Source organism: Rhodopseudomonas parapalustris, from assembly GCF_053772255.1.
This window is the reverse complement of sequence record NZ_JAMKBZ010000029.1, coordinates 1-54,882: the sequence shown is the minus strand read 5'-3', so window position 1 is coordinate 54,882 and position 54,882 is coordinate 1. Positions and strand designations below refer to the sequence as shown.

The following is a 54,882-nucleotide window of genomic DNA, read 5'->3' as shown; positions in this document are numbered from 1 at the left end:
GCTGCGACGTCGGCCTGCTGCTGCGCGATGCGGCCGTGACGGCGCGAGACGTGCGAGCGACGGTGATGGTGCGCGTGACGCGATGCGGCATGATGCGCGTGGTTGGATGCATGAGCGTGGTGACGGTGCAAGGGCTTCGCCGATGCGGGTGCAGCGATCGCCACGAACGCCGAGACACCCAGCACGGCAGTGACGACACGGAACAAGCCGAACGCAGTGAACAATACCATACAGACTTTTTCTCCCGAACTCCCAGAACACGCCGACCCGCCCCACGGGTCGACATCGGGGTCGACGCGTTAATCGACCGGGGATGGCGAGAGCATGGCCCTGAGACAGCGAGAGTCGGATTTGAGTGGAATTTTCGAGGAAATTCCGTGATACGCGCCATTTCTGCACGTATCGCGTGCGACGCACCCGCCGCCGCACGCGTTAACTAATCGTTAGTATCTGCTACGGGGCGACGTAATCGGCCGGTTCGACGGGCGATTTTTTCTGTGCGCGGCTGAGCAGGAAAACGCCCTGCTCGCCGAACATGTTCCAGAACCACCACGGCGCGTTCAGCCGCAGCGGCCGACCGTAGCGATCGAGCGCCACCGCGCGCTCCATCTTCACCCCGATCTCGCCGCACAGCCCGACGAAATCCTTGATGGTGCAGAAGTGAATGTTCGGCGTGTCGTACCAGGTCGCCGGCAAATTGTCGGTACGCGGCATCTGACCGTGGATCAGCAATTGCAGCCGCATGTTGATGTAGCCGAAATTCGGAAACGACACGATCGCGCGCCGCCCGATCCGCAGCAGATTCTCCAGCACCTCTTTCGGCTGCCGCGTCGCCTGCAGCGTCTGCGACAGGATCACGTAGTCGAACGCATCGTCGACGTAGTGATCGAGGTCGGTGTCGGCATCGCCCTGCACCACCGCGAGCCCGCGCGCGACGCAGCGGTTGACGCCCTCGCGCGACAGCTCGATACCGCGGCAATCGACGCCGCGGGATTCGAGGAGCTGCATCAGGTCGCCTTCGCCGCAGCCGACGTCGAGCACCTTCGTGCCCGACTCGACCATGTCGGCGACCAAGAGATGATCGGCGCGATGCACGCGCAATTGCGGCCGCGCGTGCGCTTCCAGCGGCAAGCTTTCCTGCACCGACATGATCAGCGCTCCGCCTTGCCGATGCCGTGCGCCGCACCGGCCGACTGCAGGAAGGCGCGCGCGATATCGATGAACTCCGGCTCGTCGAGCAGGAACGCGTCGTGGCCCTTGTCGGTCACGATCTCGGCGAACGAGACCCGCGCGCCGCCGGCGTTGAGCGCATGCACGATGGCGCGCGACTCCGAGGTCGGAAACAGCCAGTCGGAGGTGAACGACACCACGCAGAACCTTGTCTGCGTCCCGCGAAACGCCGCCGCCAGCACGCCGTCGTGGTCGGCGGCGATGTCGAAGTAATCCATCGCGCGGGTCAGATACAGATAGGAATTCGCGTCGAACCGCTCGACGAAGGACGAGCCCTGATAGCGCAGGTAGCTCTCGACCTGGAAGTCGGCGTCGAACGAAAACGTCGGTAGTTCGCGGTCCTGCATCTTGCGACCGAACTTCCGATGCAGCGCGGCATCCGACAGGTAAGTGATGTGTGCAGCCATCCGCGCCACCGCGAGGCCGCGATGCGGGAAGCAGCCGTGCTCGAAGTAACGGCCGTGCTGCCAGTCCGGGTCGGCCATCACCGCCTGGCGGCCGAGCTCGTGGAAGGCGATGTTCTGCGCCGAATGCCGGGTCGCGCAGGCGATTGCCAACGCCGAGAACACCCGTTCGGGGAATGCGACCGACCATTGCAACACCTGCATGCCGCCCATCGAGCCGCCGACGACGCAGAACAGTTTGTCGATGCCGAGCCGGTCGATCAGCATCGCCTGGGCGCGGACCATGTCGGGAATGGTGATGACCGGAAAATCGAGTCCCCAGGCCTTACCGGTGGCGGGGTTGATGGAGGCGGGGCCGGTGGAGCCCATGCAGCCGCCGATCACGTTCGAGCAGATCACGAAATAGCGGTCGGTATCGATCGGCTTGCCGGGGCCGACCAGGGTCAGCCAGCCGCCGGGCTTGCCGGTGATCGGATGCGCATTGGCGATGTGCTGGTCCATGGTCAGGGCGTGGCAGACCAGGATGGCATTGCTCTTGTCGGCGTTCAGCGTTCCGTAGGTCTGGTAGGCGATCTGGAACGGGCTCAGCTCGATGCCGCAATCCAGCGGCAGCGGCTGATCGGCCCCGAACTGCGCGACCAGCGAATGCGGGTGATCGACCTCCTGGGTCCTCTCGCCGGCGGCTATTTTCTGCCCCTTTACCGAATGGATATTCATCATACGCCTGCCAACGGCCTCGACATCCCGGGATGCCCCGGTTCGACCTCAGATAAGAACGGCAGGGCGAATAAAAAACCCGGCCTGAACATTGGTTCGGCCGGGATCGGAACTATCCCCGGCCTGTTTAGCGAGTTGTTTAACGTGGCTGCAAGCCGGCCGGCTCAAATGACCACGGGATCGCGGAGACGATAGTCTTAAAGGCGGCCGGACGTCAATATGGGGGGCATTGCGCCGTGCACGGAGTACCTCTCCCGCCTGCGGGAGAGGTCGGATCGCGCAGCGATCCGGGTGAGGGCACTCCGCTCCGCGAGTCGCGGGCTCATTGCCTGGGATGCCCTCACCCCAGCCCTCTCCCGCAAGCGGGAGAGGGGGCGCGTTGCGGATTACGGCAACGCCTCGGCCAACAAGGGCAAATTCCTTTGCCTTCAATCGTCTGGTTTCCTAAGCAGAAGGTCGCATCGCGTATCGCCTGAAGGTTCTGAAGCAATGACCAAGCCGCCCTCGCCGCCGTCGCTCACCGAGCTGCGCCAGGAGATCGACAGCATCGACGAGCAGGTGCACCAACTGTTGATGCAGCGCGGCGACATCATCGACCGGCTGATCGCGGTGAAGCAGACCCAGGAGGTCGGCTCGGCGTTCCGCCCGGCGCGCGAGGCCGACATGATGCGGCGTCTGGTGCAGCGTCATCACGGCATTCTGCCGCTCGACACCGTCGAGAGCATCTGGCGGGTCATCATCGCGACTTTTACCTATGTGCAGGCGCCATTCTCTGTGCACGCCGACCAGTCGCTCGGCGAGTCGGCGATGCGGGATTCCGCCCGCTTCCATTTCGGCTTCACGGTCCCCTACGTGGCGCACTTCTCCGCCTCCGCGGCGGTCGATGCCGTGGCGAAATCCAAGGGCGATCTGGCGCTGGTGTCGGCGACCTCCGGCAACACTCCGTGGTGGCTGGCGCTGGAGGCCGACGGCGCGCCCAAGATCATCGCCCGGCTGCCGTTCATCGAACGGGCCGACCACCCGGCGGCGCTGCCGGTGTTCGTGGTGTCCCGGGTCGCCGACAGCGCCATGGTCACCGAGGTCGAGACCTGGAGCATCCGGGTGTCGGGCTGGAGCGCCGATACCGCCCGGGCGCTGTCGCCGCTGGCCGACGTCGTGGCGGTGCCGGATACCGCTTTTGACGGCGCAGCGCTGCTGGTGTCGATCCCGGCGCCCGGCGGCCTCGATCAGATCAAGGCTGCCCTGATCGCAGCGGGGGCCTCCCTCCGTTCGTCGGCCCTCGTCGGCAGCCACGCAAGGCGCTATACGGTGCCCCCGAGCGGCAAGTCCGCGTAATTACCGGACCTCAGCCGCCCGACGATTTTTCCGGAGTTGACGATGTCACGTCCCGTGCCGAATCCCGGCATCCTCGATATTGCGCCCTACACCCCTGGCAAGAGCCCGGTGGCCGAGCCCGGCCGCAAGGTGTTCAAGCTCTCGGCCAACGAAACCCCGTTCGGCCCGTCGCCGCACGCGATCGCGGCCTATAAGAGCGCGGCGGATCATCTCGAGGACTATCCGGAAGGCACCTCGCGGGTGCTGCGCGAGGCGATCGGCAAGGCCTACGGCCTCGATCCCGCCCGCATCATCTGCGGCGCCGGCTCGGACGAGATCCTCAACCTGCTGGCGCACACTTATCTGGCGCCCGGCGACGAGGCGATCTCAAGCCAGCACGGCTTCCTGGTGTACCCGATCGCCACGCTGGCGAACGGCGCCAAGAACGTGGTGGCGCCCGAGAAGAATCTGACCACCGACGTCGACGCCATGCTGGCGGCGGTGACGCCGAACACCAAGCTGGTGTGGCTCGCCAACCCGAACAACCCGACCGGGACCTACATCCCGTTCGACGAGGTGAAGCGCCTCCGTGCGGGTCTGCCCAGCCATGTCGTGCTGGTGCTCGACGCCGCCTATGCCGACTACGTGATAAAGAACGACTACGAACTCGGCATCGAGCTGGTGTCGACCACCGAGAACACCGTGCTGACCCACACCTTCTCCAAGGTGCATGGCCTCGCCGCGCTGCGGATCGGCTGGATGTTCGGCCCGGCCAACATCGTCGATGCGGTCAACCGCATCCGCGGGCCGTTCAACGTCTCGGTGCCGGCACAGCTCGCCGCGGTCGCGGCGATCCAGGACACCGGCCACGTCGAGCGCTCGCGCGCGCACACCGACAAGTGGCGCAACCAGCTTGCCGAAGAGCTGCCCAAGCTCGGGCTGACGGTGACGCCGAGCGTGTGCAACTTCGTGCTGATCCACTTCCCGACCACCAAGGGCAAGACCGCGGCGGACGCCGACGCGTTCCTGACCCAGCGCGGTCTGGTGCTGCGTGCGCTGAACAATTACGGCCTGCCGCATGCGCTGCGCATGACCATCGGCACCGACGAAGCCAACGCGCTGGTGCTCGAGAACTTGCGCGAGTTCATGGGTCAGCCATGAACTCTGCGCCGATGTTTCGCAAAGTCGCACTGATCGGCTTCGGCTTGATCGGCGGTTCGATCGCGCGCGGTGCGAAGTCGCTCGGCCTTGCCGGCGAGATCGTCACCACCGCGCGGTCGGCAGAGACCCGGGCACGGGTGCGCGAACTCGGCATCGTCGACCGCGTGGTCGAGAGCAACGCCGAAGCCGCCGACGGTGCCGATCTCGTCATTCTGTGCATCCCGGTCGGCGCCTGCGGCGATGTTGCCAAGGAGATCGCGCCGCATCTGAAGCACGGCGCGATCGTCTCCGACGTCGGCTCGGTCAAGGCCGCGGTGGTGAAGGCGATGGCACCGTTCCTGCCGGAGGACGTTCACTTCGTGCCGGCGCATCCGGTCGCCGGCACCGAGAATTCGGGGCCGGATTCCGGCTTCGCCGAGCTGTTCATCAATCGCTGGTGCATTCTCACGCCGCCCGAGGGCACCAACGCCGAGGCGACCGAAAAGCTCGCCGCGTTCTGGCGCGCGCTCGGTGCCAATGTCGAGATCATGACGCCCGAGCACCACGATCTGGTGCTCGCGGTGACCAGCCATCTGCCGCATCTGATCGCCTATACGATCGTGTCGACGGCCGAAGAACTCGAAGGCGTGACGCAGTCGGAAGTGCTGAAGTTCTCGGCCGGCGGTTTTCGCGATTTCACCCGCATCGCCGCGTCCGACCCGACGATGTGGCGCGACGTGTTCCTGACCAACAAGGACGCGGTGCTGGAAATGCTCGGCGAATTCCAGGAAGATCTGTCGAAGCTGACCCGCGCCATCCGCCGCGGCGACGGCGACGCGCTGTTCGATCACTTCACCCGCACCCGCGCCATCCGCCGCGGTATCGTCCAGATCGGCCAGGACGAAGCGGCACCAGACTTCGGGCGTCGGCACAAGCAGCTCGGCAAGGCGGCGGAGTAAGCGGGCAACCTTCCCGCCGCTCTCACCCCGCCTAACTCACGTCGTCCCTCGACCCTCTCACGTTGCCCCCCGCCCAGGCGGGGGACCCAGTATTTGCAGAGAGTTGGTAGCGGGCGCACGGCGGATCAACCAGCGCTCTGGAAATACTGGGTCGCCCGGAAGCCGGGCGATGACGGTGGAGAGTGGAGCGCGCGCTCTGCGCCGTATCGTCTCTCTGTTCAAACATCAGACAGCCGCACCCTGACGTTCTCGCGGCGCCGGAGGACAGGACGACACGGATTACAGTCTTTATAAGGCGTCTTTGCACGCCTTCGGGTCGTCGCCGAGCTTGACCCGGCGACCCATCGCTCTGACGATGGCGACGATTGGACACAACGAACAAATTGCCCCGTCGCCCAGCCTTTAAAGCCTCGCGCCAAATGACTTGAAAATCCACTTTTTGTATCTACAATAATTAGCATACGAGACTACCATGAGGATCACGTTCGATCCTGCCAAACGCCAAGCGACGCTGCAGGAACGTCAGCTCGACTTTATCGATGCCGCGGAGGTTTTCGCCGGGAAATGAATCTACATCCCGGACAACCGGCGCAACTACGGGGAGGAGCGGATCATCACAATCGGAAAACTGCTTGGCCGGATGGTGATCGTGGTGTGGACACCCCGCGGTGAAGCGCGGCATGTGATCTCGATGAGGAAAGCCAATGACAGGGAAAAAGCGCGCTTTGAGCAGCGACTTGAAGAAGGTTGATGCCCACATCATAACGCCGGAGGAGTACGACGAGATTCCGGAGCTGACGGACGAAGACTTCGCCCGCGGCGATCTCTATCACGGCGACAAACTGATCAGCCGCGGCCGGCCTAAATCCGACGACCCCAAGCAACTGGTTTCGCTGCGCCTCGACGCGGAGGTGCTGCGCTGGTTCAAGTCGACCGGTCCCGGCTATCAAGCCCGCATGGGCGAGGTGCTGAAGTCGCACATGAGTCGAAAGAAGGCCGCAGGCAAGAAAGCGTAGCGTGGGTTGAGCGCAGCGAAACCCACAGACGAAGTACGATGGGTTTCGCCTTCGGCTCAACCCCATCCTACGGCCGCCACCTCACAACCACTTCTTCCACTTGAAGAACATGTACGGCAGCACCGCGGCCAGCAGCATCATGCCGAGCGCCATGGTGTAGCCGTGCGCCCATTCCAGCTCGGGCATGAATTTGAAGTTCATGCCGTACACCGAGGCGATCAGGGTCGGCGGCATCAGCACCACCGCCATCACCGAGAACAGCTTTATGATGTTGTTCTGCTCGAGATTGACGACGCCGAGCATGGCGTCGAGCGTGAAGGTGATCTTGCTCGACAGATAGCTGGCATGGTCGGTCAGCGACAGCACGTCGCGCTGCATGGTCTTGAGCTGGGTGCGCAGGTCTTTCGGCAACTTGATGCCCTCGCCTTCGACCGACAGGAACGCCACCACCCGGCCGATCGAGACCAGGCTCTCGCGCACCTTGGACACCAGGTCGCCCTTGCGGCCGATCGCGATCAGGATGTCGGAATAGCGCTTCGGCTGGCCGGTGCGCGCCGCGCCCTCGGGCTCGAAGATCTCACGGCTGACCTCGTCGACGTCGGCGCCGGCGCGCTCCAGAATGTCGGCGCAGCGGTCGATCACCGCGTCGAGCAGCTCGAACAGCACGCTCTCGCCGCTGGTTCCGGAGCCCGGCGTCCGGGCCAGCCGGCTCTCCACCACCGCGAACGGCCGCGGCTCGTCGTAGCGCACCGTCACCAGCCGCCGGCCGGCCAGAATGAAGGTCACCGGCGACAGTCGCGGCGAGGAGGTGTCGGCGCCGCACATCAAGCTGGCGGTCATGTAGCGGGCGCCGTTGGCGATATACAGCCGGCTGGAGATCTCGATCTCCTGCATGTCTTCCCGGGTCGGCACCTCGATCCGTGCCAACCGCTCCACCGCTTTATCCTCGTCGGCCGTCGGCCGGTCGAGATCGACCCACACCGTCTCCTCGGGCAGCGCATCCAGATCCTCCGCGGTGGCGCGCTTCAGGATGGCTTCGGCGGGGGCGAAGAAAGCAAGCATGGCGACTCCAGGCTGGAAGACGTTCGAAGCGGAAGGGTGAGCGGGCGCCGGTCTGGCAGCGCCGGCATGGCTGAATGCGGCGAGGGTACTTACGTATTTTGTGGCCATGGCGTGGCAGCGCCATGACAATGTGCTGCAAGGCGCCACAACTGTTGGCCGAAAATTAGTCGGCGGCCAGATGCGATGCGGCAGAAATGCAACAACACCGGCATCTCGTTACGAACCACTCGCCGTAATGCTGGCAAACCAGGCCATTTGCGAGATACTAACAGGCAGAATCGTGGAGTTTTACGATGCCTCCCGGCGCTCGGTTGTGCGCCAGATCGTGATTGGAATTCAGAATGGCGTTGAACGGAACCAAGCTGGGACTGCTGGCCCTCGCCGGCCTGCTGCTGTCGGGTTGCATGCAGACCACCTACCAAGCCGCCCCGGAAGCCAACCTCAAACCCAACGACAAGGCCCAACTCGCCAAGGCGCGCTACGCCAAGGTGTCGGTGCCGGAGCCGTTCCGCCGCGCGATCGTGGATTATCATCGCAAGGAAGCTCCCGGTACCATCGTGGTCGATTCGGACAACCACTTTCTGTATTACGTGCTCGATAACGGCAAGGCGATCCGCTACGGCGTGACCGTGGGCGAAGAAGCGCTGGCGTTCTCCGGCATCGCGCGCGTCGGCAACATGGCCGAATGGCCGAAATGGACCCCGACCGCCGACATTCACAAGCGGATCGAAGGCCTGCCGTCCTCGGTGCCCGGCGGCATCGACAACCCGCTCGGCGCCCGCGCACTTTATCTGTACCAGGGCAATCGCGACACCCTGTTCCGGATTCACGGCACCAACCAGCCGGAATATATCGGCGCCTCGATCTCCTCGGGCTGCATCCGCATGACCAACGAGGACGTCATCGACCTGTACAGCAAGGTCAAGATGGGGACCATCGTGGTGGTGCTCGACCGCAAGCAGGGCGACTCCCCGGTCAACTCGCGGATGGCGCTCCAGGGCGGCAGCGGCACGGCGATGCAGTAAAGCGCTCCGCGCGCATTACCGATAGAGCTTTCAAAAGCGCCGGTCCGCCGGCGCTTTTTTTGTTTGTGCGGAGATCTGGTGCTGGCGCCTGTGCCGGTCTGCGCGTTGATCCACTGCCGAGCTCGGCAGCGCATCAGGCACTGAGAGCTCCCTTGCCCCGCTCTTCGCGGGGAGAGGGTTGGGGTGAGGGGCGATGTGAGCACTTAAGTCTCGGCGTTGCGGAAACGCCCCCTCACCCGACCGGCTTCGCTTCGCTCACCGGTCGACCTCTCCCCGCGCGCGGGGAGAGGTCAGCCTCGCCGCGGGGTGAGGTCAGGCCGGCGGTCGTGTCAGCGCCGGCTTGCCGCGGACCGAGGGCTTTGGCGCTGGCGCCGTTCGGGGGGCGAGATCGATCGGTTTGTTGGCGGCCGGCTTAGATGCCGCTTTGGACCTGACGCGTTTGGCCGGCTTCGGCGGCGGAGGCGGTGCAGGCTCCGCCTGCTCGCGTTCGGCCGCGTCGGCCGGCGCCGGCTCGGCGGCTTCCTGCGGGGGCGGCGCCGCCTGCTGCGGCGCACGCTCATCGTCGGCCGCGACCTCGCGCGGCGGCGCCTCGGCCGGGCGAGGCAACGGCATCGCCGGGGCGATTTCCGGCAGCCCCTCGTACAGCGCCCATTGGCACATCCGGTAGCCGCCGCGCCGCTCGGCGAGATCGAGGTGAATGTGATCCTCGTGATAGCCGTCCGAGCCGGGCCCGAGCACAGTCGTAAAGCGCGCGCACACCGACTGCATCACGGTCTCGCGCGCCTGCCGCGGCGCCTCGCGGTCGGTCAGCGAGATCATCCGGCCGTCCGCCAGCTTGATGCCGCGAACGTCGAGCGCGTTGGCGCGGCCGTGCTCGGACAGCTTGGCGCCGCGCACCCGGTTGCGGCCACGACATTCATACGCATCGAAATTGTCGAGGGCGGCGGCCCGGCTGCCGAGCGAGGTTGCTAGCGGCGCGATGTCGGCCCGCACCCAATCGGCCAGCGCGCGTGCCATGCCGCAGCGCACCGTCGCGGCCGGCGACACCGCAACGCGCCCGCCGTCCGGCAGCACCACCGCTTCGAGCCGCACCAGATCGGTGCCACCGCAGCCGCCGGGCCCGGTGATATCCGGAATGCTCGGCGCAATCGCGATCTGCTCGGTCAGCGCCAGCCGGCACGCCGACGGCGGCTTGGCGGCCGGGGCCGCGTCGGCCTTGGCGCCGGGCGCCGTGCCAGGTTCTGCTGCTTCCGCCGGCGCGGCCTCGGTCTCGCCGGGCTCGGCGCCGGCCACATTCGCCTGCGGTGCCGCGGCCGGGCGCGGCTTCGGCAACGGAACATGCTCGCTTGCGCTCACGGCCGACACACCGCCCACAACCAGCGCGATCATCACTCCCCAGAAAGGCGCTTTGCCGCGGAGCGTCTGAAGACAAGACCGTTTTCCGCCAAGCGGGTAGGCGCTAAAGTCGGAACCAATCCCAAGGGGATAATGATCAGGAGGAAATCTCGAATGCTTGGACTGATGCAAGACTGGCCTTTGCTGTGTCATCGGATCATCGAGCACGCAGCTCGGATCCACGGCAACCAGGAGGTGGTCACCCGGTCGGTCGAGGGGCCGATCATCCGCACCACCTATGCGCAGATCCATCAACGGGCGCTGAAAGTGAGCCAGATGTTGGATCGCACCGGCATCAAGCTCGGCGACCGCGTCGCGACGATCGCCTGGAACACCGCCCGGCACCTCGAGTGCTGGTACGGCATTATGGGAATCGGCGCGATTTGCCATACGGTCAATCCGCGGCTTTTTCCGGACCAGATCGCCTGGATCGTCAATCACGCCCAGGACCGGGTGATGATCACCGATCTCACCTTCGTGCCGATCCTGGAGAAGATCGCCGACCAGATCCCGAGCGTGGAGCGGTTCGTGGTGCTCACCGACAAGGAGCACATGCCGCAGACCACGCTGAAGAACGCGGTCGCCTATGAGGAGTGGCTGAAGGAAGCCGACGGCGATTTCGAGTGGGGCACCTTCGACGAGAACACCGCGGCGGCAATGTGCTACACCTCGGGCACCACCGGCGATCCGAAGGGCGTGTTGTATTCGCACCGCTCCAACGTGCTGCACGCGCTGATGGCCAACAACCCGGACGCGCTCGGCACCCGCGCCGCCGACACCATGCTCCCCGTGGTGCCGCTGTTCCACGCCAATAGCTGGGGCATCGCGTTCTCGGCGCCGTCGATGGGCACCAAGCTGGTGATGCCGGGCGCCAAGCTCGACGGCGCCTCGGTGTACGAACTGCTGTCGACCGAGAAGGTGACGCACACCGCCGGTGTCCCCACGGTGTGGCTGATGCTGCTGCAATACATGCAGAAGGAAAAGCTGACGCTGCCGCATCTGAAGATGGTGGTGTGCGGCGGCTCGGCGATGCCGCGCTCGATGATCAAGGCGTTCGTCGATATGGGCGCCGAGGCGCGCCACGCCTGGGGCATGACCGAGATGAGCCCGCTCGGCACGCTCGCCACGCTGAAGCCGCCGTTCGATCAGACCACCGGCGACGCCCGGCTCGACGTGCTGGCGACGCAAGGCTATCCGCCGTTCGGCGTGCAGATGAAGATCACCGACGACGCCGGCAAGGACGTCGCCTGGGACGGCAAGACCTTCGGCCGGCTGAAAGTGTCGGGCCCGGCGATCGCCAAGAAGTACTACCGCGTCGACACCGAGATCCTCGACGATGTCGGCTTCTTCGACACCGGCGACGTCGCCACCATCGACCAGGACGGCTACATGCGGATCACCGACCGCTCCAAGGACGTGATCAAGTCCGGCGGCGAGTGGATCTCCTCGATCGACCTGGAGAATCTGGCGGTCGGCCATCCCAAGGTGGCGGAGGCCGCCGTGATCGGCGTGTATCACCCGAAATGGGACGAGCGGCCGCTCTTGATCTGCCAGCTCAAGCCGGATGTCACCTGCACCCGGGAAGAGATCCTGGAATACATGGACGGCAAGATCGCCAAATGGTGGATGCCCGACGACATCGTGTTCGTCGAAGCGATCCCGCACACGGCGACCGGCAAGATCCTGAAGACGGCGCTGCGCGATCAGTTCAAGACCTACACGCTGCCGGGCGCGGCAGCGTAACGGTTATCAGCGCGCAACGCCGGCTCACTGCCCGCGACGCCCTCACCCCAGCCCTCTCCCGCAAGCGGGAGAGGGAGCGCTCTGCGGCTGGGGCTGAGGCCTCGACCTGCATCAAACGTGCAGCTCAGTTGTTGTTCGAAACCTCTCGCCGAGCACGACGTAACCTCTCCCGCTTGCGGGAGAGGTCGGATCGCGGAGCGAGCCGGGTGAGGGCTTCGGCGCTTCAGCATAACGCGGACTCACTGCCCGCGTCGCCCTCACCCCAGCCCTCTCCCGCACGCGGGAGAGGGGGCGCGCTGTGCTTGGGGCTACGCTGTGCTTCGCCTTGAAGAACTAACTAACTCTGATCAGCCCAACACCGGCAGCGTCCGTACCTCGTAGCCGCTGCTGATGCTGCGGCCCTTGACCGGGTCGCTGAGTTCGTAGTCGAAGCGCGTCGCCGGGCGGATGCCGCCTTTGGCGGCGAAAGTGCCGCCGAACATCGCGGCGCCCTCGGGCAGGCCGGCAGCGCCGAATTCGCGTTCGATCAGCTCGGCCGGCGGCAGCATGCCGGACAGCGTGCCTTCCTGATACAGCACGCGCTCGCCGCCGATGGTCGCGAAGGAGCGCAGTACGAGCTGGTCCCAATGCGCGGCGACATCGTCCACGGCCCACAGATCGGGCGCGACCGGCTTGTCGCACATCTGCTTGGACACGGTGATGTTGTAGGTCTCGACCTTGCGGTCGGTATGGTCCGAGCCGACGCCGACATAGAGCTTGCCGCCGGACTTGATCAGCACGAATTCGACCTCGCCGCTGGAGTTCTCGTCCGAGACTTCGATCGCGGTCCGCGTCGTCAGCCGGCTGGCGGCGACGCGGTAGTAGATCGGCGTCGAGGCCGGAGGCGCAATGCCCAGCTCTTCGAGTTCCTTGATGTGCTTGTCGCGCGCCACCGGATCACGGCCGGTCCAGCCGGCGATGATCAGATCGCCGATCTGGACCAATCGCGGGACCTTGCGGCCCTGTTCGTGGACGAGGAATTCGATGGGGGCGGCATACATGACTGGTCTCGCGAGATTGGCGGCTGAACGAGCATCGTGCGGGGACGGCGTCGCCTCCCGGCACGATGCGGATGAGTGAACTACTGGCCCTTGCGGGTGTCGAGCAGATGCCAGCTCTGGTCACCTGCTTCGATGACGTAGATCGGCTTGATGGCGTCGCGATCTTCCGCGAACGAGATTTCACCTTCAAGCGCGGCGAAGCCCTTCAACTTGGCCAGATCGTCCCGGATCGCGGTGCGCTCGGCCGCGACCTTGCCGGCATCGCCGGTGGTCTTGGCGGTCTTCATCGCTTCGGCCAGCAGATAGACGATATCGTAGGCCGACGCATCCTGCTGGTTCGGCTCCAGCCGGGTCATGCCCGCTTCTTTGGCCCGCGTCGCGAACTCCTTGGCGAATGCCTTGGTGCGGTCGTTGAGCTCGGCGAAGAACGTCGTGCCGATCGTCATCGAATTGCCGGCGCCCGCCATCCGGCGCGGAAGATCGGGATCGGCCACCGTGGTGCCGCCGACCAGCCGCGCGCTGACGCCCTGGCGTTTCAATTCCTTGGCGAGGTTGATGGCAGCTTCCGGCGGCGCGCCGAGGCCGATCACGTCCGGCTTCATTTGGGCGAGCTGCGAGACCTGCGGCGACAGATCGAAGGCGTTGTACTGGAAGTCGACCGCGCCCTTGTCGGCGATATCGAACTTCTTGAACAGCGCCGGCAGCACCTTGGTGCCGACCGCCTTGGACACGGTGTCGTCGGTCGCGAATGCGGTGGCGCCGGTCGCCATCGGCAGCTTCTTGTCGCGCAGCGTCGCCAGCACTTCGGAGATCACAGTGCCTTCGTCGCGGGTGTTGCGGAAGCCGTAGGTGAAACCCTTGGTCAGGCCGGGCGCGGATGACGACATCGACATCTGCACGATGCCGAGACGTTCGCCGGCCGGAAATGCGACGCGCACTTCGCCGGAGGAGAACGGGCCGATCACCGCCAGCGCCTTGTTGTCCTCGGCGAACTGCCGCACCGCGAGCGCGGCCTGCTTGGGATCGCCGCCGGTGTCGAACTTGACCAGCTTGATCTTGTTGCCGCCGATGCCGCCCTTGGCGTTGATCTCGTCGACCGCCATGTCGACCGCGACCTCGTTGGTGTTGGCGAGGCTGACATAGGGGCCGGTCTTGGCCATCGAGAATCCGAGCACGAGGTCGGCCGCCTGCGCGCCTCCCGCGAACCCGCCGATCAGTCCGAGCGCGACACCCGCCGCCACCATATTCGCCTTCATCAGCCTGTTCCTCTTCTCTTCATTGAGACCCCACCCGCATCGGCTGCGGCTCGCCGGACGACTCGGCGCTGCCGCCGAGATAGGCTTCGAGCAGCCGATGATCGTTGCGCAGCGCGTCGCAGGGACCGGCCACCGCGACTTTGCCGAGTTCGAGCACGGTGGCGCTGTGCGCGACCGACAGCGCCTTGCCGGTGTTCTGCTCGACCAGCACGATCGTCAGCCCGCTGCGGTTCATCTCCTGGATCAGATCGAACACCTTGGAGACGAACAGCGGCGACAGGCCGAGCGACGGCTCGTCCAGCATCAGCACCTGCGGCCGCGCCACCATCGCCCGGCCGATCGCCACCATCTGCTGCTCGCCGCCGGACAGCGTGGCCGCCGCGGTGTGACGGCGCTCGCCGAGATTGGGGAAGCGCTCGTAGATCGCGGCGATCTCGCTGCGCACCGCCTGGCGGTCGCGGCGCAGATGCGCGCCGAGCAACAGGTTCTCTTCGACCGTCAGCGACACCAGAACCTGCCGCCCTTCCGGGACGAGGACCAGCCCCTGCGCCAGCCGGGTATGCGGCCGGGCGCGCGACAGATCGGCATCGCGAAACTGGATGCGGCCCCGCATTGCAGGCACGGCGCCCATGATGCCGAGCAGCAGCGTAGTCTTGCCGGCGCCGTTGGCGCCGAGCACGGTGACGATCTCGCCTTCCTCGACGCTGAGCGAGACGCCATCGAGCGCGGTGACGCCGCCATAGGCGACGGTGAGATCGGAGACGGAGAGGATCGCGCTCATGCGGCCTGCTCCGCGCCGAGATAGGCGGTGCGGACCACCGCGTCGTGCTGCACCACCGACAGCGGCCCCTCGGCGATCTTGCTGCCGAAATTGAGCACCACAACGTGGTCGCAGATCTTGTCGACGAAGTGCATGTCGTGCTCGACGATCAGCAGCGTGATGCCGCGCGCCTTCAGCGCTTCGAGATGCGCGGTGAGCGCCTGGGTTTCGACCGGGTTGAGGCCCGCCGCCGGCTCGTCGAGCATCAGCAGCGAAGCGCCTGCGAGCGTGGCACGGACGAGATCGATCCGCTTGCGGATGCCGTAAGGCAGCTCGCTGACCGTTGCGTCGGCGTAACCGCCGAGGCCCATCTCGTCGAGCGCGGCGACCACTTCGCGCCGCCAGCGGTGGTTCGGGATCAGCCGGAACGGCGTCAGCAGGTTGAGAAGGCCCGAGGCGCGGACATGCTGGCCGACCAGCAGGTTCTCCCACACGGTGAGATGCTGCATCAGCCGCACGTTCTGGAAGCTGCGGGCGATGCCGAGCCCGATCCGGCGGCGCGACGCCATGTTGGTGATGTCGCGCCCGTCGAACGACACAGTGCCGTCGTCGGGGCGAAACACGCCGCTCACCATGTTGAACGCGGTGGTCTTGCCAGCGCCGTTCGGGCCGATCAGACCGACGGTCTGGCCGCGCGCCACCGAGAAGCTGAGGTCGCGGATGACGCGCAGGCCACCGAACGATTTCGAGACATTGTCGAGCGCGAGCAACGGAGCCTTGGCACTCATGGCTGAGCCCCCGGTGCGGCAGGCTTGCGCCCGAACAGGCGGCCGATGCCGCGCAGCGCCGTCGATGTCACCAGCCCCTGCGGACGCACTGCCATAAATGCGACGATCAGCGCGGCGAAAATCACGTAGCGCCAGGCCTCGCCGGCCCGCAGCAGCTCCGGCACCAGGCTGAAGAACAGCGCGCCGACCAGCGGGCCCCACACCGTCTGGGTGCCGCCGAGCAGTACGTACAGCACCGTGTAGATGCTGAGCTGGACGCTGAAGTGCTGCGCCTCGATGAAGCTGAAATGATGCGCGTACAGCCCGCCGCCGATGCCGGCGATCGCCGCGCCGAGCGTGAACGCCGCGACCTGCAGACCCCAGACCTTGAGGCCGAGCAGATCGGCGACCAGCCGGTCGTTCTTGATCGCGGTGAGATACAGCGTGAAGCGGGTCTGCGACAGGCCGACCACGAACAGCACGACCGCCGCCGTGACCGAGAACACGGCGACCGGCGACGCGTAGGTCGCGACCGGATAGCCGGCGGCGGCGCCGACCACTTCGAGATTGAGGAACACCGCCGAGATCACCTGGCCGAGCGCGAAGGTGGCGAGCGCCAGATAGATGCCGTGGGTGCGCAGGATCGGCACCGCGACCAGCAGCGCCAGCGCGCCGGCCGTGAGCCCGCCGCTCGGGATCGCCGCGATCAGCGACCAGCCCATTTCGTTGGTCAGATACGCCGCCGTGTAGGCGCCGATCGCCATGAAGCCGGCGATGCCGAGATTGAGCTGTCCGGCGACCAGCGGCAGATACACCGCATAGGCCGCCATGATGTTGAAGCACAGGATGATCAGGACGCCGGTCTGATAGCCGCTCATCACAGCTTCTCCCGGATCGCCGGCTTGCCGAACAGTCCGTGCGGCCGCAGGATCAAGAGCAGCAGCAGCGAGCCGTAGACCGCGATGTTGACGGTGTCGGCGCCGAACGCCCAGATCGAGCCGACCTCGATCAGGCCGATGATCAAGCCGCCGATCACCGCGCCCCAGACGCTGCCCATGCCGCCGATGATCATCGCGGCGACGCCCTTGAAGCCGACGCCCTCGCCCATGAACGGCGACACCTGCAGATAGCTGAGCGCGAACATCACGCCGCCGAGCGCGGTGAACAGCGCGGTCAGCACGAAGATCTTCGGCACCAGGCGGCCGACGTCGACCCCGAGCAGCACCGCAGTCGAGCGGCTCTCGGCGATCGCCCGAATCTGGCGGCCGAGATTGGTGTGGCCGAGCACGAACGACAGCCCGACCACCAGCGCGAAGGTCAGCACCAGGCTGATGGCCTGCGCGGCACCGATCACCAAGCCACCGATGCGGAAGTTGAAATCGCCGAGCAGCGACGGAAATGTCTGCTGATCGGAGCCGACGCCGACCAGCACCAGATTCTCCAGCAGCACCAGAAATCCAAGCGACGACACCAGCGGCACTTCCGGATCGGCGCCGCGGGTGCGCCGATAGGACAATTGCTCGACCGCGAGCGACACCAGAGCCGCGGCGGCGAGCGCAACGCCGATCGCGGCTGCCCAATGCCAACCCTGGGTCAGCAACACCCAACTCACCATGCCGCCGATCATGAAGAGGCCGGGGATGGAGAAGTTGAGGAAGTTGAGGATGCCGATCGCGAGCGTGAAGGACACCCCCACCAGCACGTAGATCGAGCCAAGCATCACGCCGTTGATCAACTGCTGCGCGATCATGCCCGACCTCCGCACGCCGGAGCGAGCCGGGCCGCGGCGGCCCGAACGCTGCGGCGATGGCCGCCCAAAGTGCTGATGGTGACGTCCTTCATCGCGCGCCTTACACCGGGTCGAAGTAGTGCAGTTCGAACAGCACGCAGCCGGTCTCGGACTTGAACGGACCGTGGAACGCGCCCGGCGGACGGCAGGCATAGGTGAACGGCTTGAAGCTCTCGCCGCCATTGCCGTCCTCGTCGTTGCCGACGGTCAGGTCGCCGGAGACCAGGAACACTTCTTCCCAGTACTCGTGCACGAACGGCTTGGTGGTGAACTCGCCCGGTTCGAACCGCAGCAGGCGGCTGCGCGAGCCGCGGCGGTTTTCTTCGTCGAGTCCGCCGGACAGGATCTTCTGCTGAATGCCCTTGGGATAGCCGGCCGGCACCTCCCAGCCCGTGCTCATATCGACGGCACGGAATTCGTCGTGGATCTTGTTGACAGCCATCATGCGCTCCTGATCAGGCGGCTTGCGAGGTTTTCAGTTCGTCGGCGAGCTCGTAGCTGGACAGCATCTGGCTGACGAGGCCGCCGGCGCTGTCCCAGTCGTAGGTGCGGAACGAATGGTTCTTGGTGACGAAGGTCGCGCCGGCGTAGAACATCTCGTATTGCTGATGACGCGAGGCGAACTCCGAACCGACCGCGTCCCAGGCCAGCTTGTAGAACTTGACCTTGTCGAGCGCGCCCGCCGCCGGCGACTGCTGGGTCTTCTCGACGAGTGCCGCAATCTCCGGATTGGCGAGATCCCGGACCGAGGACGGCAACATGATCATGCCGCCGCCGGCGAGTTCGCGCAGCGTGTTGAGGACCTTGGCGTAGAGCTGCTGGGTGAGCGTCTGCGCCGCGTACAGCGTGTGGCGGTCCGGCACGTAGTAGCGGCCGTATTTGGTGCCCTTGATTTCCATCGCGGCGACAAAGGCATCGACCATGCCGCCTTCGGCGGCGAGCTGACCGAGAGTTTCGCGAACCTGCGGGAAGCCGAGTACGCCGTTGGTTTCGGCGATCCGCCGCGCCATGCCGATCAGGAAGCGCAGCTTCACCGAGAGGCGAACCATCGCCTGATAGTTCTGATAGACGTGCGCCGGCGTCGCATGGAACTGCTTCTGGCACATCTCCAGGTTCTTGTAGACGAAGATTCGGTCCCACGGCACCTTGACGTCGTCGAAGTACAGCACCGCGTCGTTCTCGTCGAACCGGCTCGACAGCGGATTGTCGAACACCGAGGGCGACGACTCCTCGTAGGACTTGCGCGACAGGATCGACAGCCCCTTGGCGTTCATCGGGATCGCGAACGACAGCGCATAGGGTTCGTCGCCCGGCTGCAGCGGCTGGATGCAGGTGACGAACACTTCGTCCGCCATGATGCCGCCGGTCGCCAGCATCTTGGCGCCGCGCACGGTGATGCCTTCGGCGTCCTGATCGACCACGCCGGTGGTGAGGAACGCATCCTTCTGCTGGGCGGCGCTCTTGGAGCGGTCGGCCTGCGGATTGATGATGACGTAGGTCAGATACAGATCGTTGTCGCGCGCATAGGCGTAGTAGTCGGACAGCGCCTTGGCGCGATCCTTGTCGTAGGCCTCGAATTGATCGAGCCCCATATACATGCCGGCGATGCAGGAGGCGACGTGATCGGGCGCGCGGCCGAGGAAGCCGGCGTGCAGCCCACCCCACGCTTCGAGCGCGGTGCGGCGCTGGCGCAGCTCGTCGAAACTCTCGGGCAATTGCCAGATCCGGTTGGCGCGAGCGCCGCTCGGGGTCACGAAGGTCATCAGCTCGCGATTGGCCTCGTCGGCGGCGAAATCGAACAGCTTGCCGACCGAATGGATGGCACGGCGAAACGCCGGGTGCCGGGTGGTGTCGTCGACCCGGCGACCGTCGATGAAAACGGCGCGCCCGTCGCGAAGGCCGGCGATATGTTGTTGTCCTGTCTTCATCGTCACTCGCTTCCCTATGCTGACGCCCGCGCCGGTCAGTAGTGGATCGGCAGCGGCCACATCGGCTCGCTGCCCTCCTGCCGGCTCAGGCTCTGATACTTGCCGCGGAAGAACACCAACGGCTCCTCGTCGTCGCGCGCACTGAAACGCACCACCCGGCCGACGAAGATGACGTGGTCACCACCGTCGTACTGGGCGTAAGGCGCGCACTCGAAATGCGCGATCGCGCCCGCCAGCAGCGGCGCCTCGGCGTGGCCGACCGAATGCGCGACGTTGCTCCATTTGTCCGTGGACGCCTTGGCGAACTGGTTCGACAGCGCTTCCTGGCCGCGGCTCAGAATGTTGACGGCGTAGCCCTCGGCGGCCTGCATCGCCGGCAGACTGAGCGCGCGGCGATCGACGCTGAACAACACCAACGGCGGGTCGAGCGAGACCGAATTGAACGAACTCATCGTCATCCCGATCGGCACGCCAGCCTCGCCACGCGCCGTGATCACGGCAACGCCGGTCGCGAATTGCGATAACGCCGATCGAAACTGCCGCACGTCCTGAATCATCAACCGCCAACTCGTCGTCGCTCCAAGTAGCTTTGATCCAAAGCTATTCTAAAAAGCTAGTCAAGCGCGAATGCGATGCAGTTGCTGATAAATGATGCGGCACTGCGGCATGAATTTGGGCACAATGTCGCAGCCGGCGGCCCCGACAGGCCGCCACAACTCGGCTCAACGATGTGACGAAAGACGATCCGAGGTCAGCGTCGACGCGAGGTTTTCCGCGCGATCTCGGATGCGGCCGGCGCCGACGGCGCGGTGAGGAAATTCATCAGCGCGACCGCTTTGTCGCCGCACGCGACCAGCCGCGCCATCATCGATGCGAGCTGGCGAAACTCCGACGCGCTGAGGCAATCGAACAGCGCGTCGTTGACCGGCGCCTGAATTTCGACGAGCTGCTCGAGCAATTTGCGCGCCTTCGGCGTCACGGTGAGCAGCACGCGGCGGCGGTCTTCCTGGTTGGCGCGCTTGTGGATCAGTCCGGCCTTCACCAGCTTCGACACTTCGATGGTGACGAAGGCGCCCGACAGATGCAGATGCTCGGCAACGCGGCTGACGCCGACGCCCTCCTCGCCCTGCAGATGCGCCACGGAGATCAGCGTCGTATAGGCGATGCCTGAAATCCCGAGACGATCACCGAAGCCGGCACGGCATTGATCGACCCGCGCGCTGAACGCGAGGAAGTCGTGAATGAAGGTGCGGAAAACCTCGTCGTCACCGCCGGCCATCAGCTCCGACTTCGATACGGTTGCGCGGCGCAAACTCTCCCTCCCCTGGGTTCGCGGCGCAGACGGCCGGACGAATGGTACTCTTCATACAGAAGACGCTGCTTGTACAGGTTCAGATCGCGCGGCCAGTCTCTGCGCTGAGCGCGGAGCGGAAGCTGCGAGATAGAGTGCCTGCGCCGCGTAGTCGGCATAGCCATCGAGCCCGCGATGCAAGGCCGGTCCGCACGAGCGGTTCGCCACACAATCAACGCGGTGATCACAGCGACCGGCAGCGACGCGCCGCCGGACCCGAGAATCAGCAGGTCGAGCCGGCCGGTGCACTCTCCGGCCTTGAATTCGGCTGCCGGCCGTGGTCTCAACGAAGGCTCCTGCGGCGCGAAGGCTGCCGCGTTCGAACCCGGCAGTCGTGACTCGATGGCGCGCAGATTCTCCGCTCCGTATCTGAAGGAGCCCGTCTCCGGACCCGCCACCTGGGCGCGCAATCTCGCGGTGTTCTCCGCGGTGGCGACGCTGGTGTCGATCGCGGTGGTTAGGTTCGGCTTTCTGGAAATGCGCCCCGCGATGGCGACCTTGTTCGGCGCACTGTCGCTGGCCGGGGTCTCGATCGTGCTGGCGCTCGTCGGGTTTGCGGCAATCTGGCAGAACGGCTCGCGCGGCATTCCGCGCATCCTGCTGGCGCTGCTGCTGGATGCACTGATCCTCGCCTACCCGGCCTATCTCGGCTGGCAGTACCGCACCCTGCCGGCGATCCACGACATCACCACCGACTCGATCGATCCGCCGAAGTTCGACACCCTGGCGCGGCTGCGGGTCGGCGACGACGTCAACACCGCGGTTTATGCCGGCCTGTACTCCGCCGAGCGCCAGCGTGCCGCCTATCCGAACATCGAGACGCTGCAGGTCGAGATGCCGGTGCAGCGCGCCTACGACATCGTGCTGCAACTGGTGAACCGGCGGAAATGGCGGGTTGTCGACGAGCGCGCGCCGCAGCCGCCGAAGCGCGAGGGCCACATCGAGGCGGTTTCGCGCACCACCATCCTCAGCCTGCCCGAGGACGTGGTGATCCGGCTGCGGCCGGACGGCGAGGAGACCAGGATCGATATCCGCTCGTCGTCGCGCTACTTCGAAAGCGACCTCGGCAGCAACGCGGCGCGGATCGCCAAGCTGACCGAGGACATCAACACCGCGGTCGAGAACGCGCCGACCCCGAAGGCCGAGCCGGCCGCCAAGCAGCCGGCCAAGACCAAGGCCAAGAAGTAATCGGCCGCGGCGCCGATTACTTGCCGGCGCCGCCGAGCGCCTGCTTGCATGGATCCGACAGCGCGCTGAAATTGTCGTTCAGGCACTTCTTGATGCGGCCGCCACCCGGCGACACTCCGCTGCAGAGTTTCTGATAATCGCCCTTGCAGGCCTCTCGCATCGCCTCTCTGTCTTGCGCGCTGGCGATCTGCAGCGTCAGCATCAAGCCTGCGATCACGCAGGCGGCGGCGAGCGTAGCCCGCACCAGGGCGTCGGCGGCGCGGAACAGCGGCGCCGGACGATCGGAGGAACGCGAAGTCTTCATTCGTTGCACCATGGCCAATCCTTGGGTTCGAAGTGAACGTCGTCGAGACGGACGTAGTTGATACCCTCGAGCCGTTCCGATCCTTCGCGCCGCGCGTCAGCGAAACAGCCCGTCGGCAAGGCGGCGGCGTCCTTCCGGAGAGATCTGCTCCAGCGTCTCGACGAAGGTGTCGATCATCGCGTCGCCGACCTTGCTGCGCTTGTCGCGGGTGGCCTCGACCGCGGCGCGCAGCGCCGCCTTGTCGAGCTCCGGCTGCGCCGCGATGTTCAGGGTGGCCCGCAGCGCCGCCACGTAGTCGCGCTGCAGCGGCTTCAGCGTGGCTTCCTTGGCGTGGAAGTTGCGCCAAAGAACCTCGGCGTCGGCCGGCGGCAACCGCGAGGCGACGCGTTCGATCAGCCGCATCGGAACCCCGGCATGCAGCGGCGCCCACGGCGGCCGCAGCCACTGCGCGCCCACATACGCCCCGAGCGCGACGTTGAGGCAGAGCGATCCCAGCAGCAGCCAGCGCCCGGCGGTGAAGCGACTAAACGATATCTTCATTGCGGGCTCCACACCGTGACGACGGAGGAATCGAACACCGCGTCGATCGCGGCGAGCGCCTCATGCGAATGCTGATATGGCAGCGTGCCGGCGAGCCACAGGCCGACCAGCGCCGAGCAGGCGAGAGTGCCGGCCGGCAGCAGCGAGGCTGGCTGCAATAGCCGACGATACCACGGCTCGCGCGAGGTGCCGGCACCGATCCGCTGCAATACGCCGAGCGCCGCGCGCTCCGCCCGCACCGACGTCACCTCCGGCGGCATCGCAAGCAGCGCGTCGAACGCGGCGGCCTCGCGCAGCACCGCCGCGCCCGGTTCGCCGGCGGCGATCACCCGCGCCGCGCCGCGCGTCTCCGCCGGCCAGCGCGCGATGTCGCCGCCCCAGATCTCGGCCAAATCCCTGAACTGATCGAGCGTCATGCCCGCCTCCTGTCGTCCTGACGTTTTTCGACTTCTTTCTTGAGCGCAAGCCGAGCGCGGCCGAGCAGCGACTCGAACGCCTTGGGGCTGAGATTCATCGCACGCGCCGCGTCCTCGCCGGACAGCCCTTCCATATGAAACAGCGCGATCGCGCCGCGCTGCCGCTCCGGCAGCTCGGCCAGCGCCGCCTCCAAGAGGCGCTGCTGCTGCGCGGCGATCAGCGCCTCGACCGGCGCCGGATCGCCGGAGGCCACCTCGGCGGCCTCCTCGATCGGCGCGTGCCGAGGCTTGCGGGTACGGTCGAAGCTGAGGTTCAGCACGATCCGATACAGCCAGGTCGAGAACCGCGCGATGTCCGGATCGAACGACGACGCCTTGTTCCAGACCCGCAGAAACGCTTCCTGGCCGATGTCGTCCGCCTCTGCGGCATCGCGGACGATGCGCTGGGCGAGCCGGATGGCGCGCGGCATGTGGCGCGCCATCAGCACGCGGAACGCCTGCTGCCGGCGCGCCGCAACGGCCAGCATCAGCGCCTCGTCGCTGTCGTCCTCGAGGCTCACCGGGCGCAAGCAGCCGGCTTCGGCCGGGACGCCAGCCGTTTGCCTGGCGACGACCGCCGGCACGCGATCAACACGGCCGCCAAGCGCCGGCGATCCAGCACCGCCGCGGCGCCGGCACCACCGCCGGCCCAGCAACGATCACCGGCGGAGGGACATAGACGGGGGCGACCGGATACGGACGCGCGACGTAATACGGGTACGGCCGATAGTAGTAGGGCCGGCGATAGTAGCCGCAGCCGGGATATACCCCGACGCCGCGCCAGCCGCCGCGGACGCAGGCCACGGTCTCGATCGGCAGCGTCGCATCGGCCGCGACCACCACGGGGCGCGCGGCAGGCGCCAGCGGCGCCCCCACGGCAGCAGAGCCTGCCGAGGCGGCCAGTGCCCAGGCGGCCAACGACGCCGTCATCATCCATTTGCGCATCACGACATCCTTTCCTGGTCGAAACCAAGCCCGCTGCAGCAAAGCCCGCTGCAGCGGACCGATGTCGGGAATACGACGCCAACGGGGATTTCCTTCGCGGCAGGATACCGATCGTGCGACCAATGGTATCACTTCGTAGAATACCGAGGCTCAGGGCAACCCCCTCGGTACTCCTGTGTTGGATTTCGCACAATTATCAATCGATAGCCGAGTACCCGTCCGAGGTACGACCGCCACCGTTTACTAAAACGATAGTGTTTGGATCGCATGGTTTTGGGAACTGCTGGCACTGCTACCTCATCGTCGCAAATGTCAGACCTGCTGATACCCTCGGGTGACACGAGGGGTCTCCTCATCCGCGTTCGTCGGGCGTTGCGTGTTCGCGCTCCACTGGCGTGGAGCGATCAGCGTCACCCAGTCGATGCGATCCCGAGCGAGACGCAAAGCAAGACACGGGGCGCGATCCGGCCTGTGAACATCCATCGGAAAATAGTGCTGCGCACCGACCGGCTGTGAGGCCGTTCGGACGCCTTTTTGGAGCGCAATTGATGCTGTCGCGACTGCGTATGACCATCGGCCGCCGAATCTATCTCCTCATCGGCCTCGGCTTCCTCGGCCTTCTCGGCATCACCCTGCTCGACTCCCGCGAGTTGGCGACCGGCCTACAGCAGCAGAAACAGATCGAGCTCAAACACCTCGCCGAACTGGCGATCAGCTTCGTCAAGGACGAATACGACGCCGCACAGCGCGGCGAGATCAGCACCGACGAGGCGCAGAAGCGCGCCCAGGCGCGGATCTCAAGGCTGCGTTACGGCGGCAGCGAATACTTCTTCATCACCGACATGAACAGCCGGATGCTGATGCATCCGATCGCCAAGCAGTTGATCGGACAGGATCAGTCGGGCGCCAAGGATCCGAACGGCAAGCTGCTGTTCGTGGCGATGGTCGACACCGTGCGGCGCAACGGCAGCGGCTTCGTCGACTACGTCTGGCCGAAGCCGGGCACCAACGAGCCGCAGCCGAAGCTGACCTATGTGGCCGGGTTCGAGCCGTGGAGCTGGATCATCGGCACCGGCGTCTATATCGACGACCTCGAAGCCCAGACCTGGGGCGCCATGCAGCGCTCGCTGATCGCAGCCGCACTGGTGCTGCTGCTGACGATCCTGGCCTCGGTGGTGATCGCGCGGCGTATCACCAAGCCGATCCACGCCATGACCGCAGCGATGAAAGACCTCGCCAGCGGCCGGCTCGAGGTCGAGGTGCCCGGCATCGGTCGCCGTGACGAGATCGGCGAGATGGCGGGCGCGGTCGAAGTGTTCAAGGTTCACGCCCTCGAACGCCAGCGGCTCGAGGCCGAGCAGAAGGAGATGGAGGCGCGCAGCGCCGCAGACCGCAAGGCTCATGCCGGTCGCCTCGCCGACGCTTTCGAACGCGCGATCGGCGAAATCATCGAGACCGTCTCGGCGGCCTCCAACGAACTCGAAGCCTCGGCCACCACGCTGACCCGCACCGCCGACCAATCGCAGGATCTGGCGACCGCGGTCGCTGCCGCCTCCGAGGAAGCCTCCACCAACGTGCAGTCGGTGGCCTCGGCGACCGAGGAGATGAGCTCGTCGGTCAACGAGATCAGCCGCCAGGTGCAGGAATCCGCTCGGATCGCCCACGAGGCGGTGGACCAGGCGCGGCAGACCAACGGCCGGGTCGAAGAACTCGCCAAGGCGGCGGCGCGGATCGGCGACGTGGTCGAGCTGATCAGCAACATCGCCGGCCAGACTAACCTGCTGGCGCTGAACGCCACCATCGAGGCGGCGCGCGCCGGCGAGGCCGGCCGCGGTTTCGCGGTGGTCGCCGCCGAAGTGAAGCAGCTCGCCGAACAAACCGCCAAGGCCACCGGCGAGATCACCCAGCAGATCAACGGCATCCAGGCGGCGACCGATCAGTCGGTGGCGGCCATCAAGGAGATCGGCCAGACCATCGGCCAGATGTCGGAGATCTCCTCGACCATCGCCGCCGCGGTGGAAGAACAAGGCGCGGCGACGCAAGAGATTTCACGTAACGTCCAGCAGGCCTCGCTCGGCACCCAGCAGGTGTCGGCCAACATCTCCGACGTGCAGCGCGGTGCCACCGAGACCGGCGCGGCTTCGGCCCAGGTGCTGGCGGCGGCGAAATCGCTGTCCGGCGACTCCACCCGGCTGAAGACAGAAGTGTCGAACTTCCTGGAGTCGGTGCGCGCGGCGTAACCGTCTCGACGTCCATGGCTGGGGCCGGCGCCTGCGAGGGCGCCGGCCTTTGCATGTCGGCGGCGATACGCGACATCGCGCCGCCCATCCTCCGTAACCGCACGAGGTTTTGGTAAAGCCGGCGTTAACCAAGCCGGTTTACTCCTCGGAGCAGGTTCCACCGCTGCGTCCTGACGGCGCGACGGTTCTGCACCGGGCGAGGTGAACGAGCGATGGCCCATCCCGGAAGTCTCATCCGCCCGGCGGCCGAGCGCCTGCCGCCGAGCGCCCCAGCCGACAAGCCGCAATCGCCGCTGCGCGAATTGTTCGCCCCGCTCGATCTGCTGCTGGCCTGCGGCGGCGACACCCGGATCGACATCGACCCCGCGACCGGCTGCAACGCCTATGGTTGCAGCCCCAGTCCCGCCCCCGAAATCCCCAGCTTCGCCTCCTGCACCGCCAGCACGATTTCGCCGCGCGGCTACGAGGCGGTCAAACGCGCACGCGATGCGCTGATGTCGTCGGCGATGCTGCACGGGCTGGTCGAGTGCTTCGACGCCCGGATCGAGGCGATGCGCGACGAACTCAAGGCGCTGCTTGGCGTACCGCAGTCCGGCACGGAGATCGTGTTCACATCGTCGGGCACCGACGCGCAATTGGTGGCGTTGGGACTGACCCGTGCGCTGCTCGGCGACGACCTCGTCACGGTCGTGGTCGGCGCGGATCAGACCGGCACTGGCACAGCCTTCACCGCGCACGGCCAGCATTTCGCAGCGCGCAGCGCCTGCGGCGTCGCCGCCACGCGCGGCGCACCGATCGCCGGGCTCGGCCCAGTGCACAGCGTCAAGCTGCGGCTGCGCGATGCAGGCGACCGATGGCGCTCGCCCTCGGCGCTCGACGCAGAAACGCTCGAGGTGGTCGAGTCCGCGGTGGCGCAGGGCGCCCGGGTGATGCTGGAAGCGATGGACTGCTCCAAGCTGGGCTATGCGGCGCCGGGCGACCGCTGCCTCGACGAGATCGCCGCGCGTTGGCCGGGCCGGGTGCAGATCGTGATCGATGCCTGCCAGGCACGGCTCGGCAGCCGGCGGCTCGCCAGCTATCTCGACCGCGGCTTCATGGTGCTGCTGACCGGCTCGAAGTTCTTCGGCGGCCCCGCCTTCAGCGGCGCCGTGCTGGTGCCGCCGCAGCTCGTGGGCCCAATCGGCGCATTGCCGCGACTGGCACCGGGTCTGGCCGCCTATCTCTGCCGCAGCGACTGGCCGCTGCGCTGGCACGCCTTGCGCGCGCAATTCCCGACTCAGCCGAATTTTGGCGAGTGGCTGCGCTGGGAGGCCGCGCTCGAAGAGATCCGCGCCTATGCGGCCGTACCCGTTCCGCTCCGCCGCGATATCATTCGCAGGCTCGGTGACGGCTTCGCCGGCCTGATCGCTGCCTCGCCGTCGGCGCGGCTGTTGCCGCCGCAATCGCGCGCCGCCAACGCCGACGAATTCGCGTGGCCCACGATCTTCGCCTTCACGCTGCACCACGGCGGCGACGCGCTGTCGCTGGCCGCGTGCCGCACCCTGCACCGCGCACTCGCGCACGGCACCGAGGGCCATGCCCCGTGCCTACTCGGCCAGCCGGTCGGCTGGGGCGGGCGCGGCGACGACGCGGCGGCCGCCCTGCGGCTGTGTATCAGCGCTGGGCATATCGTCGACGCTCATGCCGATCCTGCCGCGCTGGACCGCATTCTCACCGATGCGGCGAGCGCGCTGACCACGCTCGAAACGCTGCTGCGACAGCCCTCCCTGTTCCCCGACAACAATGCCGCCAAGGAGCGCCATGTCCACTGAGACCTCCCAGCCGGTCGCCGCCGAGCGGATCGGCTTCGCCCGCCTGACCAAGCGCGCTTTCGACGGCGAGAACCTGTACCCGCTGTGGCAGGCGCTGATGACCAAGGTCGACACCCGCACCGCGACCGCCGGCGAACAGCTCGACCTCGCGCTGATCACGCAGTTGTTCGGCCACAAGCAGGCCGGGCTGTCGGTGCAGACCGAGACGCTGAAGCAGCAGCAACTGTTCCGTTCGCCTTGCGCCAGTGAGCATCCGCGACTCCGCGTGCTGGCGCTCGCCGCCGACATCGACATGGGCGGCAACACCCCGATCGAATTCCTGCTGCAGGACTCCGGAATTGAGCTGCTGACGCTGTACGTGCTCGACGGCATCCCGCTGCCCGATCCGCTGCCGGAGCACGACGTCGCGATCGTGATCGCCTCCGACTCCGACGAATGTCGCGCGGCGCTGGCCGCGATCGAGGCGCGCGCGGCCGACTGGCCGGCGCCGCTGCTCAACCCGCCGCATCTGATCCGGCATCTCGATCGCGACAAGCTGTACCGGCTGATCGGCGACGTCGAGGGGCTGGCGATTCCCGCCACCGTCCCGGTCGGGCGCGACGCGCTGATGGCCGCCGCCAACGGCTCGGCGGCGCTGCCCGAGGTCGCCAGCGGCCTCGACTTCCCGATCATCGCGCGGCCGCGCGGCTCGCACGCCGGCTTCGGCCTCGCCCGGATCGCCGACAGCGTCGCGCTGCTGGATTATCTGCGCGACCGCCAGGAGAGCGATTACTTCATCGCCCGTTACGTCGATTACGCCAGCGAGGACGGCCAGTTCCGCAAGTATCGCGTGGTGGTGGTCGACGGCAAACCCTATGCCTGCCACATGGCGATCGCGGACCGCTGGGACATCTGGTACCTCAATGCCGGCATGGCCGAGGACGAGGTCAAGCGGCTGGAGGAAGCGGCATTCTTCCACACCTTCGATTTCGGCTTCGCGCTGCGCCACAAGACCGCGCTCGAAGGCATGATCGAGCGGATCGGGCTCGATTACTTCACCATCGACTGCGCCCAGATGCCGAGCGGCGATCTCTTGGTTTTCGAGATCGACAACACCTCGGTGGTGCACGACATGGACAGCCCGGAGCTCTACCCCTACAAGCCGCCGCAGATGCACAAGATCTTCGACGCGTTCGCGTCGATGCTGGAGCGCCGGGTCGAATCCCGCCTGACGAGCGTCGCGTGAGCGACGCGATCCGCGCCGGCGCGAATGCCGGCGCAACCAGCCTCGATCCCGACGATTGGGACGCGCTGCGCGCCGACGCGCACCACATGCTCGACGACATGCTCGACTACATCGCCGGCGTCCGCGACCGGCCGGTGTGGCAGCCGATTCCGCCGGCGGTGCGCGCCGGCTTCGCCGAGCCACTGCCGCGCGGGGGCACGCCGCTGCCGGAGGTCTATCGCCGCTTTACCGAGGACATCGCGCCCTACGCCACCGGCAACGTCCATCCCGGTTTCATGGGCTGGGTGCATGGCGGCGGCACCGCGGTCGGCATGCTGGCCGAGATGCTGGCGGCCGGCCTCAACGCCAATTGCGGCGGACGCGATCACATCGGCATCGAGGTCGAGCGCCAGATCGCACGCTGGCTGCGCGAACTGTTCGGCTTTCCGCAAACCGCCAGCGGCGTATTCGTCACCGGCTCGTCGATGGCCAACTTCATGGCGCTGTTGGTGGCGCGCACCGCTGCGGTCGGTCCGCAGGTCCGCGAAGGCGGCCTGCAGGGCGAACGGCTCACCGCCTACGCCTCCGCAGCCGCGCACGGCTGCGTGGTGCAGGCCGCCGATCTCGCCGGGCTCGGCCGCGGCGCGCTGCGGCGGATTCCGTTCGATCACGATCACCGCATCGATCTGGCCGCGCTGAAGCGGCGGATCGCGGAGGACCGCGCCGCCGGCTGTCAGCCGTTCCTGGTGACCGGCTCGGCCGGCACCGTCGACGTCGGCGCGATCGACGATCTCGCCGCCCTGGCAGAACTGTGCCGCGACGAAGGGCTGTGGTTTCACGTCGACGGCGCCTACGGCTCGCTCGGCATGTTGTCGAACGAGATCGCGCCGAAGCTCAAGGGCCTGTCGGAGGCGGATTCGATCGCGCTGGATTTCCACAAATGGGGCCAGGTCAATTACGACGCCGGCTTCCTGATCGTGCGCGACGGCGAGCAGCACCGCGACACGTTTGCGGCGCCGGCCGCTTACTTGCGCCGCGAGACCCGCGGCCTCGCCGGCGGCTCGCCGTGGCCGTGCGACTACGGCCCCGACCTATCGCGGGGTTTTCGCGCGCTGAAAACCTGGTTCACGCTGAAGACCTTCGGCGCCGACCGCATGGGCGCGATGATCGCCGAGACCTGCGCGATCGCCCGCCATCTCGAAACCCGCGTGCAGCGCGAGCCGCAGCTCGAAATACTGGCGCCGGTGACGCTGAACATCGTCTGCTTCCGCTATCGCGCACCGGACGGGAACGATACCGACGCGCTGAACGCCGAGATCGTCGCGGACATCCACGAGTCAGGGATCGCCGCGCCGTCTTCCACGACGATCGACGGCAAGCTCGCGATCCGCGCCGCGATCGTCAATCACCGGACCACACGCGCGGATGTCGACCGGATGGTCGACGCCGTGCTGAAATTCGGCAACGTCCGGGCGGGCTGATCACCCTCGCCGCGCGCCCAGCGTAACCTCTCCCGCTTGCGGGAGAGGTCGGCGCGCGAAGCGCGGCGGGTGAGGGCCCTCCTCTCAGCGAATCGCAGCCTCACTGCCTGGGTCGCCCTCACCCCAGCCCTCTCCCGCAAGCGGGAGAGGGAGCGCGCCGCGATTCGCGGTAAGCGCGGTGACCACGCACACGTGCCAAATCATCGCACCTTGGTCACCGTCATACGCGTGACAAACACGCAGCGGCATTTTCCGGCGCACCCTGTCCGGAGAACCCGATGCCCCGCAAGCCTGCGCCGAAGACTGCCAAGACGTCTCCCAAGAAATCAGTCAAAAAAGCCGTCAAGAAAGCCGCGAAGCCGGCCGAGACGTCCGCCGAATTGGCCCAGCAGCTATCGATGCGGCAGCGGATCGAGGCCGAGATGCTCGACGGCTTCGACGAAGAGCTCGAACTCGAGATCGACGACGATCGGCTCGATGCCCTGACCAACGAATTCGCCGGCCACTCGCCGGCCGACACCGTCGATCGCCGGGTGTATTTCAAGGAACTGTTCCGGCTGCAGGGCGAGCTGGTGAAGCTGCAGAGCTGGGTGCAGCATCAGGGCCTCAAGGTCGTGGTGATCTTCGAGGGCCGCGACTCCGCCGGCAAGGGCGGCGTCATCAAGCGCATCACCCAGCGGCTCAATCCGCGGATCTGCCGGGTCGCGGCGCTGCCGGCGCCGAGCGTGCGCGAGCGCAGCCAATGGTACTTCCAGCGCTACGTGTCGCATCTGCCGGCCGCGGGCGAGATCGTGCTGTTCGATCGGAGCTGGTACAACCGCGCCGGCGTCGAGCGGGTGATGGGGTTCTGCACCGAGGCCGAGGTCGAAGAGTTCTTTCGCTCGGTGCCGGAGTTCGAACGGATGCTGGTGCGTTCGGGCATCGTGCTGATCAAATACTGGTTCTCGATCACGGACGACGAGCAGCAGCTGCGCTTCAAGATGCGCATCAACGATCCCCTCAAGCAGTGGAAGCTGAGCCCGATGGACGTGCAGTCGCGGGCGCGCTGGGAGCACTACACCAAGGCCAAGGAAGAGATGCTGGAGCGCACCAGCATCGCCGAAGCGCCTTGGCACGTCGTCCAGGCTGTCGACAAGAAGAAGGCGCGGCTCAACTGCATCGCGCACCTGCTCGATCAAATTCCCTACGAGGAAGTGCCCTACAGCCCGGTGGTGCTGCCGCCGCGGATCCACCACCCCGACTATCACCGCACGCCGATCCCGGCGGAGATGTACGTGCCGGAAAGGTATTGAGCTTTCTGTCGTCATTCCGAGGCGCAGCGGCGAGCCCGGAATCCATACTCACTGCGTGGACGGTGAGGCGCGACCCGAGATGCGCAGAGTTCTGCCGCGAGTCCAAGGAGTATGGTTTCCGGACTTGCGCGCGGCGCGCGCAAGTCCGGAATGACCCCGGAGAAGATCTTTATCAGATCGAGATTCCGGGTTCGCTCACTTTGTGAGCGCCCCGGAATGACGGTGGAAAGGTTGTTAGTTCGCGGTCCAGAACGCCGGCTTGGCGGGCTCCAGCCGGCCGCCGACGCGGACGGGGGCGATCTTCACCGCGAGGCCGGTCGAATCGTCGGTTTCCACCGCGACCCCGCTCAGGGTGGCGTCGCCGTTGGCCGGTTCGAACCGGCCCTGCGGGATGCCGGTGAGAAAGCGATGCACCGGCTCGTCCTTGTGCATGCCGATCACCGAATCGTAGTCGCCGGTCATGCCAGCGTCGGTCATGTAGCCGGTGCCGTTCGGCAGGATCTGATGATCGGCAGTCGGGACGTGCGTATGGGTGCCGACCACGAGGCTGACGCGGCCGTCGCAGAAATGGCCCATGCCCTGCTTCTCGCTCGACGCCTCGCCATGGAAATCGAGCACGATGGCATCGGCGGCGTCGCGCAGCGGACAGGCTTCGAGCTCGCGCCCGATCGCCGCGAACGGATCGTTCAACGGCTCCATGAACACCCGGCCCATCGCATTGATCACCAGCACACGCGCGCCCTTGCGGGTCTCGATCAGCGCGGTACCGCGACCTGGGGTGTGCCGCGGAAAATTGATCGGGCGGACCAGACGCGGCGCGCGCTCGATGAACACCAGCGCCTCCTTCTGATTCCAGGCGTGGTTGCCGAGCGTCACCGCGTCGGCGCCGGCGTCGATGAAGTCGTTGTAGATCGCCTCGGTGATGCCGAAACCGCCGGCGGCATTCTCACCATTGACGATGGTGCAATCGAGCTGCCAGTCGCGGATCAGACCCGGCAGATGGTCGGCGATTGCGGTGCGGCCGGACTTTCCGACCACGTCGCCGATGAACAAAATGCGCAAAACTATCGACTCCGGAAGGTGAGCGGACCTTGCTCCGTTAACACATAATCGAGCACCACGTCGTGGGCGTCGGCCGGCACGGCGGGGATTTGCTGCATCGCGAAAGCAAGGCCGATCGCCACAACCGCCCCCCGCGCCCGCAGATAGTCCAGCGTGCAATCGTAGTGTCCGGCGCCATATCCGATGCGATGGCCGCTCCGATCGAACGCGGCGAGCGGCACCAGAACGATGTCGGGCGTCACGTCCGGTGCGTCCGGCGACGGTTCGCGAATGCCGAGCGCGCTACGCTGCAAAGCATCGCCGTCGCGCCAGGCGCGGAACGTGAGCGGCGTACCCTGCCGCGTCACCACCGGCAGCGCCAGCCGCGCCCCGCGGGCGGCGAGCGCCCCCATCAACGGAAACGGATCGAGCTCGCCGCGAATCGGCGCATAGCCGGCGACCACCGCGCCGTCCGGCAGCGGCACCGGCAGCCCGCGCGCGGCAACCGCCGCTGCGGCGGCGCGGCGGTCGTCCTCGCTGAGAGCGGAACGGCGCGCCAAAGCCGCCGCGCGCAGCGCGGTCTTGGCATCGCTGGAGGCGGCGGGAAGCTCGGACATCGGCGGGTTATAGGCGGCCGGGAGGCGCGGATGAAGCTCGGACGACCGTCAGTCCAGCGACCAGCCGGACGGAAAGGTGAAAGTGCGAGGCCGCGGAGACCGTTGAAGCACTCGATCCCGGAGTTCCCTACGAAAGTAGGTGGGCACCATATGACCGGGTCCACGGACCCGGCCAGGGACAGTTCCCGAAAGGATCGATAAGGCCCCGGGGATATATGGCTCCTGACGCATCCCGCAGCTTCGCCTCGCCAATGTAGCGATCATACCGCCGGTTCGCCAGCCCGCGGCGGCGGAATTCGCCGCGGCGACGAACCACCTGACGTGGACAACCGTTTCGGCTATCAAGAACTGTCCCACGATCGCCATCAAATCCGGCGACTGCTGTCGGACGTTCAACCCGGATCGCCATGGCCTCGAAGTCCAGCACCATCATCGCCCGCCGAGCCCGCACCAGGGCCGAAGCCGATTTCGCGACCTGGCTGATGATGGCCAAACTCGGCAGCTTCGATACCCTGCCGGAGAATGCCCAGAAGGTGCTGAACGGCTATCGCGAACGGCTCGACCGGATGACCGAGATCGAATCCAAAGCGATTGCGGTACGCGAGACCTATCAGGCTTACTACAGCGACATGGGCGGCACCGGCGAGGCCCCGGAGCCCGAGCCGCGCACCCCGCCGCCGGCCGACCACGGCGACGCGGCGGTCGACAACGTGGTCCGGTTCAAGAAGCCGCAAAAGCCGAAGGTGACCCGGACCGCCGATCGCGGCGCCCGCCCGGCTCCGACGAGCGCTCCCCGCCGCCAGTTGCCGGCCTGGCTGATCTTCATAGCGCTGTGCGCGATCGTGGTGGCTTGGAAATTTCTGACCAAGTGAAGTTTCTGACCAAGTGAGAACTCGTCCGCTCACCGCAGCGGCCGACGCGGCGGTCGCACCGTAACGATTCGCGGACGGCGGCCGAACAGGCCACCGATCCGGCGCAGCACTTGCGCGGCAAATGTCGCGACCACCAACACCAAGACGACGAGTATCAGCAAGCGCGCGGCGATTTGGAACCAAGTGAGGCTATCAACCGTCATCTGCGGGACCCTCTGCTGAGCAGGACAAGGGCGGCCACGCCGTATCGTTCCGGGCAGAATCATCATTGCCGGATAGCAACGACAAGTCGAGTTAGGAGGATTGCGGTGAACGACGAGACCAAGCGAGAGCCTGATACCAAAGCCAAGGCAGCACCAAAGCGGGCCAAGAAGCAGATGCCGCTGGTCGACAATCTGATCGACCTGATGGTCGACGGCGCGGTCGAGATCACCAAGGTCGCAGCCAAGCGGGCGGTGCGCCGGCTGGTGGCCGGCCCGGTCAAGGCCACGGTGACGAAAGCCGCCGCGCGCGCCGGCCTCACCGAATTCACCAAGCCGCTGGCGAAGCCGGCGCCGAGCAGCCGCAAGGCCGCGAAGGCTGGTGTTGCGTCGGGGGCAAAGAAGGCCGCGACCAAGTCGCCGGCCAGCAAGGCCAAGGCTTCAAAGGCCAAAACTTCGAAACCAACGACTTCAAAGGCGAAGGCTTCCAAAGCAAAGACTTCAAAAGCCAAGGCCGCAAAGACCAAAGCTCCGAAGTCAAAGACGTCGACGAAAAAGACAGCAAAGGCGCAGACCACAAAGTCCGCGGCGACGACATCAAAAGCCAAGACCGCGAAGACGGCAAAAACGAAATAACGCTGAGGGGCGGGCGCTGCCAGCTCAGCGTCATTGCGAGCGAAGCAAAGCAATCCAGCGTCTCGCACCGCGCTGGATTGCTCCGCCGCTGATACTACATGCCGCGTTCGATCGGCTGTTCGACAGCGCCGCCGGCCTCGGCCCAGTCTTTGAAGGCGCCGAGGTTGAACACTTTTTCGTAGCCGAGATCCTTCAGCACCTTGCCGGCCAGCGCCGAGCGGCCGCCGGAGGCGCAGTACACGATCACAGGGCGATCCTTGGCGAGGTGCTTGTCGTGGAACGGTGAATCCGGATCGGCGCGGAATTCCAGCATGCCGCGCGAGATGTTGACGGCACCGGCGACCTTGCCGGTGTTGCCGACCTCCGGCGCGTCGCGGACGTCGACCACCAGCGCGCCCTGCTCGATCAGCTGGCGCGCGTCGTCGACGCTCACCCGCGGCACCGCGGCGTTGGCGGCTTCCATCATCTGCTTCAACGTTGTCATCGCAATCTCCTGTGGTGAAGGGCTCAGCGGATCAGCCAGCGCGGCGTCGATGCCGCATAGTCGATCCAGGCGTTGCCGAAACGAATCGCCAAATGCCGCTCCTCGCGGCGGATCGCCAGTCGGTCGACGAGCACCGCCGTCAGCAACGCAAACGGAATGAACCAGCCGTTGCCGGCGGCCAGGCCGATTCCGATCAACAGCAGCGTGTTGGCGAGATAGATCGGGTTGCGGCTGTACCGGAACGGTCCCCCGGTCACCAGCCGATCGGCGGCGCGGTGCGGCAGGATGTTGGTGCGAGCGGCCCGCATCGTCAGGATCGCCCAGCCGTCGAGTGCGAAACCGAGCACCGCGATCAGATAGCCGATCCACACCACCGCGTCGTTGCGGGGCAGCGGCACCGGCAGCACCATGCCGAGTCCGATCGCGGCCAGCGCCGCGATCGCCAGCAGCATCGGCGGCCACGGCCATTTGTTCGGGCGGGCGCCCTCGTAACCTGTCATTGCAACTCGTCGTCGGACATTCGATCAACCGAATATATCGGTGGTCATGCCGATATACCAGCCGGCCGCCTCGCGCGCCTGCTTGGCGCGAAGCTGCGGGCTTTCGTCGAGCTGCGAGGTATAGGGATCGGACATCACGATCTTGCCGTCCTGCGGGGCGTAGCGTGCGCCGTTCTTGATCGCGTCGTCGGGCGCGATGTCGCTCCAGCAATGGTTGGTGAAGCGCACCGGCATCCGGCGGTCGCCGATCAGATCGGCGCGGATGATCATCGCGGCGATCTTGCCCTCGTTGTTGGCGGAGAAGCCGGACTTCGGAAACTCGCCGCCGGCCGAATCGCCGATCACATGGATCGACGGATCGATCAGCGACGCCATGGTGCCGGCATCGACCGGGCAGAACCCGCTCGAATCGGCAAGGCCGGCGTCGCGGGCGAGCCTCCCGGCGATCTGTGGCGGGATGACGTTGACCATCGCGGCCTTGTGGGTTTCGAAATCGGTGGTGACGGTCATCGCCTTGGGATCGACCGCCTTGATGCCGCCGTGGATGGTCGGGTCCTGCCACTCGATCATGCCGGGGTAGTGCCGCTCCCAGCCGTCGATGAAAAGCGTCTGCATCGCGAAGTGATCCTTGGCGTCGAGGATCACGATGCGGGCGTTCTTCACGCCGCGGCTCTTGAGGGCGTAAGCCATCATCGAGGCGCGCTCGTAGGGCGCGGGCGGGCAGCGATACGGATTGGGCGGCGCGATGATCACGATCAGCGCGCTGTCGCCGAGCGCATCGAGCTGACGCTTCAAGAGTTCGAACTGCGCGCCGCCGCGATAGCCGTGCGGCATCCGGTCGGCAGCCGCTTCGGAATAGCCCGGGACCGCGTCCCAGCGAAAATCGATGCCCGGCGACAGAGCCAGCCGGTCGTAGCCGAGCCGCGCGCCGCCGGCGGTGCGAACTTCTCTTTTGTCGCGATCGATCGCCGATACCTGATCGAACACCAAGCCGACGCCGTGGCCGGCGACGCCCTCATAGCCAAAGGTCAGGCTCTCGAACGGCTTCAGCCCGCCGAGATACAGGTTCGATGTGAATGGCGTCACGTAGTGGCGATTGGCCTCGACCAGCGTCACCTCGATCGCATCATTGCCGTGACGCAGATATTTCGCCGCCGTGGCGCCACCGGCGCCGCCGCCGACCACCACCACGCGCGGTTTGGCCTTGGCGATCGCCGGGCAGGCGAACAGCGCAGTCGCCGCCGCGGCGGTGCGGATCACGCCGCGGCGGCTGATCAGATTCGGCTTGGACACTCAGTCGCTCCGCTCGTTCGGGCGCGGGCCGACGCGCACGGGGCGCCGGCCCGCAATGACGTCAGGAGAAGACGTTGGCAGTGATGCCGGCATACCATCCCATGTTTTCTTCCGAGGTCTGCAGCCGGAGCCCGGAATCCTCGCCGGTCTTCGACACGAACCCTTCGATCTCCGCGATCTTGCCGTCCTTCGGCTCGTAGCGACCACCGACCTTCACCGTATCGTCCTGCGCCAGCACCGACCAGCAGGTGTTGGCATAACGCGCCGGGAAGGTGCGCGATCCGGTCAGTTCGCCGCGCACCGCATTGGCCACAACCTTGGCCTGGCTGTTGGCGGCGAATGCCGATTTCGGCATCGCGCCGGCGATCGCGGCGTCGCCGAGCACGTAGATGTTGGGATCGATCGCCGACTTCATGTTGGCGGCGTCGATCGGGCAATAGCCGGTTTCGTTCACGAGGCCGGCCTCGCGAGCGATCTTGCCCGCCATCTGCGCCGGGATGACGTTGACCATATCGGCCTTGATGGTCTCGAAATCGGTGGTGACGGTCATCGCCTTGGGATCGACACCCTTGATGCCGCCGTGCATCTTCGGATCCATCCACTCGACCATGCCGGGATAGTGCTTCTGCCAGCCCTCCTGGAACAGCGCCATCTTGGAGAACTTCTCCTTCGGATCGAGCACGATGATCTTGGACTTGGTGTGGCCCTTGGCCTTCAGCACCTTGGCCATCACAGAGACGCGCTCGTAAGGGCCCGGCGGGCAGCGATATGGATTCGGCGGCGCCACCATCACGATGGTCGCGCCGTCCTGCAGCGCGTCGAGCTGCTGCTTGACCAGCTTGGTCTGTGCACCCGGCTTCCAGCCGTGCGGCATGATCTCGGCGGCGGCTTCCGAATAGCCGGGCACCGAGTCGAACTTGATGTCGATGCCGGGCGCCATCACCAGCCGGTCGTAGGGCACGGACGAGCCGTCGGCGAGCTTGACCTCTTTCTTGTCACGATCGATCGCCGCGGCGAACTGGCGGACGTGCTTCACGCCGTAGCCGCCGAGCTTGTAGCCGTGACTGATCGAGTCGAACGAACGCATGTCGCCGAGATACAGGTTGGAGTGAAAGCAGGTGATGAAGGTCTCGAGCGGCTCGATCATGGTCACTTCGACCGCGCCTTGCGAATCCCGCGCGACGTATTTGGCCACGGTAGCGCCGCCGGGACCGCCGCCGATCACCACCACGCGCGGCTTGGCCTGCGCACGCCCCACACCCGGCATCGCGACCGCACCGGTCGCGAAAAGCAAGCCAGCCGAAAACTGGCGTCGATTGATTGTCATATCGTCCCCTCCAATTCTGCTCTGATCGATTACCGGGCGTCTCCACTCCGGTCCGCGGTGCGCTCGATTTGTTGTTTTTCGATGCTGCCGAAGTAGCTCGCGAGCGCGGCGATCTCTTCGTCATTGAACTTGGCGGCGATCGCCCGCATCACCGGATTGTCGCGAACCTTGTCGCGATATTCGGTGAGCGCGGCGACCAGCTCGTTCTCTTCGCGGCCCACGATCGACGGGATGCCGTCGAACCGTCCGCTGATCTGATGGCAGGTGACGCATTCGCTCGACAGATACTCGCCGAGCTCGCGATCGCCGCCGGCAAGCGCCGGCGCAGCGATCGCGCAAGCGAGCAATATCGTCGCCGCGGTCCGCACGGGGCGCCATGCGGCGATGATCTGCGCCGCCGAAAACAGGGCGCAATGCGGACGGTCGAAATATCGGCCGGGCACGGCCATCGTCATCCTCCCGAGACAAAGACAGTCGTATTGGGCGTGCCGGCTTAGTTGCCGGTCTGTTTCGCCGAAAGAGCCGGCTCGATCGCCGGAACCGCGTCCACCTGAACGTCCGCTTTCGCGTCCAGCAGCGTATGCGTCGCCAGCGCGCCGAGCCACATCGACGCCAGTGCCAGCCAGGCCGTCACTGCGAAGATCGCGCCGCCGGTGACACCAGCGCCGACCGCGCAGCCGCCCGCCAGCATGCCGCCGAACCCCATCAGGAACGCACCCGATGCGTAGCGCCCCATGCTGAGACCGTCATGAAATCCCTGCAGCTTCCAATCGCGGCCGATCAGCGCAGCGAGCAGCGAGCCGGCGAACACGCCCGGCACCAGCCCGATATCGAAGCCGAGCGGCACCGAGGGCGAGTTGATCAGCCCCATCAGCGTGTCGGCCGACGGCCCGGTGAAGCTGACGCTCTTGATCTGGGTCGGCTCGAACGAATGCTGCGCCAGAATGTAGGTGACCAGCCAGCCGGCGGTGACCGCGAGACCGACGCCGATCGCAGCGACCCCGGTGACGATGCCGATCCGGTTCCGCCAACCGAGCCACAGCGCCCACGCCAACACCGCAAGGCCGAAGCCGGCGCCGATCACCGGGCCGGCGTGCATGACACTGAGCAGATTGCGCGACGCACCGCCCGGCAGCGTCCACAGCGAGGTGAGAAATTCGCGCGCCGGCGACAGCACCCCGCGCAGCGACGCTTGCGCCACGATGGTCAGGATCAGCCCGGTGACCAGCGCGCGCAAGTTCCCGGTGCCGGACAACACCAACAGGCGGCTGGCGCAGCCGCGCGACAAGATCATGCCGGCGCCGAACATCAGCCCGCCGATGACCGCGCCCGACAGGCTGCCGGTGGCGGCGAGCTGGCGTGCTTCGGAGACGTCGAGCACGCCGGAGGTGATCGCGACCTGCGTCGCGGCGACTGCGGCGGAGAACGTCAGCAACCACACCGCCAGCCGGGGACCGAACGAGCTTTCGGAGAACTCGATCACCGCCGAGCGCAGGCAGAATTTGCTGCGTTCGGCAGCAGCGCCGAACACCAGCCCCACCAGCAGACCGCCCGCGGTCAGCAGCGTGGTTTCGCCGAAGCGCTCGATGAGAAGGTCGAGATCCAAAGCAGGCGTTCCTCGTCTATGCTGCACGCATCGAACTGCAACGCGGCGTCGACTCGTCTTCGATCTTCCAATTGCGGCAGCGGAACGACAGATTGTCCTCCGCAGGCGCCGATCGACATTGATCTGGCGCAACCTAACTAATTAAGAATCACTTCGCTCGTGCAATTACTTGGCGCGCCGCAACGGAGTCGCGGCGCGCCCCGTCGCATCAATCCACTTTCGGGCCGGCCTTTTCGTCCGGCGTGACATCCACGGCGATCGCGCGCCCCGTCACCTTCGGCGCCGGACCACAGTCCTTCATGCACGGATTCCTGTTCCAGAACGCTTTCTCGGCGGTCTCGCGATCGTCTTCGTAAAAGCCGTCGGCGTTGGGCATCTTCACCTTGGCGAGATTGTCCTGGTTCAGCTCGAAATCCTGATCCTTGATGACGTCGTTCATGTTGAGCAGATACGCCGTCAAGGCATAGATCTCGTCGTTGCTCAGCGAGCGCGCGTTGCCGAACGGCATCGCGTGGCGGACGTAGTCGTACACCGTGGTGGCGTCCGGCCAGTACGAGCCAATCGTCTTGTCGGGCCGGTCGGCCTTCAGCGTGCCCTGGCCGCCGGACAGCACCGGATAGCGGCCGACACCTTCGCCGAACTCGCCGTGGCAGGTCGAGCATTTTTCCTGAAACAGCGCATCGCCTTCCTTGGCGGTGCCGTGGCCGGGCGGCAGCCCCTGTCCGTCGGGACGCACGTCGATATCCCAGGCGGCGATTTCTTCCGACAGCGCCGGACGGCCGAGACCGAGCTGGGCCGGCGCTTGCGGCCACGCCGGCACAGCGGCTTGGGCTTCCTTGACGGCGACGTTCGCGCTCGCCTTGGAGACCTTGTGACCGGCCTTGTGCTCGGCAGTCGCCTGCGCCAGCGGCAACGCCAGCACCGCGACCGCAGCGAGCCCGGCGAGAGCCTTAAGCGATTTCGACATTTTCAGTCACTCCGTCGGGATGCACGAGCCAGGTCTGGATGCCGTTGTTGTGGTAGACCGAGTTGACGCCGCGAATCTTGCGCAGCGCGGCCTTGGTCGGCTGCACGTAGCCGGTCTCGTCGATCGCGCGCGATTGCAGCATCAGCTCTTCGCCGTTCCAGTCGAAATCGACGTAGAACCGCACGATCGATTTGTTCAGCACCGGGCCGTCGATCCGCGCTTCGTACCAGTTGCGGCCGCCGTCCATCGACACGTCGACGCGCTTCACGGTGCCACGGCCGGACCAGGCGATACCGGTGAGTACGTTGCGCCCCTTGAACTTCAGCGGCGCCTGCGGCGACGGCGAGGTGATCACGCTCTTGGCGTCCATCACGAAGGTATGCTTGCGCGCACGACCGTCCGGCATCAGGTCGGTGTACTTCGAGGTTTCTTCGCGGGTCTGCCACGGCATGTCGCCGACCTCGATGCGGCGCAGCCACTTCACCCACAGATTGCCCTGCCAGCCGGGGATCACCGCGCGCAGCGGGTAGCCGTTCTCCGGGCGCAGCGCTTCGCCGTTCATCGCATAGGCGATCATCACGTCGTCGAGCGCCTTTTCGAGCGGCAGCGACCGGTCCATCCCGGCGCTGTCGGCGCCTTCGAGCAGCAGCCATTTGGCGCTCGGCTTCACGCCGGCCTGCTCGAGCAGCGTCTTCAACGTGACGCCGGTGTACATCACGTTGTGGATCATGCCGTGGGTGAACTGACAGCCGTTGAGCTGCGCGCCGCGCCACTCCATGCCGGAATTCGCCGCGCATTCCAGGAAGTAGATCTTGTTGACCCGCGGCATCCGCTTGAGGTCGTCCATGGTGAACACCAAGGGCTTGTCGACCAGGCCGTGGATCATCAGCCGGTGCATCGCCGGATCGATCTCCGCGACACCGCCATGGTGGCGCTCGAAGCACACGCCGGACGGGGTGATGATGCCGTCGAGCGCGTGCAGCGGCGTGAAGTTCACCGAGGATTCCGGCGACGCGGTGAGCCACGACACATCGCGGCGGATCACGTCCTTCTCGAACTTCGACGGCACGCCGTAGGGCCGCTTGTCGACGCCGTCGCCGAGATACCGATTCCAATCCTGGATCTCGGTGATCGCCGGATCGGGCTTGGCCGCCTCGCCGGCCTTGGCCGCGAGCGACGGCAGCATTGCTCCGGCGCCGGCGAAACCGGCCGCGCTCAGCCCGGCCGCGCCGAGAAATCGGCGGCGGTTGAGGACGTCGGATGTGGGCTTCTGACTCATGCCGCTAGCCTCTTTCTCATTGCGATACGTGAATGTGTGGGGCGCGCCGATGCGCGGCTCCGGCGCGCCTCACGCGCCGGAGACCTTCACCGCGCTGTTGGGCTCGATCTTCACCGGGCCGGCGCCGGCGACGTGCTTCTCCAGCACCTCCCAGATCGGCGGACCTTCGGTGCCCTGGTTGACGCTGGCCCAGCCGGACACCGTGTACTTCTTCGACGCCTCGATCGGCTTACCGGTCGCCAGATGCGTCATGTCGGAGATCCGCGAACCGATCTCCTTGGAAACGTCGATCGCGTAGCCCATGCCGCCGGTGCGCACCATGTCGCCGCCGCCCTGATAGTAGGGATCGGGATGGAAGATGTTGTCCGCGATATCCTCGAGCACGTTCTTGAGCTGCTCGCCGGTCATCTCGGTGCGGTAGCAGTTAGGATAGGTGATCGCGGTGGCGTTGGTGATCGCCTCCCAGGTGATGGCGTCCTCCGGCAGCAGTGTGCCGCCCCAGCGGAATCCGGGCGACAGCGCGATCTCGGTGTCGCGCTGCTTCAGCATCGCGTCGCAGATCAGATCGTCGAAGGTGCCGTTGAAATTGCCGCGGCGATACAGCAGCGAGTCGGTCTTGCCGACGACGCGTGCGAGATCCTTGGCGTAAGGCGCGCGCAGCTTCTCGACCAGCTTGGCCATCTCCGGATCCGGCGCGATCGCATCCGCAAACACCGGCATCAGCTTGAAGCGGAAGTCGGCGACCTTGCCGCCCTCGACCTTGATGTCGAGCCGCGACACGAATTTGCCGTGCGAGCCCGACGCCACCAGCACGGTATCGCCGACCTTGATCACGCCCGGCATGGCGTCGTGGGTGTGGCCGGTGAGGATGACGTCGATGCCCTTGACCCGGCCGGCGAGCTTGCGGTCGACGTCGAAGCCGTTGTGCGACAGCAGCACCACGATCGCGGCGCCGTCGGCGCGCGCTTCCTCGACCTGCTTCTGGATGTCCTCCTCGCGGATGCCGAACTCCCAGTTCGGGAACATCCAGCGCGGATTGGCGACCGCGGTGCGCGGCAACGCCTGACCGATCACCGCGATCTTCACGCCGCCGCGCTCGAACGTCTTGCGCGCCTCGAACACCGGCTCCTGCCATTCGACATCGCGGACGTTCTGCGCCAGGAACGCGAACGGCGCCTTCTCGGCGATTTCCTTGACGCGGTCGGCACCATAGGTGAATTCCCAATGGCCGGTCATCGCGTCGATCTTGAGCCCGGCGAGCGCGTCGATCATGTCCTGGCCGTTGCTCTTCAGCGAGCTCCAGCTTCCCTGCAGCGCATCGCCGCCGTCGAGCAGCAGCACCTTGTCGGCGCCGCGCTCGGCGCGGATCGCGTTGACCAGGGTGGCGATCCGATCGAAGCCGCCCATCTTGCCATAGTTGCGGGCGAGCGCGGTGAAGTCGTCGGCGGTCAGCGCGAACGCGTCCGGCGAGCCGGTGGCGATGTGAAAGTAGTTGCGGAATTCTGCGTCGGTGAGATGCGGCGGCTTACCCTTGACCTCGCCGACGCCGAGATTGACCGAGGGCTCGCGGAAATGCAGCGGCACGAGCTGGGCATGGGTGTCGGTGATGTGCAGCAGCGTCACCGTGCCGAGCGGATCGAATTTCAGGATGTCGGCTTGCGTCAGCCGCTGCTGCGCCGCGACCTGTCCGATCGGCCCCAGGCCGCCGGCGATCGTCAGCGCCGATGCGGCGGCCGTCGCCTGCAGGAATTCCCGCCTCGAGATCATCGTTCCATCCCTTGCTACGCGCCGCGTTGGGCACCGCCACCGTCGCCGGCAGCCTTTCGATCAGGTCACAGGTCCGCAGTCCGGGAGCCGCAAAGGCTCCCGGTGATGCGACGATTACTGCGAAGTCGGTCCGGCCGTCGCGATCAGGCGACGGTCAGCTTGTGCTTGGATTCGTAGACCGAACCGTCATCGTCCTTCCACAGGAAGGCAAACTCGCCGCTCTCCGAGGCCTTGTAGAAGAACGACTGGTACGGGTTGGCGGAGATCGCCGGATTCCACTCGGCCTCGAACACGGTCTTGCCGTTGAACTGGGCCGTGAAGGTGTTGATGATCTTGCGCGGCACGATCTTGCCGGAGGAATCCTTGCGCTGACCGGATTCCATTTCGTGCGAGATCAGCGTCTTGATTTCGAGCAGCTCGCCCGGCTTGGCCTGGGTCGGAACGCGGACGCGCGGGGTCGGTTTGACGGACATTGGAATTTCCTCGCCTTCGATTATTGCCGTTGCCGGATTAGCCGCCGCAGCCGCCGATGGTGACCTTCACGCTCGACTTGGTCGAGTACAACTTGCCGTCCGACATCTCCGCGATGCAGATGATGTTCTGAGTCTGCGCCAGACGCATCCGGGTCGAGGCCGACGCCTTGCCGCAAGCCGGTGTGAACTTGTAGCTGACGATGCCCGGCGCCGGGTTGCCGTCGGCGAACACATGCACCGCCTTGACGTAGTCGGCCTCGGTCATCGGGCTCTCGACGTCGACGGTGATCGGCACTACCAGACCGTTCTCGGCGATCTCCGGCACGTCGAGTTTGACCTTGCCGCTGTCGAACTTCTTGTCACCGTAGAGCTTCTTGATCTCCGCATCGACCATCGCCGCGTCGGCGAAGGACATCCGCGGCGCCAGCAGCGCAGCGAGGCCGGCGATGCCCGCCAGCGCCAGAGCCTCGCGGCGGCTCGTTTTGGTCTTCATCAACACCATTGGGCATCCTCCTTCAGGGAGTCTTTCGCATCCCTTGCCATACTAACGCTTGACGATTGCAAGCGCGATCGGTCATGATCCGCAAACATCATTATATTGTTTTTCTTGAATGTAAAGATGCCAGGCCGTAAGCCGAGGTGTCATCGGCCGCAACTCACAAGACGGTCGCCGGAGGAGGGAGGACCCATGAGACGCATCGCCGCTATCTCGGCGGTGATCGCTATCGTGTTCTGCACGATGCCGATCGTCGCCAAGGCGCAGGACGCCAGCGAGAAGGAAATCGAGCGCTATCGCGAGATGATTTCCGACCCGATGTCGAACCCCGGATTCCTCGCCGTCGATCGCGGCGAACAACTCTGGGCGGAGAAGCGGGGCACCAAGAATGTCTCGCTGGAGAGCTGCGATCTCGGCCTCGGCGCCGGCAAGCTGGAAGGCGCGTTCGCTCAACTGCCGCGCTACTTCAAGGACGCCGACAAGGTGATGGACCTCGAGCAGCGCCTACTGTGGTGCATGCAAAACATCCAGGGCCTCGACACCAAGGACATCGTCGCGCGCCGCTTCTCCGGCCCCGGCAAGACCTCGGACATGGAAGATCTGGTGGCGTACATCGCCAACAAGTCCAGCGGCATGAAGATCGAGCCACAACTCAGCCATCCCAAGGAGCAGGAGATGGCGGCGGTCGGCGAGGAGCTGTTTCACCGCCGCGGCGGAGTGATGGATTTCTCGTGCTCGACCTGCCACGGCGCCGAAGGCAAGCGCATCCGTCTGCAGGCGCTGCCCTACCTCGCCGGCCCCGGCAAGGACGCACAAGTGACGATGGCGAGCTGGCCGACCTACCGCGTGTCGCAGAGCGCGCTGCGGACCTTCCAGCACCGAATCTGGGACTGCTATCGCCAGCAGCGCTGGCCGGCGCCGGAATACGGCTCCGAAGGCATCACCGCCCTGACGTTGTATCTCAACAAAATCGCGGCGGGCGGCGAACTCGCCGTGCCGTCGATCAAGCGCTGAGGGGAGGACGAAGCATGACGAGGATGAAAGTCTCGATGCTGGCGCTCGCGCTCGGCGCGTTGGCCGGCGGTTCGATCGCGGCTCATGCGGCCGACAAGGCGGTCCCGCAGAAATCCGACGCGATGAGCAAGGCCGCGACGCAGACCGCCGACGCCGCCAAGCCTGCGCCGACCCATAAGGTTTCCACCGAAACCGTCGACGCCTACATCAAGGCGACGTTCGGCAAGGCGCCGGAAGACTGGCAGAAGCGGATCGTCCCCGACGAGACGATGCAGGCCTGCAACAAATATCGCAACGAGGTGCCGCACGACGTCGCCGAGGCGATCATGCAGCGCGAGATCAAGAAGGTGGTGTATCCGGCCGACGGCAAATTGCTCGGCGACTGGAAGGCCGGCGCCAAGATCGCCAACAACGGCCGCGGCGGACAGTTCTCCGACAAGCCGGAGACGGTGCACGGCGGCAATTGCTACGCCTGCCACCAGATGGCGAAGTCCGAAGTTTCGTTCGGCACACTGGGCCCGAGCCTCACCCACTACGGCAAGGATCGCAACTACACCGAAGCCGAGATCAAGCAGGCCTACACCAAGATCTACAATTCGCAGGCGGTGGTGCCGTGCTCGAACATGCCGCGGTTCGGCACCAACGGCTTCCTCAGCGAACAGCAGATCAAGGACGTGATGGCGTTCCTGTTCGATCCGGAATCCCCGGTGAACAAGGAATAACACCACCAAAGCCTGCGTCATTGAGAGCGAAGCGAAGCAATCCATGAGCTCCGTGCACTGCCCCCTGGATTGCTTCGTCGCTTCGCTCCTCGCAATGACGACAACTACGAAGCGGAGCAATTGAATGATTGATCGAATCGGTCTTGCCTTGGCCGCCATCGCTGTCTTGGCCGCTCCAGCCCGCGCCGACGACGCGCTGGTGACCACCAAATCGCTCAGCCCGGAGCTCGCGCTCGACGCCGCCAAGGCGGCGCTCGGCGAATGCCGCAAGCAGGGCTTCCAGGTCGCGGTGGCGGTGGTCGATCGCAGCGGCCTGCCGCAAGTGATGCTGCGCGACCGCTTCTCCGGCGCCCACACCCCGACCACCGCGGCCGGCAAGGCCTGGACCGCGGTGTCGTTCAAGACCGCGACCGGCGAACTCGCCGACATGACCAAGCCCGGCATGCCGCAGTCCGGCCTGCGCAACCTGCCCGGCGTCGTCGTGCTCGGCGGCGGACTGATCATCGAAGCCGCCGGCTCTCTTGTCGCTGGCATCGGCGTCTCAGGCGCCCCCGGCGGCGACGCCGACCAAGCCTGCGCCAAAGCCGGCATCGACGCGATCAAGGACAAACTGGACTTCTGACGCGCGAGTCATTCCAGGTGCGCGTCAGCGCGAACCCGGAATGACGAGGCCCTGCAATAACGATGGACAGACTCGTCGCACCGCCTTCACCGACAAAATCTCGTTCGTCATTCCGGGATGCGTCGCGTCAGCGGCGCAGGCCCGGAATCCATACTCACAGGTGATGGTTATGGATTCCGGGCTCGCGCTACGCGCGCCCCGGCATGACGTTGATAGTAAGGCGCTCCCTACACCGGCCGCTTCAGCCAGTCGGTGAACGGCATCGACTGATAGCCTTTGTCGCGAACGTATTTGAACATCGCCAGGAACTCCGGCGGCTCGAGCAGGCCGGGCATGCGGGCGACTTCGCGATCCTGCGGCTTCTTGGCGGCGAGGCCATCGGCGCTCTCGGGGAAGAACTGCAGCGACGGGGTGAAACGGATGCCGTAGGCCTGTGCGAACGCCTTTTCGCTCAGTTTGCTGCCGCCAAAATCGGTGACTTCGCGAGCGCCGATATGATTGAGATGCACGATCTCGAAATTGTCGCGGATGTAGCTCTCGATTACCGGATCGCGCATGTGCACCTCGTGCAGCTTGCGGCAGAATGGACAGCCCTTCAGCCCCCACAGGATCGCGAAGCGCTTGCCCTTGGCGGTGGCGCCGTCGAGGTCTTCCTTCAGATCGAGGAAACTCTGCAAGTACCAGTCGAGCTGATACAACCCGTCGTCGCCGAGCACCGGCTCCGCAGCGGCAGCCGGCAGGCTGCGCAGCGACAATGCGCCGATGCCCAGCGCGGCGATGGCGCCGCGGCGCGAGAACGAAGCCTTCGTCATCACCAGTCCTTCCTGTGGCCGGGCTCCGTCAGCCGATCTCGCCGAACGCGGGAAAGGTCTGCAGCAGCCATCCTGAAATCCGCGGCATCGCGCCGGTGAGAAACAGCACGCCGGTCAGCACCAGCGCACCGCCCATGACCTTCTCGACCGTCGCCATCTGCGTCCGCAGCCGCGCCATCAGCCGAATGAACGCGCCGGAAAACAACGACGCCAGCAGGAACGGCAGCCCGATCCCCAGCGAATAGGCGCCGAGTAGCACCGCGCCGTGCGCCGCCGAGCCCTCGACGCCTGCGACCAGCAGGATCGTCGCCAGTACCGGCCCGACGCACGGCGTCCAGCCGAACGCGAATGCCAGGCCGACCACGTAGGCGCCGAGAAAGCCGACGCCGCGGCTGACGTTGTGGAACCGGGCCTCGCGATACAATAGGCCGATCCGAAACAGCCCCAGGAAATGCAGCCCAAGCACGATGATGATGACCCCGGCCACGATCCCGAGCGCTTCGAAATGCTCGGTCACCGCCTTGCCGATCGCCGAGGCTGATGCCCCGAGCGCGACGAACACGGTGGAAAAGCCGAGCACGAAGGCGGCCGACGACGCCACCACGCGCCAGTCGATTGCCTTCGACGGCTGGTCAGCGCCGCGGGTCAGCTGGTCCAGGCTGACGCCGGCCAGAAAGCACAGATATGGCGGCACCAGCGGCAGCACGCAGGGCGACAGGAACGACAGCACCCCGGCCCCGAAGGCGCCGACCAGCGAGATATTCGAAACCACCGCGTTTCCGCCCCTGGAACATACATGCGAATTCGTCTATATGTATCACATCATGGGCCGGAAGATGCTGAAATCGACTCTCATCGGCGCGATTCTGTTGTGTGCGGCGCAGCTAACGGCTGCGGCGGCGCACGCGGCCGAGCTGGTGATGTTCGAACGCGACGGCTGCGTCTGGTGCGCGCGCTGGGACCGCGACGTCGGCCCGATCTATCCCAAGACCGTTGAGGCCAAGCTGCTGCCGCTGCGCCGCATCAACATCGACCACGCCAAGGACCCGGGCCTCGGCCTTGCAAGTCCGGTGCGGTTCACGCCGACCTTCGTGGTGATGGACCAGGGCCGCGAGATCGGCCGCATCACCGGCTACATCAACGATGACGCCTTCTGGGGCCTGCTCGGCGCGCTGGCCGCCAAGGTGACGCCGCCACCGCAGCGCGGCCACACCTGATATGCTGCATATGCTGCGAACGACATCTTGCAACGCCAACCGAAACGATAGCTGATCGCCATGACCTCGATCCTCGAACCCGATATCGAGACCGAACTCCGCGACGGCGCGGAATACTCGCCCGAGCTCGACATGCTGATGCGCCGGGCGCGCAAGGCCAGCAACTTCCTGAAAGCTGTGTCGCACGAGAACCGGCTGTTGCTGCTGTGCCTGCTCGCCGAACGCGAGCGCTCGGTCAGCGAATTGGAGAACATCCTGTCGCTGCGGCAGTCGGCGGTGTCGCAACAGCTCGCGCGGCTGCGCTACGACGGCATGGTCGACACAAGGCGGGACGGTAAGACTATTTACTACAGCCTCGCCAACGACGACGTCCGTCGCGTCATCTCGGTGATCTATGATATCTTCTGCTCGTCCGCGCGAGACGCCCAGAAGTAATCGGGCTCGCGCGCGACGCGACCAATAAGCGACGCAAGGGCGCATCGCACGCCTGCGCGCAACCGAGGGAACCCCATGCAGGACGCATCCGCCTGGATGCTCGCGCTCGCCGGCCTGTGCGTCGGCGTCACCGCTGGTTTCTTCGTGCGGCTGGCGCGGCTGTGCTCGTTCGGCGCCGTCGAAGACGCGCTGATGGGCGGCGATACCAGGCGCCTGCGCATCTTCGGTCTGGCGCTCGGCATCGCGCTGCTCGGCACCCAGGCGCTGGTGATCGCCGGCCAGCTCGACCCCGGCCAATCCAACTACACCGCGCCGGCGCTGCCGCTGGCCTCGATCGTGATCGGCAGCGTGCTGTTCGGCGTCGGCATGGCGTTCGTCGGCACCTGCGGGTTCGGCTCGCTGGTGCGGCTCGGCACCGGCGATCTGCGCAGCTTCGTGGTGATCCTGGTGCTCGGCGGCGCCGCCTATGCGACGCTGCGCGGGATGCTGTCCGGCTTTCGCATCACCGTGCTGGAGCGGTTCGCGCTGACGATGCCGGACAGCATCAACACCGATCTCGCGACCCTGGTCCAGCATCTCTCCGGAATGGACTTGCGCGCGGTGATCGCAGCGCTCGGCGGCGGCGCGCTGTGCCTGATCGCGCTCGGCGACAAACGGTTGCGGCGGACGCCGCGTCTCCTGGCTGCCGGAGTCGCACTCGGCGTGCTGACCGTGGTCGGCTGGCTCGCGACCACGAAACTGGCAGATCCGTTCGCCGGTCCGGTCCATCCGCAGAGCCTGACCTTCGTCTCCACCATCGGCAAAGCGGTGTATGCGGGGCTGCTCAACGTCGCCAATTTCGCAGATTTCGGCGTCGGCACCGTATTCGGCGTGGTGCTCGGCTCGTTTCTGGCGGCGTGGCGCGCCGACGAACTACGCTGGGAGGCGTTCGACGACGATCACGAGATGCGCCGCCACGTCACCGGGGCTGCATTGATGGGATTCGGCGGCATTCTGACCGGCGGCTGCACCATCGGCCAAGGCATCACCGCGGGCTCGGTGATGGCGCTGTCGTGGCCGATCGCGATCCTCGGCATGATGCTGGGCGCGCGGATCGGCATCGCGGTGCTGGTCGACGGATCGCCGCGTGAGCTGATCCGTCGCCGGTTCGACGGCTGGCGCGAACTGCTGCGCAGCCGCCGCGAGGACGCGACGGTTACGGCCGCAAATACGCCCAGCCGTCGCCCTGCAGCTCGATCAGACGGACCGCACCCGACGGCACCTCGCTCGCTTGCGGAATGAGGCTGACGGCATGGCCCTCGTGCTTCTCCATGCCCTTCTTGGTGTTGTCGCAGGCGGCGAACTTGATGCTGGACGGAAACGCGGCGTCGCTGATCTGCTTGATGCGATCCTTCACCGGCGATGAATCGGCGCGCAGCATGTGCAGGCCGGGGCCGAAGGTGACGACTTCGACCTGAACGTCCTCGTTCTTGGCCTTGTAGTAGTCGATGATGTTGGCTGCGTTGTTGAGCGCAAGATTCATCACCGCAGGATCGTTCTGGTCGACCTGAATGGCGACCCGGTGCGGCTTGGCGTCGGCGGCCAAAGCAGGCGCCGCAGCGACCGTGAGCAGCACCGCCGCGGCGGCGACCTTGAACAGCGACTTCATCGTGATCCTCCCCGAATGTTGTTTGCCGCGCAAACTAACCACACCGGTCGCCGCTGTCATCAAAGGATCAGCGGGACCAAGTGATCACGTTGCCGTCAAGTCGAAAGGGAATCTCAGGTTCGTCATTCCGGGGCACGCGTGAAACGCGTGAACCCGGAATCCCGAGATAGCTCGAAGAGAGATTCCGGGTTCGCGAGCTGCGCTCGCGCCCCGGAATGACTCCGGTGTGAGGGACTCACCGCGTGGCGAGCGCCGCCACCGGGGCGAAGCGGCGGATCCCGTGCGCAGCGCCGCCGACGATGCCGGCGACCGCGATGAACGACGGCAGCGCCAGCGTCGACAGGCCGGTGAGCCCCTGCCCGACCGAGCAGCCATAGGCCATCGCGCCGCCCGAGCCCATCAGCGCGGCGCCGAGCGTCGAGCGCAGCATGTGCGGCGCCGAGGTGAATCCCTCCAGCGCGAAGCGGCCGGTCAGCAACGCAGTGGTGGCGCTGCCGACGAACACGCCGACCGCGAGCGCGACGCCGAAGCTCAGCGTCAGGCCGGTGGAGAACATCGCGTATTGCAGCGTATCGGCGAGCGGCGCGACGAAGCTCAGCGAGGTCGCCGGGATCGGGTTGAAGTCGTCGGCGCCGAAGTAACCGGTGGTGAGCCAGCCGGCGACGATCAGTAGGCCGATCACCACGCCGGCCGCGATCTGACCGCCGGCGCGGCGGAAGCTGCGATCGGAGAACGCGAACACCAGCAGCGCGCCGGCCGCGATCAGCACCGCGGCGATCTGCGCGAACGCTTCGCCGAGGCCCGCGGCGCCGAGCAGCGACGGCACCGAGACATGCGGCGGCGACACCTGGGTCCACTGCAGGAAGGCGAGCCGCGCCGGAGCGAACAGCCCCTTCAGCGTGATCTGCGCCGCCACCGCGATGATGCCGACCACCAGCAACGAGCGCAGATTGCCCTTGCCGAGCAGCACCAGTGCACGCGAGGCGCAGCCATTCGCCAGCACCATGCCGAGCCCGAACATCAGGCCGCCGAGGAAGATCAGCGGCGCCGAGAACGACGGCTGCAGATACAGCGACTTTCCGATGTCGACATAGCCGAGCCCGGCGATCAGTTGGGTGCCGGCGATCGCGACCGCCAGCGCCACCGCGTAGCTGCGCAGCTTGCGACCGTCGTCCTTGGTCCAGTAATCGCGCAGCCCGCTCATCAGGCAGAAGCCGCTGAGCAGGCCGGCGACGCCGAATGCGGCACCGATCGCAAAGCCTAGGACGATCACCAGTTCCGGCACCTGCATCGTTCGGTCCTCCAGCCGGCGCGCTCCAAGGTCGCGCCTGTTCCGGGGCTGGATGTACGCATCGCAGCAAAAGCGGTAAATACGTGAGGAAAATTAAGCAGGAAGTTGCAGCACCTGGGGATGGAGCAGAGTTTTCTCCTTTCTGCGCGGCGCAAGGGATGAAATTATTCTCCCGTCGATGGTGACGGTTCCGCAGCTTGTGCGTTGAGACCCGCCGCTCCGTTCCACCGGCAAGTTCCGTCCCGCTTCCACCACACCTATCGAGACTGCGATCCGCGCCATGACGCTCGACCAGATTCTGCTGTTCGCCCTGTTCGCCGCCATCCTGGCGATGCTGGTGTGGGGCCGGTTCCGCCACGATCTGGTCGCCGCGGCCGGATTGTTCGTTGCGGTGGCGCTTGGGCTGGTGCCGCAGGATGCGGCGTTCTCCGGCTTCTCCAATCCCGCGGTGGTGGTGGTCGCGCTGGTGCTGATCGCCTCGCGCGCATTCGAGAATTCCGGCGTGCTCGGCGTAGTGGCGCAATGGGCGGTCGACGATAAGCGGCCGATCGGCATCCACATCGCACTGGTCGGCGGTATCGCCGCGGCGCTGTCGGCGGTGATTAACAACGTCGCGGCGCTGGCGCTGCTGATGCCGATGGACATCCAGGCGGCGCGCAAAGCGGGCCGGCCGCCGGGCATGACGCTGATGGCGCTGTCGTTCGCCACCATCCTCGGCGGCATGACCACGCTGATCGGCACCCCGCCGAACATCATCGCGTCCTCTATCCGCGCCGAACAGCTCGGCCAGCCGTACCGGATGTTCGACTTCGCACCGGTCGGCATCGCGGTGGCGGTTGCCGGCGTCATTTTCGTCGCGCTGATCGGTTGGCGTCTGGTGCCACGCCGCGGCGACAGCGCCGCCGACCTCGCCTCGGAATCCTCGTTCGAGGCCGAACTCGAAGTCGGCAAGGAGTCGCCCGCGGTCGGCAAACTGGTCGCCGAGTTCGAGGACGATGCCGAAAACGCCGACGTGCTGATCACCGGCCTGATCCGCGACGGCGCGCTGCGGCGGAGCGGCGCCCGGCTCTACACCATCGAGCCGGACGACCTGCTGGTGGTGAGAGGCTCGGGCGACGCCATCGCCGCCTTCATCAAGGCGACCAATCTGCAGGAAGCACCGTCGGCCGAAGGCGAGGAGCACGAGGCGCCCGCGCGCAAGCGCAGC

At 66.1% G+C, this 54,882-nt stretch carries 59 protein-coding genes, 1 other RNA gene and 1 riboswitch (1 of these 61 only partly in view); of the genes, 22 read left to right on the top strand and 38 right to left on the bottom strand.

Translation table 11 applies throughout. From position 1 onward, the window contains the following. The 3 genes from M9H71_RS20625 to metX all read right to left on the bottom strand — a co-directional run. On the bottom strand, positions 1-230 hold the start of the coding sequence (locus M9H71_RS20625; RefSeq protein ID WP_455406782.1) for a TIGR02594 family protein. The gene continues 517 nt to the left of window position 1, outside the view; 230 of the gene's 747 nt are visible here — the first part of the coding sequence; its start codon is at positions 228-230; its stop codon lies off the left edge, out of view. 223 nt (positions 231-453) lie between these two features. Beyond that, positions 454-1,149 carry a methionine biosynthesis protein MetW gene (metW, locus tag M9H71_RS20620; RefSeq protein WP_455406781.1) on the bottom strand — a complete coding sequence of 232 codons (696 nt, stop codon included), beginning with the start codon at positions 1,147-1,149 and terminating at the stop codon, positions 454-456. Between the two features lie 2 nt (positions 1,150-1,151). After that, entirely contained in the window at positions 1,152-2,354 is a 1,203-nt protein-coding gene (metX, locus tag M9H71_RS20615; protein WP_455406780.1) for a homoserine O-acetyltransferase MetX, read from the bottom strand. 103 nt (positions 2,355-2,457) lie between these two features. Next, a riboswitch (SAM riboswitch) is annotated at positions 2,458-2,537 on the bottom strand. A 303-nt stretch (positions 2,538-2,840) separates the two neighbouring features. Here metX and M9H71_RS20610 point away from each other — a divergent pair. The 5 genes from M9H71_RS20610 to M9H71_RS20590 all read left to right on the top strand — a co-directional run bounded on the left by M9H71_RS20610 (position 2,841) and on the right by M9H71_RS20590 (position 6,780). After that, the gene (locus M9H71_RS20610; protein WP_455406779.1) at positions 2,841-3,686 is read left to right on the top strand and encodes a chorismate mutase; all 846 of its coding nucleotides are present in this window, start codon (positions 2,841-2,843) and stop codon (positions 3,684-3,686) included. 42 nt (positions 3,687-3,728) lie between these two features. Next, positions 3,729-4,826 carry a histidinol-phosphate transaminase gene (gene hisC, locus M9H71_RS20605; protein WP_455406778.1) on the top strand — a complete coding sequence of 366 codons (1,098 nt, stop codon included), beginning with the start codon at positions 3,729-3,731 and terminating at the stop codon, positions 4,824-4,826. After that, complete coding sequence (locus M9H71_RS20600; RefSeq protein WP_455406777.1) at positions 4,823-5,764, top strand: prephenate/arogenate dehydrogenase family protein; 942 nt, start codon at positions 4,823-4,825, stop codon at positions 5,762-5,764. The genes hisC and M9H71_RS20600 overlap by 4 nt, the downstream gene beginning before the upstream one ends. A gap of 568 nt (positions 5,765-6,332) precedes the next feature. Further along, positions 6,333-6,515: a BrnT family toxin gene (locus M9H71_RS20595; protein WP_455406788.1), complete on the top strand. Its 183-nt coding sequence runs from the start codon at positions 6,333-6,335 to the stop codon at positions 6,513-6,515. Next, on the top strand, positions 6,469-6,780 hold the full coding sequence (locus tag M9H71_RS20590) for a BrnA antitoxin family protein (RefSeq protein WP_455406776.1): 312 nt from the start codon (positions 6,469-6,471) through the stop codon (positions 6,778-6,780). Before M9H71_RS20595 ends, M9H71_RS20590 begins: the two co-directional genes overlap by 47 nt. Before the next feature lie 81 nt (positions 6,781-6,861). On the opposite strand, the gene M9H71_RS20585 is transcribed toward M9H71_RS20590, so the two are convergent. Continuing rightward, positions 6,862-7,842 carry a magnesium transporter CorA family protein gene (locus M9H71_RS20585; RefSeq protein WP_455406775.1) on the bottom strand — a complete coding sequence of 327 codons (981 nt, stop codon included), beginning with the start codon at positions 7,840-7,842 and terminating at the stop codon, positions 6,862-6,864. A gap of 341 nt (positions 7,843-8,183) precedes the next feature. Here M9H71_RS20585 and M9H71_RS20580 point away from each other — a divergent pair, with 341 nt between their 5' ends. Beyond that, positions 8,184-8,867: a L,D-transpeptidase gene (locus tag M9H71_RS20580; RefSeq protein WP_455406774.1), complete on the top strand. Its 684-nt coding sequence runs from the start codon at positions 8,184-8,186 to the stop codon at positions 8,865-8,867. A gap of 312 nt (positions 8,868-9,179) precedes the next feature. Here M9H71_RS20580 and M9H71_RS20575 read toward each other — a convergent pair whose 3' ends face one another. Beyond that, a complete protein-coding gene (locus M9H71_RS20575) occupies positions 9,180-10,256 on the bottom strand; it encodes an extensin family protein (protein ID WP_455406773.1) in 1,077 nt (358 codons plus the stop codon). A 120-nt stretch (positions 10,257-10,376) separates the two neighbouring features. Between M9H71_RS20575 and M9H71_RS20570 the strand changes: the two genes are divergently transcribed. Next, positions 10,377-12,005 carry a fatty-acid--CoA ligase gene (locus M9H71_RS20570; protein WP_455406772.1) on the top strand — a complete coding sequence of 543 codons (1,629 nt, stop codon included), beginning with the start codon at positions 10,377-10,379 and terminating at the stop codon, positions 12,003-12,005. A gap of 347 nt (positions 12,006-12,352) precedes the next feature. On the opposite strand, the gene M9H71_RS20565 is transcribed toward M9H71_RS20570, so the two are convergent. The 10 genes from M9H71_RS20565 to M9H71_RS20520 form a co-directional block, all read right to left on the bottom strand. Then, positions 12,353-13,045, bottom strand: coding sequence for a DUF2848 domain-containing protein (locus M9H71_RS20565; protein ID WP_455406771.1), 693 nt, complete (start codon positions 13,043-13,045; stop codon positions 12,353-12,355). Positions 13,046-13,125: 80 nt separating this feature from the next. Beyond that, on the bottom strand, positions 13,126-14,301 hold the full coding sequence (locus M9H71_RS20560) for an ABC transporter substrate-binding protein (RefSeq protein WP_455406770.1): 1,176 nt from the start codon (positions 14,299-14,301) through the stop codon (positions 13,126-13,128). A 19-nt stretch (positions 14,302-14,320) separates the two neighbouring features. After that, positions 14,321-15,082: an ABC transporter ATP-binding protein gene (locus tag M9H71_RS20555; RefSeq protein ID WP_455406769.1), complete on the bottom strand. Its 762-nt coding sequence runs from the start codon at positions 15,080-15,082 to the stop codon at positions 14,321-14,323. Continuing rightward, complete coding sequence (locus M9H71_RS20550) at positions 15,079-15,849, bottom strand: ABC transporter ATP-binding protein (protein ID WP_455406768.1); 771 nt, start codon at positions 15,847-15,849, stop codon at positions 15,079-15,081. Before M9H71_RS20550 ends, M9H71_RS20555 begins: the two co-directional genes overlap by 4 nt. Further along, the gene (locus tag M9H71_RS20545; protein WP_455406767.1) at positions 15,846-16,706 is read right to left on the bottom strand and encodes a branched-chain amino acid ABC transporter permease; all 861 of its coding nucleotides are present in this window, start codon (positions 16,704-16,706) and stop codon (positions 15,846-15,848) included. The genes M9H71_RS20550 and M9H71_RS20545 overlap by 4 nt, the downstream gene beginning before the upstream one ends. Next, on the bottom strand, positions 16,706-17,578 hold the full coding sequence (locus M9H71_RS20540) for a branched-chain amino acid ABC transporter permease (RefSeq protein ID WP_455406766.1): 873 nt from the start codon (positions 17,576-17,578) through the stop codon (positions 16,706-16,708). The genes M9H71_RS20545 and M9H71_RS20540 overlap by 1 nt, the downstream gene beginning before the upstream one ends. 100 nt (positions 17,579-17,678) lie before the next feature. Continuing rightward, positions 17,679-18,059, bottom strand: a complete 381-nt coding sequence (locus M9H71_RS20535) for a cupin domain-containing protein (RefSeq protein ID WP_455406765.1) — start codon at positions 18,057-18,059, stop codon at positions 17,679-17,681. 13 nt (positions 18,060-18,072) lie between these two features. Next, positions 18,073-19,545, bottom strand: coding sequence for a 4-hydroxyphenylacetate 3-hydroxylase family protein (locus M9H71_RS20530; protein WP_455406764.1), 1,473 nt, complete (start codon positions 19,543-19,545; stop codon positions 18,073-18,075). 35 nt (positions 19,546-19,580) lie between these two features. Then, a complete protein-coding gene (locus M9H71_RS20525) occupies positions 19,581-20,102 on the bottom strand; it encodes a flavin reductase family protein (protein ID WP_455406763.1) in 522 nt (173 codons plus the stop codon). Positions 20,103-20,296: 194 nt separating this feature from the next. Further along, positions 20,297-20,857: a MarR family transcriptional regulator gene (locus M9H71_RS20520; protein WP_230766873.1), complete on the bottom strand. Its 561-nt coding sequence runs from the start codon at positions 20,855-20,857 to the stop codon at positions 20,297-20,299. Between the two features lie 381 nt (positions 20,858-21,238). Here M9H71_RS20520 and M9H71_RS20515 point away from each other — a divergent pair, with 381 nt between their 5' ends. After that, positions 21,239-22,084 carry a DUF1499 domain-containing protein gene (locus M9H71_RS20515; RefSeq protein ID WP_455406762.1) on the top strand — a complete coding sequence of 282 codons (846 nt, stop codon included), beginning with the start codon at positions 21,239-21,241 and terminating at the stop codon, positions 22,082-22,084. A 16-nt stretch (positions 22,085-22,100) separates the two neighbouring features. On the opposite strand, the gene M9H71_RS20510 is transcribed toward M9H71_RS20515, so the two are convergent. From M9H71_RS20510 to M9H71_RS20490, 5 genes are all read right to left on the bottom strand, one after another. Beyond that, positions 22,101-22,388 (bottom strand): cysteine rich repeat-containing protein, encoded by a 288-nt coding sequence (locus M9H71_RS20510; protein WP_234826961.1) that lies wholly within the window; start codon positions 22,386-22,388, stop codon positions 22,101-22,103. Positions 22,389-22,484: 96 nt separating this feature from the next. After that, positions 22,485-22,928 (bottom strand): periplasmic heavy metal sensor, encoded by a 444-nt coding sequence (locus M9H71_RS20505; protein ID WP_455406761.1) that lies wholly within the window; start codon positions 22,926-22,928, stop codon positions 22,485-22,487. After that, positions 22,925-23,344 carry a hypothetical protein gene (locus tag M9H71_RS20500; RefSeq protein ID WP_455406760.1) on the bottom strand — a complete coding sequence of 140 codons (420 nt, stop codon included), beginning with the start codon at positions 23,342-23,344 and terminating at the stop codon, positions 22,925-22,927. Before M9H71_RS20500 ends, M9H71_RS20505 begins: the two co-directional genes overlap by 4 nt. Then, positions 23,341-24,039, bottom strand: coding sequence for an RNA polymerase sigma factor (locus M9H71_RS20495; RefSeq protein ID WP_455406759.1), 699 nt, complete (start codon positions 24,037-24,039; stop codon positions 23,341-23,343). The genes M9H71_RS20500 and M9H71_RS20495 overlap by 4 nt, the downstream gene beginning before the upstream one ends. Further along, the gene (locus tag M9H71_RS20490; protein ID WP_455406758.1) at positions 23,972-24,328 is read right to left on the bottom strand and encodes a hypothetical protein; all 357 of its coding nucleotides are present in this window, start codon (positions 24,326-24,328) and stop codon (positions 23,972-23,974) included. Before M9H71_RS20490 ends, M9H71_RS20495 begins: the two co-directional genes overlap by 68 nt. 548 nt (positions 24,329-24,876) lie before the next feature. On the opposite strand from M9H71_RS20490, the gene M9H71_RS20485 reads away from it, so the two are divergent. The 5 genes from M9H71_RS20485 (at position 24,877) to ppk2 (ending at position 32,356) form a co-directional block, all read left to right on the top strand. Further along, the gene (locus M9H71_RS20485; protein ID WP_455406757.1) at positions 24,877-26,568 is read left to right on the top strand and encodes a methyl-accepting chemotaxis protein; all 1,692 of its coding nucleotides are present in this window, start codon (positions 24,877-24,879) and stop codon (positions 26,566-26,568) included. Positions 26,569-26,780: 212 nt separating this feature from the next. After that, entirely contained in the window at positions 26,781-28,379 is a 1,599-nt protein-coding gene (locus M9H71_RS20480) for a hypothetical protein (RefSeq protein WP_455406756.1), read from the top strand. After that, on the top strand, positions 28,369-29,604 hold the full coding sequence (locus M9H71_RS20475) for an ATP-grasp domain-containing protein (protein ID WP_455406755.1): 1,236 nt from the start codon (positions 28,369-28,371) through the stop codon (positions 29,602-29,604). The genes M9H71_RS20480 and M9H71_RS20475 overlap by 11 nt, the downstream gene beginning before the upstream one ends. Beyond that, complete coding sequence (locus tag M9H71_RS20470; RefSeq protein ID WP_455406754.1) at positions 29,601-31,064, top strand: pyridoxal phosphate-dependent decarboxylase family protein; 1,464 nt, start codon at positions 29,601-29,603, stop codon at positions 31,062-31,064. The genes M9H71_RS20475 and M9H71_RS20470 overlap by 4 nt, the downstream gene beginning before the upstream one ends. A 398-nt stretch (positions 31,065-31,462) precedes the next feature. Continuing rightward, positions 31,463-32,356, top strand: a complete 894-nt coding sequence (ppk2, locus tag M9H71_RS20465; RefSeq protein WP_455406787.1) for a polyphosphate kinase 2 — start codon at positions 31,463-31,465, stop codon at positions 32,354-32,356. A 234-nt stretch (positions 32,357-32,590) separates the two neighbouring features. On the opposite strand, the gene M9H71_RS20460 is transcribed toward ppk2, so the two are convergent. The 3 genes from M9H71_RS20460 to ssrS all read right to left on the bottom strand — a co-directional run bounded on the left by M9H71_RS20460 (position 32,591) and on the right by ssrS (position 34,258). Then, a complete protein-coding gene (locus tag M9H71_RS20460; protein WP_455406753.1) occupies positions 32,591-33,418 on the bottom strand; it encodes a TIGR00282 family metallophosphoesterase in 828 nt (275 codons plus the stop codon). Positions 33,419-33,420: 2 nt separating this feature from the next. After that, positions 33,421-34,014 (bottom strand): 5-formyltetrahydrofolate cyclo-ligase, encoded by a 594-nt coding sequence (locus tag M9H71_RS20455; RefSeq protein WP_455406752.1) that lies wholly within the window; start codon positions 34,012-34,014, stop codon positions 33,421-33,423. Between the two features lie 83 nt (positions 34,015-34,097). Further along, a non-coding RNA gene (ssrS, locus tag M9H71_RS20450) (6S RNA) lies at positions 34,098-34,258 on the bottom strand. Positions 34,259-34,421: 163 nt separating this feature from the next. On the opposite strand from ssrS, the gene M9H71_RS20445 reads away from it, so the two are divergent. Together M9H71_RS20445 and M9H71_RS20440 are read left to right on the top strand one after the other, a co-directional pair. Next, entirely contained in the window at positions 34,422-34,886 is a 465-nt protein-coding gene (locus tag M9H71_RS20445; RefSeq protein ID WP_455406751.1) for a hypothetical protein, read from the top strand. A 308-nt stretch (positions 34,887-35,194) separates the two neighbouring features. Further along, positions 35,195-35,722 carry a recombinase RecQ gene (locus M9H71_RS20440; RefSeq protein WP_455406750.1) on the top strand — a complete coding sequence of 176 codons (528 nt, stop codon included), beginning with the start codon at positions 35,195-35,197 and terminating at the stop codon, positions 35,720-35,722. Positions 35,723-35,816: 94 nt separating this feature from the next. Here the strand turns inward: M9H71_RS20440 and M9H71_RS20435 are convergent, their stop codons facing one another. The 11 genes from M9H71_RS20435 to soxY all read right to left on the bottom strand — a co-directional run bounded on the left by M9H71_RS20435 (position 35,817) and on the right by soxY (position 45,920). Beyond that, on the bottom strand, positions 35,817-36,206 hold the full coding sequence (locus M9H71_RS20435; protein ID WP_164604173.1) for a rhodanese-like domain-containing protein: 390 nt from the start codon (positions 36,204-36,206) through the stop codon (positions 35,817-35,819). 23 nt (positions 36,207-36,229) lie between these two features. Next, complete coding sequence (locus M9H71_RS20430) at positions 36,230-36,706, bottom strand: methyltransferase family protein (protein WP_455406749.1); 477 nt, start codon at positions 36,704-36,706, stop codon at positions 36,230-36,232. 24 nt (positions 36,707-36,730) lie between these two features. Further along, positions 36,731-37,999, bottom strand: coding sequence for an FCSD flavin-binding domain-containing protein (locus M9H71_RS20425; RefSeq protein WP_455406748.1), 1,269 nt, complete (start codon positions 37,997-37,999; stop codon positions 36,731-36,733). Between the two features lie 61 nt (positions 38,000-38,060). Next, positions 38,061-39,326, bottom strand: coding sequence for an FCSD flavin-binding domain-containing protein (locus tag M9H71_RS20420; protein WP_455406747.1), 1,266 nt, complete (start codon positions 39,324-39,326; stop codon positions 38,061-38,063). A 29-nt stretch (positions 39,327-39,355) separates the two neighbouring features. After that, positions 39,356-39,775, bottom strand: coding sequence for a c-type cytochrome (locus M9H71_RS20415; protein ID WP_455406746.1), 420 nt, complete (start codon positions 39,773-39,775; stop codon positions 39,356-39,358). A 44-nt stretch (positions 39,776-39,819) separates the two neighbouring features. Continuing rightward, the gene (locus tag M9H71_RS20410; protein WP_455406745.1) at positions 39,820-40,932 is read right to left on the bottom strand and encodes a YeeE/YedE family protein; all 1,113 of its coding nucleotides are present in this window, start codon (positions 40,930-40,932) and stop codon (positions 39,820-39,822) included. A 208-nt stretch (positions 40,933-41,140) separates the two neighbouring features. Beyond that, a complete protein-coding gene (locus M9H71_RS20405) occupies positions 41,141-41,899 on the bottom strand; it encodes a c-type cytochrome (protein WP_455406744.1) in 759 nt (252 codons plus the stop codon). Then, complete coding sequence (gene soxC, locus M9H71_RS20400) at positions 41,883-43,178, bottom strand: sulfite dehydrogenase (RefSeq protein WP_455406743.1); 1,296 nt, start codon at positions 43,176-43,178, stop codon at positions 41,883-41,885. The genes M9H71_RS20405 and soxC overlap by 17 nt, the downstream gene beginning before the upstream one ends. 69 nt (positions 43,179-43,247) lie before the next feature. Next, positions 43,248-44,945, bottom strand: a complete 1,698-nt coding sequence (soxB, locus tag M9H71_RS20395) for a thiosulfohydrolase SoxB (RefSeq protein ID WP_455406742.1) — start codon at positions 44,943-44,945, stop codon at positions 43,248-43,250. Positions 44,946-45,088: 143 nt separating this feature from the next. Next, the gene (soxZ, locus tag M9H71_RS20390; protein ID WP_455406741.1) at positions 45,089-45,418 is read right to left on the bottom strand and encodes a thiosulfate oxidation carrier complex protein SoxZ; all 330 of its coding nucleotides are present in this window, start codon (positions 45,416-45,418) and stop codon (positions 45,089-45,091) included. A gap of 37 nt (positions 45,419-45,455) precedes the next feature. After that, positions 45,456-45,920, bottom strand: coding sequence for a thiosulfate oxidation carrier protein SoxY (gene soxY, locus M9H71_RS20385; RefSeq protein WP_455406740.1), 465 nt, complete (start codon positions 45,918-45,920; stop codon positions 45,456-45,458). 186 nt (positions 45,921-46,106) lie between these two features. Between soxY and soxA the strand changes: the two genes are divergently transcribed. The 3 genes from soxA (at position 46,107) to M9H71_RS20370 (ending at position 48,272) form a co-directional block, all read left to right on the top strand. Then, on the top strand, positions 46,107-46,928 hold the full coding sequence (soxA, locus tag M9H71_RS20380) for a sulfur oxidation c-type cytochrome SoxA (RefSeq protein ID WP_455406739.1): 822 nt from the start codon (positions 46,107-46,109) through the stop codon (positions 46,926-46,928). 14 nt (positions 46,929-46,942) lie between these two features. After that, a complete protein-coding gene (gene soxX / locus M9H71_RS20375) occupies positions 46,943-47,650 on the top strand; it encodes a sulfur oxidation c-type cytochrome SoxX (protein ID WP_455406738.1) in 708 nt (235 codons plus the stop codon). 124 nt (positions 47,651-47,774) lie between these two features. Beyond that, positions 47,775-48,272, top strand: a complete 498-nt coding sequence (locus M9H71_RS20370; protein WP_455406737.1) for a GlcG/HbpS family heme-binding protein — start codon at positions 47,775-47,777, stop codon at positions 48,270-48,272. Positions 48,273-48,499: 227 nt separating this feature from the next. Here M9H71_RS20370 and M9H71_RS20365 read toward each other — a convergent pair whose 3' ends face one another. Further along, positions 48,500-49,084, bottom strand: coding sequence for a SoxW family protein (locus M9H71_RS20365; RefSeq protein WP_455406736.1), 585 nt, complete (start codon positions 49,082-49,084; stop codon positions 48,500-48,502). Between the two features lie 28 nt (positions 49,085-49,112). Continuing rightward, complete coding sequence (locus M9H71_RS20360; protein ID WP_455406735.1) at positions 49,113-49,856, bottom strand: cytochrome c biogenesis CcdA family protein; 744 nt, start codon at positions 49,854-49,856, stop codon at positions 49,113-49,115. A gap of 40 nt (positions 49,857-49,896) precedes the next feature. Between M9H71_RS20360 and M9H71_RS20355 the strand changes: the two genes are divergently transcribed. The 3 genes from M9H71_RS20355 (at position 49,897) to M9H71_RS20345 (ending at position 52,017) form a co-directional block, all read left to right on the top strand. Then, on the top strand, positions 49,897-50,301 hold the full coding sequence (locus tag M9H71_RS20355) for a thioredoxin fold domain-containing protein (RefSeq protein WP_455406734.1): 405 nt from the start codon (positions 49,897-49,899) through the stop codon (positions 50,299-50,301). Between the two features lie 60 nt (positions 50,302-50,361). After that, entirely contained in the window at positions 50,362-50,736 is a 375-nt protein-coding gene (locus M9H71_RS20350) for an ArsR/SmtB family transcription factor (protein WP_164604204.1), read from the top strand. 75 nt (positions 50,737-50,811) lie between these two features. Next, the gene (locus M9H71_RS20345; protein ID WP_455406733.1) at positions 50,812-52,017 is read left to right on the top strand and encodes a YeeE/YedE family protein; all 1,206 of its coding nucleotides are present in this window, start codon (positions 50,812-50,814) and stop codon (positions 52,015-52,017) included. Here M9H71_RS20345 and M9H71_RS20340 read toward each other — a convergent pair. Both M9H71_RS20340 and M9H71_RS20335 read right to left on the bottom strand, forming a co-directional pair. Next, a complete protein-coding gene (locus M9H71_RS20340; RefSeq protein ID WP_455406732.1) occupies positions 51,932-52,384 on the bottom strand; it encodes a DsrE family protein in 453 nt (150 codons plus the stop codon). The two genes, M9H71_RS20345 and M9H71_RS20340, sit on opposite strands and share 86 nt — an antisense overlap. 235 nt (positions 52,385-52,619) lie before the next feature. Continuing rightward, a complete protein-coding gene (locus M9H71_RS20335) occupies positions 52,620-53,675 on the bottom strand; it encodes a YeeE/YedE family protein (RefSeq protein ID WP_455406731.1) in 1,056 nt (351 codons plus the stop codon). A 280-nt stretch (positions 53,676-53,955) separates the two neighbouring features. Between M9H71_RS20335 and M9H71_RS20330 the strand changes: the two genes are divergently transcribed. Next, a partial coding sequence (locus M9H71_RS20330; RefSeq protein WP_455406730.1) for an SLC13 family permease occupies positions 53,956-54,882 on the top strand: 927 nt, incomplete at its 3' end.

What these genes read in the sequence shown, in the direction of transcription:
- ppk2 (WP_455406787.1), top strand. Translation starts at nt 31,463, where the DNA reads ATGCGGCAGCGGATCGAGGCCGAGATGCTCGACGGCTTCGACGAAGAG.
- M9H71_RS20490 (WP_455406758.1), bottom strand. Translation starts at nt 24,328, where the DNA reads ATGCGCAAATGGATGATGACGGCGTCGTTGGCCGCCTGGGCACTGGCC.
- M9H71_RS20480 (WP_455406756.1), top strand. Translation starts at nt 26,781, where the DNA reads ATGGCCCATCCCGGAAGTCTCATCCGCCCGGCGGCCGAGCGCCTGCCG.
- M9H71_RS20415 (WP_455406746.1), bottom strand. Translation starts at nt 39,775, where the DNA reads ATGGCCGTGCCCGGCCGATATTTCGACCGTCCGCATTGCGCCCTGTTT.
- hisC (WP_455406778.1), top strand. Translation starts at nt 3,729, where the DNA reads ATGTCACGTCCCGTGCCGAATCCCGGCATCCTCGATATTGCGCCCTAC.
- M9H71_RS20610 (WP_455406779.1), top strand. Translation starts at nt 2,841, where the DNA reads ATGACCAAGCCGCCCTCGCCGCCGTCGCTCACCGAGCTGCGCCAGGAG.
- soxA (WP_455406739.1), top strand. Translation starts at nt 46,107, where the DNA reads ATGAGACGCATCGCCGCTATCTCGGCGGTGATCGCTATCGTGTTCTGC.
- M9H71_RS20545 (WP_455406767.1), bottom strand. Translation starts at nt 16,706, where the DNA reads ATGAGCGGCTATCAGACCGGCGTCCTGATCATCCTGTGCTTCAACATC.
- M9H71_RS20345 (WP_455406733.1), top strand. Translation starts at nt 50,812, where the DNA reads ATGCAGGACGCATCCGCCTGGATGCTCGCGCTCGCCGGCCTGTGCGTC.
- M9H71_RS20340 (WP_455406732.1), bottom strand. Translation starts at nt 52,384, where the DNA reads ATGAAGTCGCTGTTCAAGGTCGCCGCCGCGGCGGTGCTGCTCACGGTC.
- M9H71_RS20355 (WP_455406734.1), top strand. Translation starts at nt 49,897, where the DNA reads ATGTATCACATCATGGGCCGGAAGATGCTGAAATCGACTCTCATCGGC.
- soxC (WP_455406743.1), bottom strand. Translation starts at nt 43,178, where the DNA reads ATGAGTCAGAAGCCCACATCCGACGTCCTCAACCGCCGCCGATTTCTC.
- M9H71_RS20560 (WP_455406770.1), bottom strand. Translation starts at nt 14,301, where the DNA reads ATGAAGGCGAATATGGTGGCGGCGGGTGTCGCGCTCGGACTGATCGGC.
- M9H71_RS20445 (WP_455406751.1), top strand. Translation starts at nt 34,422, where the DNA reads ATGGCCTCGAAGTCCAGCACCATCATCGCCCGCCGAGCCCGCACCAGG.
- M9H71_RS20335 (WP_455406731.1), bottom strand. Translation starts at nt 53,675, where the DNA reads ATGCAGGTGCCGGAACTGGTGATCGTCCTAGGCTTTGCGATCGGTGCC.
- M9H71_RS20510 (WP_234826961.1), bottom strand. Translation starts at nt 22,388, where the DNA reads ATGAAGACTTCGCGTTCCTCCGATCGTCCGGCGCCGCTGTTCCGCGCC.
- metX (WP_455406780.1), bottom strand. Translation starts at nt 2,354, where the DNA reads ATGATGAATATCCATTCGGTAAAGGGGCAGAAAATAGCCGCCGGCGAG.
- M9H71_RS20575 (WP_455406773.1), bottom strand. Translation starts at nt 10,256, where the DNA reads ATGATCGCGCTGGTTGTGGGCGGTGTGTCGGCCGTGAGCGCAAGCGAG.
- M9H71_RS20405 (WP_455406744.1), bottom strand. Translation starts at nt 41,899, where the DNA reads ATGTCGAAATCGCTTAAGGCTCTCGCCGGGCTCGCTGCGGTCGCGGTG.
- M9H71_RS20580 (WP_455406774.1), top strand. Translation starts at nt 8,184, where the DNA reads ATGGCGTTGAACGGAACCAAGCTGGGACTGCTGGCCCTCGCCGGCCTG.
- M9H71_RS20475 (WP_455406755.1), top strand. Translation starts at nt 28,369, where the DNA reads ATGTCCACTGAGACCTCCCAGCCGGTCGCCGCCGAGCGGATCGGCTTC.
- M9H71_RS20430 (WP_455406749.1), bottom strand. Translation starts at nt 36,706, where the DNA reads ATGACAGGTTACGAGGGCGCCCGCCCGAACAAATGGCCGTGGCCGCCG.
- M9H71_RS20585 (WP_455406775.1), bottom strand. Translation starts at nt 7,842, where the DNA reads ATGCTTGCTTTCTTCGCCCCCGCCGAAGCCATCCTGAAGCGCGCCACC.
- M9H71_RS20555 (WP_455406769.1), bottom strand. Translation starts at nt 15,082, where the DNA reads ATGAGCGCGATCCTCTCCGTCTCCGATCTCACCGTCGCCTATGGCGGC.
- soxX (WP_455406738.1), top strand. Translation starts at nt 46,943, where the DNA reads ATGACGAGGATGAAAGTCTCGATGCTGGCGCTCGCGCTCGGCGCGTTG.
- M9H71_RS20455 (WP_455406752.1), bottom strand. Translation starts at nt 34,014, where the DNA reads ATGTCCGAGCTTCCCGCCGCCTCCAGCGATGCCAAGACCGCGCTGCGC.
- M9H71_RS20540 (WP_455406766.1), bottom strand. Translation starts at nt 17,578, where the DNA reads ATGATCGCGCAGCAGTTGATCAACGGCGTGATGCTTGGCTCGATCTAC.
- M9H71_RS20370 (WP_455406737.1), top strand. Translation starts at nt 47,775, where the DNA reads ATGATTGATCGAATCGGTCTTGCCTTGGCCGCCATCGCTGTCTTGGCC.
- M9H71_RS20500 (WP_455406760.1), bottom strand. Translation starts at nt 23,344, where the DNA reads ATGACGCTCGATCAGTTCAGGGATTTGGCCGAGATCTGGGGCGGCGAC.
- M9H71_RS20485 (WP_455406757.1), top strand. Translation starts at nt 24,877, where the DNA reads ATGCTGTCGCGACTGCGTATGACCATCGGCCGCCGAATCTATCTCCTC.
- M9H71_RS20550 (WP_455406768.1), bottom strand. Translation starts at nt 15,849, where the DNA reads ATGAGTGCCAAGGCTCCGTTGCTCGCGCTCGACAATGTCTCGAAATCG.
- soxZ (WP_455406741.1), bottom strand. Translation starts at nt 45,418, where the DNA reads ATGTCCGTCAAACCGACCCCGCGCGTCCGCGTTCCGACCCAGGCCAAG.
- M9H71_RS20525 (WP_455406763.1), bottom strand. Translation starts at nt 20,102, where the DNA reads ATGATTCAGGACGTGCGGCAGTTTCGATCGGCGTTATCGCAATTCGCG.
- metW (WP_455406781.1), bottom strand. Translation starts at nt 1,149, where the DNA reads ATGTCGGTGCAGGAAAGCTTGCCGCTGGAAGCGCACGCGCGGCCGCAA.
- M9H71_RS20590 (WP_455406776.1), top strand. Translation starts at nt 6,469, where the DNA reads ATGACAGGGAAAAAGCGCGCTTTGAGCAGCGACTTGAAGAAGGTTGAT.
- M9H71_RS20350 (WP_164604204.1), top strand. Translation starts at nt 50,362, where the DNA reads ATGACCTCGATCCTCGAACCCGATATCGAGACCGAACTCCGCGACGGC.
- soxY (WP_455406740.1), bottom strand. Translation starts at nt 45,920, where the DNA reads ATGGTGTTGATGAAGACCAAAACGAGCCGCCGCGAGGCTCTGGCGCTG.
- M9H71_RS20600 (WP_455406777.1), top strand. Translation starts at nt 4,823, where the DNA reads ATGAACTCTGCGCCGATGTTTCGCAAAGTCGCACTGATCGGCTTCGGC.
- M9H71_RS20565 (WP_455406771.1), bottom strand. Translation starts at nt 13,045, where the DNA reads ATGTATGCCGCCCCCATCGAATTCCTCGTCCACGAACAGGGCCGCAAG.
- M9H71_RS20535 (WP_455406765.1), bottom strand. Translation starts at nt 18,059, where the DNA reads ATGGCTGTCAACAAGATCCACGACGAATTCCGTGCCGTCGATATGAGC.
- M9H71_RS20420 (WP_455406747.1), bottom strand. Translation starts at nt 39,326, where the DNA reads ATGACAATCAATCGACGCCAGTTTTCGGCTGGCTTGCTTTTCGCGACC.
- M9H71_RS20435 (WP_164604173.1), bottom strand. Translation starts at nt 36,206, where the DNA reads ATGACAACGTTGAAGCAGATGATGGAAGCCGCCAACGCCGCGGTGCCG.
- M9H71_RS20515 (WP_455406762.1), top strand. Translation starts at nt 21,239, where the DNA reads ATGGCGCGCAGATTCTCCGCTCCGTATCTGAAGGAGCCCGTCTCCGGA.
- M9H71_RS20365 (WP_455406736.1), bottom strand. Translation starts at nt 49,084, where the DNA reads ATGACGAAGGCTTCGTTCTCGCGCCGCGGCGCCATCGCCGCGCTGGGC.
- soxB (WP_455406742.1), bottom strand. Translation starts at nt 44,945, where the DNA reads ATGATCTCGAGGCGGGAATTCCTGCAGGCGACGGCCGCCGCATCGGCG.
- M9H71_RS20505 (WP_455406761.1), bottom strand. Translation starts at nt 22,928, where the DNA reads ATGAAGATATCGTTTAGTCGCTTCACCGCCGGGCGCTGGCTGCTGCTG.
- M9H71_RS20530 (WP_455406764.1), bottom strand. Translation starts at nt 19,545, where the DNA reads ATGAAGACAGGACAACAACATATCGCCGGCCTTCGCGACGGGCGCGCC.
- M9H71_RS20570 (WP_455406772.1), top strand. Translation starts at nt 10,377, where the DNA reads ATGCTTGGACTGATGCAAGACTGGCCTTTGCTGTGTCATCGGATCATC.